Origin of the sequence: Catenulispora sp. EB89 (assembly GCF_041261445.1) — a bacterium.
GTDB lineage: Bacteria > Actinomycetota > Actinomycetes > Streptomycetales > Catenulisporaceae > Catenulispora.
In genome coordinates this window covers 1-57,671 of record NZ_JBGCCU010000026.1, presented here as the reverse complement: position 1 = coordinate 57,671, position 57,671 = coordinate 1, and the positions used below count along the sequence as shown (strand labels likewise).

General features: G+C 71.1%; 22 protein-coding genes (1 of these 22 running past the window's edge). 16 read left to right on the top strand and 6 right to left on the bottom strand.

Translation table 11 applies throughout. From position 1 onward, the window contains the following. Positions 1–1,456 carry the 3' portion of a glycoside hydrolase family 76 protein gene (locus tag ABH920_RS39140; protein WP_370354358.1) on the top strand. The gene continues 560 nt to the left of window position 1, outside the view, so only the last 1,456 of its 2,016 coding nucleotides appear in the window; its start codon lies beyond the left edge, outside the window; its stop codon occupies positions 1,454–1,456. Between the two features lie 203 nt (positions 1,457–1,659). Further along, on the top strand, positions 1,660–1,920 hold the full coding sequence (locus ABH920_RS39135; RefSeq protein WP_370354357.1) for a DUF6289 family protein: 261 nt from the start codon (positions 1,660–1,662) through the stop codon (positions 1,918–1,920). A gap of 92 nt (positions 1,921–2,012) precedes the next feature. Here ABH920_RS39135 and ABH920_RS39130 read toward each other — a convergent pair whose 3' ends face one another. From ABH920_RS39130 to ABH920_RS39120, 3 genes are all read right to left on the bottom strand, one after another. Further along, positions 2,013–2,231, bottom strand: a complete 219-nt coding sequence (locus ABH920_RS39130) for a hypothetical protein (protein WP_370354356.1) — start codon at positions 2,229–2,231, stop codon at positions 2,013–2,015. Positions 2,232–2,470: 239 nt separating this feature from the next. Then, the gene (locus ABH920_RS39125) at positions 2,471–3,490 is read right to left on the bottom strand and encodes an AraC family transcriptional regulator ligand-binding domain-containing protein (RefSeq protein ID WP_370354355.1); all 1,020 of its coding nucleotides are present in this window, start codon (positions 3,488–3,490) and stop codon (positions 2,471–2,473) included. Positions 3,491–3,620: 130 nt separating this feature from the next. Further along, entirely contained in the window at positions 3,621–3,986 is a 366-nt protein-coding gene (locus ABH920_RS39120) for a hypothetical protein (RefSeq protein WP_370354354.1), read from the bottom strand. A 175-nt stretch (positions 3,987–4,161) separates the two neighbouring features. Between ABH920_RS39120 and ABH920_RS39115 the strand changes: the two genes are divergently transcribed. Beyond that, positions 4,162–4,536 (top strand): DUF2690 domain-containing protein, encoded by a 375-nt coding sequence (locus tag ABH920_RS39115; RefSeq protein WP_370354442.1) that lies wholly within the window; start codon positions 4,162–4,164, stop codon positions 4,534–4,536. Positions 4,537–4,565: 29 nt separating this feature from the next. Here the strand turns inward: ABH920_RS39115 and ABH920_RS39110 are convergent, their stop codons facing one another. Then, entirely contained in the window at positions 4,566–5,858 is a 1,293-nt protein-coding gene (locus ABH920_RS39110; protein ID WP_370354353.1) for a cation:proton antiporter, read from the bottom strand. 407 nt (positions 5,859–6,265) lie between these two features. On the opposite strand from ABH920_RS39110, the gene ABH920_RS39105 reads away from it, so the two are divergent. The 3 genes from ABH920_RS39105 (at position 6,266) to ABH920_RS39095 (ending at position 10,133) form a co-directional block, all read left to right on the top strand. Next, entirely contained in the window at positions 6,266–6,928 is a 663-nt protein-coding gene (locus ABH920_RS39105; RefSeq protein ID WP_370354352.1) for a response regulator transcription factor, read from the top strand. Next, positions 6,925–8,226 (top strand): sensor histidine kinase, encoded by a 1,302-nt coding sequence (locus ABH920_RS39100; RefSeq protein ID WP_370354351.1) that lies wholly within the window; start codon positions 6,925–6,927, stop codon positions 8,224–8,226. The genes ABH920_RS39105 and ABH920_RS39100 overlap by 4 nt, the downstream gene beginning before the upstream one ends. Positions 8,227–8,633: 407 nt before the next feature. Beyond that, entirely contained in the window at positions 8,634–10,133 is a 1,500-nt protein-coding gene (locus tag ABH920_RS39095) for a tryptophan 7-halogenase (RefSeq protein WP_370354350.1), read from the top strand. A gap of 146 nt (positions 10,134–10,279) precedes the next feature. On the opposite strand, the gene ABH920_RS39090 is transcribed toward ABH920_RS39095, so the two are convergent. Beyond that, positions 10,280–11,332 (bottom strand): VOC family protein, encoded by a 1,053-nt coding sequence (locus ABH920_RS39090; RefSeq protein ID WP_370354349.1) that lies wholly within the window; start codon positions 11,330–11,332, stop codon positions 10,280–10,282. Positions 11,333–11,836: 504 nt separating this feature from the next. Between ABH920_RS39090 and ABH920_RS39085 the strand changes: the two genes are divergently transcribed. The 3 genes from ABH920_RS39085 to ABH920_RS39075 are packed head-to-tail and all read left to right on the top strand — an operon-like array spanning position 11,837 to position 48,718. Next, positions 11,837–23,134 carry an amino acid adenylation domain-containing protein gene (locus ABH920_RS39085; protein ID WP_370354348.1) on the top strand — a complete coding sequence of 3,766 codons (11,298 nt, stop codon included), beginning with the start codon at positions 11,837–11,839 and terminating at the stop codon, positions 23,132–23,134. After that, on the top strand, positions 23,119–37,614 hold the full coding sequence (locus ABH920_RS39080) for an amino acid adenylation domain-containing protein (RefSeq protein ID WP_370354347.1): 14,496 nt from the start codon (positions 23,119–23,121) through the stop codon (positions 37,612–37,614). The genes ABH920_RS39085 and ABH920_RS39080 overlap by 16 nt, the downstream gene beginning before the upstream one ends. 4 nt (positions 37,615–37,618) lie before the next feature. Next, positions 37,619–48,718: an amino acid adenylation domain-containing protein gene (locus tag ABH920_RS39075; RefSeq protein WP_370354346.1), complete on the top strand. Its 11,100-nt coding sequence runs from the start codon at positions 37,619–37,621 to the stop codon at positions 48,716–48,718. A gap of 290 nt (positions 48,719–49,008) precedes the next feature. Here ABH920_RS39075 and ABH920_RS39070 read toward each other — a convergent pair whose 3' ends face one another. Next, entirely contained in the window at positions 49,009–49,728 is a 720-nt protein-coding gene (locus tag ABH920_RS39070) for a hypothetical protein (RefSeq protein ID WP_370354345.1), read from the bottom strand. Positions 49,729–50,156: 428 nt separating this feature from the next. Between ABH920_RS39070 and ABH920_RS39065 the strand changes: the two genes are divergently transcribed. The 7 genes from ABH920_RS39065 to ABH920_RS39035 all read left to right on the top strand — a co-directional run. After that, a complete protein-coding gene (locus tag ABH920_RS39065) occupies positions 50,157–51,236 on the top strand; it encodes a beta-propeller fold lactonase family protein (protein WP_370354344.1) in 1,080 nt (359 codons plus the stop codon). Positions 51,237–51,471: 235 nt separating this feature from the next. Next, entirely contained in the window at positions 51,472–52,017 is a 546-nt protein-coding gene (locus tag ABH920_RS39060; protein WP_370354343.1) for an LmbU family transcriptional regulator, read from the top strand. Positions 52,018–52,052: 35 nt separating this feature from the next. Beyond that, on the top strand, positions 52,053–52,730 hold the full coding sequence (locus tag ABH920_RS39055; protein WP_370354342.1) for an LmbU family transcriptional regulator: 678 nt from the start codon (positions 52,053–52,055) through the stop codon (positions 52,728–52,730). 306 nt (positions 52,731–53,036) lie between these two features. Continuing rightward, entirely contained in the window at positions 53,037–54,422 is a 1,386-nt protein-coding gene (locus tag ABH920_RS39050; protein WP_370354341.1) for a PLP-dependent aminotransferase family protein, read from the top strand. Further along, complete coding sequence (locus ABH920_RS39045) at positions 54,419–54,631, top strand: MbtH family protein (protein WP_370354340.1); 213 nt, start codon at positions 54,419–54,421, stop codon at positions 54,629–54,631. Before ABH920_RS39050 ends, ABH920_RS39045 begins: the two co-directional genes overlap by 4 nt. A 324-nt stretch (positions 54,632–54,955) precedes the next feature. After that, a complete protein-coding gene (locus ABH920_RS39040; protein ID WP_370354339.1) occupies positions 54,956–56,035 on the top strand; it encodes a serine/threonine-protein kinase in 1,080 nt (359 codons plus the stop codon). A 779-nt stretch (positions 56,036–56,814) separates the two neighbouring features. Beyond that, the coding region (locus tag ABH920_RS39035; RefSeq protein WP_370354338.1) for a transposase domain-containing protein at positions 56,815–57,671 on the top strand (857 nt) is incomplete at its 3' end.

Below are 57,671 nucleotides of genomic sequence, written 5' to 3'. Positions count from 1 at the left end.
GGCGAACGCGGAGTGGAACTGGTTCAACGGCAGCGGCATGATCAACGGCTCGCATCTGATCAACGACGGGCTGAACGGCTCCTGCCAGAACAACGGGCAGACGGAGTGGACGTACAACCAGGGCGTGGTGCTGGCCGGGCTGTCCGAGCTCGCGCGGGCCACGGGGAACAACGGCCTGCTGGGCACCGCCGAGACCCTGGCGAACGCCTCCACGGCGTACTTCTCGCACAACGGGGTCGTCGTCGAGCCCTGCGAACCGAACTGCGGAGCCGACGGCCCCTCGTTCAAGGGCGTGTATGTCAGGGGTCTTCGTACGCTCGCGAGCGCGGCCGGGACCACCGCCTACGACGCCTTCCTGCAGGCACAGGCAAGCTCGATCGTCGCGCACGACACGAGCAGCGGTGGTCAGTTCGGCCTGAGCTGGGCCGGGCCGGTCCAGAGCGTGTCGACGGGGACGCAGTCCAGCGCCGAGGCGGCCTTGGTCGTGAACGTGCGTAACCGGTATGAGGTCGCTTTCAACGCCGGCGGCACCAACGAGCTCTACCTCTACGGCAACGGCCCCGGCGGCATCGATGGCGGCGTCGCCGGCGTGACCGTCGCGCCCGGGACCAGCCCCGCCATCGCTGAGCTGGCCGGCGGCGGTTATGAAGTCGCCATCAACGATGCCGACACGAATCAGCTCTACCTTTATGGCGTCGGCGCGGGAAGCGTGACCGGCGGCACGTCTCTCGGCGTTGCCGCAGGGACGAGCCCGGCCATCACCGCTCTGCCTGGTGGCGGCTTCCAGACGGTGTTCTCGGCTGCGGGTACCAATACCCTGTGGCGCTACGGGTCCGGGCCGGGGAGCTACACCGGGTCGACGCCTGTTGGTCTCGCTGCCGGCACCAATCCCGCGATCACGACGCTGACCAACGGCAGCATCCAGGTCGCCTTCAACGCCGGTGGCACCAACGAGCTCTACTTCTACGGCAACGGCCCTGGCATCACCGAGGGCGGCACGCTGGTCGGTCTCGCCGCGGGTACGAGCCCTGCAATCACGGCCTTGCCCGGTGGCGGCTTCCAGACGGTGTTCTCCGCTGCGGGGACCAATACCTTGTGGCGCTACGGGGTCGGCTCCGGAAGCTATACCGGATCCACGCCGGTCGGCCTGGCCGCCGGGACGAACCCCGCCGTCACGACCCTGACCAACGGCAGCATCCAGGTTGCCTTCAATGCCGGTGGCACCAACGAGCTCTACTTCTACGGCAACGGCCCCGGCATCATCGAGGGCGGCACGCCGGTCGGTCTCGCCGCGGGGACAAGCCCGGCCATCACCGCCCTGCCCGGCGGCGGCTTCCAAACCGTGTTCACCGCCTCCGGCAGCAACACCTTGTGGCGCTACGGCGTCGGCCCGGGGAGCTACACCGGATCGACTCCCGTCGGTCTCGCCGCCGGCACCAGCCCGGCTGCCGATTAGGCGGAACGGAACTGGTCTCGCCGGAACCGGTACGCGCCGGTTCCGGCGAGACCGTTGTGTGCGCAGGGAGTCCGGCGGTGTGATCTTGCCCGGGGCGTGCCTTCGGACGCGGCCGCGCGAGCATTGGCGAGTCATCGCTATCGCAGTACTCTGACAATCGCCCTCGCCCGCACGTTCCGTCGCTCCGAGCTGGAGGCAAAACCTTGATCCGTCGTCTCGCCGTCGCCGCACTCCTGGGCAGCTCCGTCTTTGCGTTCTCGACGGCGCCGGCTCACGCCGTGCCAATCTGCAAGGCCGACTACGCCTGCACCATGACGTTCTACTCGAACGGCAGCCATACCACCGTGATCGGCCAGATATACGTGGACTGCTATGGCCAGCGGTCGCAGTGGGGCTCCATAAGCGGGTACGAGGTGGTCACGCAGTCCGAGTGCAGCGAACCGCCGGCGTTCGCCACCCGGTAGCGGTTTGGGCCGCTGAAACGGACGTTCGCCGAGCTCCGCCTGGTGGTGGAGCTCGGCCTGCGGAGCTTGGCCCGTGGAGCTCGGCCCGCGCGTCAGCTGAACGAGTACCCGCTCCAGAAGTGGGTGGTCGGGCTGTAGATGCATTCCCAGTAGACGCCGCCCACCCGCTGCCCCGCCGCGTCGCAGAGCTGGTACGTCGGGTATCGCCCGAAGTACTTCGACGTGTAGGCCTGGGCTTCCTGAACGCTGCCGATCGAAACCGTCCCGACGATCAGAGCGGCGACACCCAAACGCTTGACCCGACCGTTCATGCTTCCACCGTTTCTCGCTGTGGCTGGTGGAAGAGAGTTAAGAGGCTTTACTCGTTTTCGTCAACGGTCAAGACCTGGGCATGGGGCGTGTGGTGACTCCACATAGGTACTCCTGGGAAGTTGTGGCGATGCGCTTCCCCGACGCTATGGCCGGGCTCCGCGCCCAACGAGGGGTGGGAGGCGCCAGGTTGGAGGCCGAACGCGCCACCGGAACCCGCAGTTGGATGCAAGGGTTTGTGTCAGGGTGCTTCGATGCTGCGCAGTGACGAAGGCAGGTCGCCGTGTCGGCGCTGGACCGCGCGGCGGTACGCGCGCAGGTCGCTGTAGCCGACTCGGGCGGCCACCGAGGCGATGGTCAGGTCGGAGTCTTGGAGCAGGTGCAGTTCTCGGCGTGCGCGGACCGCGTCGAGCTCTTCGCGCCACGTCGTCTGGTTCTCGGCCAGGCGGCGTTGCAGGGTGCGGGTGCTGAGGGCGAGGCGGGCCGCGACGTCGGCCAGCGTCACCGAGTCGCGCTCGGCGGCGCCGGCCAGCGCCACGCGGAAGGCGTCGATCCAGCACAGGACCGGCTTGGCGGCGGCCAGCGTGAGATCGGCGTGCTGCTCCAGGATCTGGCCCAGGCCGGGCAGAGTGGGCGGCAGGGGCGCGCGGACGTCGCGGTCGAGGAACGTGATGGCGGTGTGCTCGGCGCCGAAGTCGATGGCACGGGTGCCGAACGCGGTGTGCAGCACCTGCACGTCCTTCGGCGCCCGATGCCGGAACGCGACGCGTACCGGGTCGATCGGCCGACGGGCCGCCCCGCGCACCCGTCCGAGGTAGATCGCCAGGGCGAAGAACTCGATGGCGTCGACGACGTCGGGCATCTCCTGCCGGCTGGTGTGCTGCAGGGTGAAGTGCCCGCCGTCGTGGATGACGACGACGCGCTCGGCCCCGGGGTCGCCGGCCAGGGGGAGGTAGGCGAGCGCGCGCGGAAGGGACTCGATCAGGCTTTCGCCTGCGCCGAACAAGTGGTCCCACACCCCGAGGCCACCCATGGGGATGGAGATGCCCACGTTCGCGCCGATGCTCGTCCCACGCCCGTCCAGCGTCAGCTGCTCCCACAGCGCGAGCATCGTCGGCGTGGACACCCGGCACAGGTCGTTGCCCAGCGCCTCCGGCGCGAGATCCGGCAGGCACGCGAAGCGGCGCGAGTCCGCTTCCGCGGTGCCGAGCGCTGTCAGTACCGCGGCTGCGAGTCGGTTGGAAACCGTGCCTTCATGCACGGTTTGACAACATACCGGCTGTCGGGCGCCCCCGGACTCTCGATGCGGGGAGGTACGGGAGGTCCGGGGGCACCCTGCGCGGGTGGCGCGATGGCAGAGTCCTGCTAGCGAGTTCCTACCGGCAGGCCGCCTACAGGGTCTTGTTGTCGCGGCCGTCGCAGTAGACCCAGTCGCCGCTCTGGGACGCCGGGATGTAGCACCTGGCGGTCCGGACCGAGCCGTTGTCGTTGTCGTAGCCGGTGATGGTCACCCACCCCTTGTACCACCAGCCCTTGAGGCCGACGTAGCTGGAGCCGGGCACGCTGAACTTCGGAGTGCAGACGTTCGGCTTGTTGTTCTGGTTGGTCCCGCAGATCTTGACTTCGTCGGAGTACCACGTCGACACCGCCACCTGCTGCCCATTGGTCCCCGCCGACGCCGTGCCGGCCGCGACGACCGGCAGCGCGATGGTGGCGACGGCGGTGAGCGTGGCGGCGAGCTTCTTGCTTCTCTTCATGAATCCTCCTCAGCGTTGTGGCTTCGAACACCTCGAAGCTATCGACGGCCGAGGTGTGCACGAATCAGCCCGGGAGCTGAGCTTTTGCGAATCAGGACTCGTATGAAGGCGGTATTGGACAGGGCGCGGCTACTTCGTTGGTGCGACGCTGCTACTGCTGCGGTATTAGGGGGAAATCGGCGGTTGTCCTCCGGTTGGCCCGAAGACAGCCCTCGATCTCGCCGATGCCGGTGACCCCCACGCCCTGGGCTGTGACGGCTCCTTCGCGCGCTCCCTCGCCTCCCTCCCGGTCAGCGGCGGCTACGCAACCCTGAGCCTCCGCTACTCCGACTGGTGCCACGCCAACTGGGCGCTGGTGTCCACGCCCGGCGACAACTTCGGCGTGGACTTCTGGGTCGAGAACTCGTACGGCGACAACGAGTCGGCCGGCGCCGTCGCCGGTACCAGCGCCTGGACGGCGATGGTCAATGGGATCCCGAAGGCGAGGGCGTGCGCCGTCGACAACTTCAAGTACCCGCCTACGAAGCCTGGTTGTACCGGCTGGTACTAGGGTCCCGGCTGCGTTCTGGTTTGTGCCGGTCATCGGCCTCGTCCTGGTTGCAGGGCGGGGCCGCCGACGTCGGCGGCCACGGTGAAGTGGGGGAGGGGGTGCAGCCGATCCAGGAGCGGGCCGGTCATGATCGTCGTGAGGAGGGCCATCACCACCATCATCGAATACGTCCGGTGGTCCAGGATGCCCAGTTGGACGCCGGTGGTGAGCACGATCAGTTCGGTGAGGCCCCGGGTGTTCATCAGTGCTCCCAGCGCGGCGGACTGGCGGCCGCTGATGCCCAGGAGGCGTGCGGTGGCCAGGGTGCCCGCGAATTTGCCGCCGACGGCGACCGCCATGATCAGCAGGAGGGTCGCGACGCCGCTGATGCCCAGGTGTGACAGATCGACGGCCAGGCCGGCGATGATGAAGAAGGCCGGCATCAGCAGCATGGTGCTGATCTGCTCGATGGCCGCTCGGAGGGAGGCGCTCTGTTCTCGCGGCACGATCGTGCCGATCAGGAACGCGCCGAAGATGAAGTTGAGGCCCGTCCATTCCAGGAAGGCGGCTGAGCCGAGGACCGCCGCGATCACGAGGGCCGGGCTCGGCGTCGGCGTCGACGTCGACGGCGCGGGTTGCGGGGCGTCGGGTGTCCCGGCGGCGGTCGCCGTGGCGTCCGGTGTCGCCGGGGTGCGGGGCGCCCGGCGTCCCGCCAGGAACACGGCGGCGACGAACGGCGGCACCAGGGCGATCTTCCACGGTGCCGCGCCGTGCGGCGTGGAGATGGTGATGGACACCGCCAGCAGGGTCCAGGCCACGAGGTCGCAGATGGCCGCGCCGGCCAGGGCGACTCCGCCGAGGGCGGTGCGGAGGATGCCGCGGTCGGCGAGGATGCGGGCCAGGACCGGGAACGCCGTGATCGACATCGCGGTGGCCAGGAAGAGGACGAATCCGGCCCGGTGCCCCGGCGGCTGATCGTGGGACATCCACAGCGCGAGCGGTATGGCCAGGGCGAAGGGGACAATCATCGCCCCCGCCGCGATGCCCGCGGCGGTGGTGCGCATGCCGCGCAGGAGCGAGTGGTCCAGTTCGAGCCCGACGATGAACATGAACAGGGCGATGCCCAGGTCGGCCAGCGCGCTCAGAGGCGGCCGGATGCTGGTGGGGAACAGCCAGCGGTCCAGCGTGGAGCCGAACAGGGTCGGGCCGAGCAGGATGCCGACCAGGATCTCGCCGATGACCGCGGGCTGGCGGACGCGGCGGGCCGCGGCGCCGGCGGCTCGGGCCAGTACCAGGATGAGCGCCAGGTCGAGGAACAGGAGCGTGATATCGCGGCTGGTCATGATGAGGCTGTCCTTTCGGAGCATCGCCGGTCCGTGCGGAAGACAGGGAGCGGGAAGTGCCGTGCGCGTCAGGGGCGCGCCACCGAAGAAAGGCGGCTCATTGTCGCATCAGGGCTCTGTGAGGAGCGATAGCCGAGGCATTCGGCGAGGGGCCCGGTGGCGGGATTTCGATAAGAGATTCCGTCAGCCGGATGCGGGGTTCGGCGGAATGCGCACGTGGCGCGGATTGGCCGCGGAAAATGATCTGCTGACCGGGGTGGCGGAACTCCGACGCCGGTGCCTTTCGGATTCCCAGCGCTGTGCGCGCGGTGGTAAGACATTACACTGATAAAACCGGCGGGGTTTCCCAGCGGTCGGCCGAGTCTTGCGGGGAGCCGCCCGCCGACGCGGAAGGGGATCGCGGAGCCATGAGGATCCTGGTGGTCGACGATCACCGTGAGCTTGCCGAGACCGTGGCGGCCGGCCTGCGCCGGGAAGGGCTGGCCGTCGACGTGGCCCTGGACGGGCCCAGCGCCCTGGAGATCGCCGCGAGCGCCCGCTACGACGTGGTCGTGCTCGACCGCAACCTGCCGGGCCTGCACGGGGACGACGTGTGTCGGGCGCTGGTGGGGCAGGGCCATCCGGCCCGGGTGCTCATGCTGACCGCCGCCGGGACGGTCGAGGACCGGGTCGACGGCCTGTCCTGCGGCGCGGACGACTACCTGCCCAAGCCGTTCGCGTTCGCCGAGCTGGTGGCGCGTATCAGGGCACTGTTGCGGCGCAACCAGCCCGGGCTGCCGCCGATGCTGGCGCACGGGAACCTCACCTTCGACCCCGGGCGGCAGGTCGTGTTCCGGGCCGGACAGCGGCTGCCGCTCAGCCCCAAGGAGCTCGCGGTGCTCGAACTGCTGCTGACGGCGCGCGGCCGGGCCGTGTCCGGCGAGGAACTGCTGGAACGTGCCTGGGACGCCGCGGCCGACCCGTTCACGAACACGGTGAAGGTCACGATCAGCCGGCTGCGCCGCAAGCTCGGCGACCCGCCGCTCATCGAGACGGTTCCCCAGGCGGGCTATCGGCTGGTCGGCGAATGATCGGCTTCCGCCGCCGGCCGCGGTGGACGCTCCAACTGCGGCTGGCGCTGCTCTACGGCTCGCTGTTCGTGGTGAGCGGCACGCTGCTGCTCTTCATCCTCTACCTGGTGGCGCGGCCGTTGAACCTGCTCGCCGTCGCGCCGCCCGCGCCCGCGCCGTCCGCGGCGCGGCAGGGCCTGCCGACGGTGCCGGTCATGCCCACCGTGCCGATCATGCCGACCCTTCCGATCATGCCGTCGGGCGTTCTCGGGACGGTTCCGGTTCCGACGTCGGTGCCCACCGCGGTGCCCGCCCCGATCGGCGGGCCGCTCCAGCGGTCGGTGGACCTGCGGAAGCTGCTGGTGGCCTCCGGCGCGGCGCTGGCCGGCATGACGGTCATCTCCGTGGGCCTGGGCTGGCTGCTGGCTCGCCGCGCGCTGCGTCCGCTGCGGACGATGGCGCTGACCGCACGCGAGATCTCGGAACGCAGCCTGCACCGGCGGCTCGCCGTGCCGGGCCCGCAGGACGAGATCAAGGGCCTGGCCGACACCTTCGACGGCCTGCTCGAACGGCTGGAGGACGCGTTCCAGGCGCAGCGCCGGTTCGTCGCCAACGCCTCGCACGAGCTGCGCACCCCGCTCACCCTCAGCCGCAGCCTGCTGGAGATCGCGCTGGCCGACCCCGACGCGACCACCCCGGACCTGCGCCGCACCTGCCAGCGCGTGCTGGTGAGCAACCAGCACCTGGAAGGGCTCATCGAAGCGCTGCTGACCCTGGCCCGCAGCCAGCGCGGGCTTGACGTCCGGGTCGAGGTGGACCTCGCCGAGGCGGCCGCGGAGTGCGTCGAGGCGTTCGACGCCGAGGCCGCCGCCCGGGGCTGCCGGATCGAGGCCTCCTTCGGCGCGGCACGCACCGAGGGCGACGCCGGGCTGATCGAGCGGCTGATCGGCAACCTGGTCGACAACGCCGTCCGGTACAACGTGCCGGGCGGCCGGATCACGGTCTGGACCGGCCTGGAAGCCGGCCGGCCGGCGCTTCGGGTGGTGAACACCGGCCCGGAGATCGCACCCGGCCAGATCGACGCGCTCTTCGAGCCCTTCCACCGGCTCGACACCACCCGGGGACACTCCGAGCGGAGCGGCCTGGGAGTGGGCCTGTCGATCGTCGCCGCGATCGCGCTCGCGCACGGCGCCGAACTCCGCGCCGGCCCCGGCCCGGAGGGCGGACTCGACGTCCGGATCGGCTTCCGGCCCGTCCCGGCGCCGACCGCGGCGCGCGTCGGCTCGGAGCCTCCGCCGGTGATCGTGGCGGCCGAGTAGCCGAAGTGGCCGAGTAGTCGAAGTAGCCGAGTCGCCGAAGTAGCCGAAGTAGCCGGAGTAGTCGAGTAGCCGAGTGGCCGAGGCAGCCGATCAGCCGGCAGCGCACCACAGCACAGCACAGCACAGCAGAGCGCCGCGCCGACGGCCCGGGAACCGCACCCGGCCGAGTGAATCAGAACCCTGTCTCGCCGGCGGGACAGCGCCGCACAGCCTCCCGAAGCGGGTTCGCGCGCTGTGGGCTGCGCGAACGACGGAATTCACCCCGGAGAACACAGAGCGCGGACACCCGCGCCGACAGGCCCTTTCATGGCTTTTCGCCGCGGCCGCGAAGTATGGTGCGGCGACAAGTCGGCGGTAAAGATCCCAGCACTATGACTTCAATGGCTCAGGTCGCGAGAAGGTGATGTATGAGCACCGAGGAATTCGACGTGGTGGTCGTGGGTGGCGGACCGGGCGGTTCGACCCTGGCCGCGTTGGTGGCGATGCGGGGACACCGGGTTCTGATCCTGGAGAAAGAATCATTCCCGCGTTATCAGATCGGCGAATCGCTGTTGCCGTCGACGATTCACGGCGTGTGCCGGCTTATCGGCGCCAGCGATGAGCTTGCGAAAGCCGGATTCACCCTCAAGCGGGGCGGCACATTCCAGTGGGGCGCCAGTCCGGACCCCTGGACGTTCGCGTTCGCCGTCTCGCCGAAGATGGCGGGTCCGACGTCCTACGCGTACCAGGTCGAGCGGATGAAGTTCGACCAGATCCTGCTCGACAACGCCCGCCGGGCCGGCGCGGAGGTGCGCGAGCGGTGCCCGGTCTCGGCGGTGATCGAGGACGAGGAGGCCGTGCGCGGCGTCCGGTACACCGATGCCGACGGCGTCGAGCACGAGGTGGCCGCGAAGTACGTGGTGGACGCGTCGGGCAACACCAGCCGGATCTACCGCGCGGTCGGCGGCACCCGGAACTACTCGGAGTTCTTCCGCAACATCGCCCTGTTCGGGTACTTCGAGGGCGGCAAGCGGATGCCCGAGCCCAACGCGGGCAACATCCTGTGCGTCGCCTTCGACAGCGGCTGGTTCTGGTACATCCCGCTGAGCCCGACGCTCACCAGCGTCGGCGCCGTGGTCCGGCAGGAGCTGGCGGCCAAGGTCCAGGGCGACCCGGCCAGCACGCTGGCCGGCCTGATCGACGAGTGCCCGCTGATCAAGGAGCACCTGGCCGACGCCACGCAGGTCACCACCGGGGAGTACGGACGGACCCGGGTGCGCAAGGACTACTCGTACCACAACACGGTCTTCTGGCGTCCCGGCATGGTGCTCATCGGGGACGCGGCGTGCTTCGTCGACCCGGTCTTCTCCTCGGGCGTGCACCTGGCCACCTACAGCGGCCTGCTGGCGGCGCGCTCCATCAACAGCGTGCTGTCCGGGACGGTGAAGGAGGAGGCCGCCTTCACCGAGTTCGAGGCGCGGTACCGGCGCGAGTACGGGGTCTTCTACGAGTTCCTGACCTCGTTCTACGACATGCACGTGAGTGAGGACTCGTACTTCTGGCAGGCCCGCAAGATCACCAAGAAGAACCACTCCGAGCTGGAGGCCTTCGTCGAGCTGGTCGGCGGCGTCGCCTCCGGGGAGAGCGCGCTGACCGACGCGGAGGCGGTCGCCGAGCGGCTGCGGGCCCGGTCCGCGGAGTTCGCCGGCGCCGTCGAGGAGCTGGCCGGCGAGCGGGACGAGAGCATGATGCCGCTGTTCAAGTCCTCGGTGGTGCGGCAGGCGATGCAGGAGGGCACGCAGGTGCAGAACCAGGTGATCCTCGGCGAGCTGGGCGAGGACGTCCACGAGCTGGACACGCCGCTGTTCCCGGGCGGTCTCGTGCCGTCCGCGGACGGCATGTCCTGGGAGTTCCCCGAGCAGGTCTGACGAACGGCGACCGCGTCGCGCCCGGGCTCGGGCGCGACGCGGTCTGTCTGTGCGGGATCTGTCTGTGCGGGATCTGTCTGTGCGGGGTCTGTCTGAGCCGGTGTGTGTTCCGGTCATCTGTGCCGATCGCGTGGCCGGCCGGCCGGTCAGAGTCGGGGGATCTCCCCGTGCGACTGCTCCATCTCGACCGCCTCGTACAGCGCCTTGATGTTGGAACTGCCGAAGGTGCGCGCTCCCTGCCGCTCGATGATCTCGAAGAACAGGGTGCGCCGCGGGTGCCGCGACCGGGTGAAGACCTGGAACAGCTGGCCGTCGTGGTCCTGGTCGGCCAGCAGGTTGGTGGCCCGCAGGTCGGCCACGGTGTGGCCGGACACCTGCATCCGGTTGCCCAGCAGGTCGTAGTACGCGCCGGGCGAGGTGAGGAAGGTGACGCCGCGCGCGGTCAGGGCCTTGACGGCGCGGACCGCGTCGTCGGTGGAGAAGGCGAGGTGCTGGACCCCGGCGCCCTGGTGGCCCTTGAGGAAGTCGTCGATCTGCCCCGGGTGCGAGGTCCGTCCCGGCGCCAGGAGGGTCAGCGTCACCGCCCCGCTCCGGCTCTGCACCACCTTCGACTCCATCACCTGGGCGCCGATGGTGATGCGCTCCTCGAAGATCTCCTGGAAGCCCAGGGCCCGCTGGTAGTACTCGACCACGGGCTCCAGTTCGTCGGTGTTGAGGCAGACCGCGATGTGGTCGAGCTTCAGGAGCCCGATGTCGCCGGCGTCAGCGGTGTCGGATGCGTCCGTGTCGGTCTGCGGGGCAACGGGGACGAATCCGGGCGGCAGCCCGGCGGCCTCGTCGGGGTCGCGCTGGATCAGGGTGTGGACGACGTCGCCGAAGGCCGGGATGCTCGCGGCGCCGTCGGCGGCCGTCGGCATCTCCGGCAGGCCCAGGGCGATGTCCGCGATGCCGTCGCCGTGGACCAGGACGTAGGCCGACGCCGGGTGCTCCGGAGCCAGGCCCTCGGTCAGGACCAGCGTGATGGAGCCGTGCCGCAGGGCGGCGCTGCGGAAGCCGAGCTCCGCCGAGCCGTGCGTCCCCACGACGGAGAAGCCGTAGCCGGTCGTCCAGGACCGGACGGCGGCGTCCAGATTCTCGACGTAGATCTCGATGTACTCGATGGATTCCCGCGCTGCCCTCGATGTTTCTGGGGTATTCACAAAGAGCCCTCCCCGACTGATTGGAAATCGCTGTGATTTCGGGTCGCGAGTGCGAAAGTAAATGATCGGGGCAAGGCTACGGCGCGGGCGTCGATATTGTCACTTGTCGATGTCCGCGAAATCCTGTCTCAATATCTGGATATTCCGGCGCCCCGGGATGGGGCCGGAGGTGCCGGACGGCTGGAAAACGATCGGCACGCAGCGGTGGCGCACTGTCTCGCCGGCGGGACGAGCGCCGCGGCAGCCGGGTTGGCCGCGCCGGCGGATGGCCAGCGCATATGCGGTTTTCGGCGCTTCTCCGCAGTGCCGGAAAAAACCTGGGGCGGCCCGTGGGGCTCGATTTCTTGACGGTCCTCGGAATCGGAATCTACTTTGTGCTGGCACCGCTGTCTGATTTTTTGCGGCCTGCCGCCGGCTGGTGTGCCGGGGCCGGCCGATTCGCCACGACTGGCGGTGAGGACATGGTCCTGATCCGTGGTCCCCGGAATTCAGTGAGGCCTTCTGATGCTTGATCGCGAGAACCCTGACGCCTCGACTCGGGACCGGGAGACTCCGGTGCCCACGATCCTGCCGAAGGCCCGGCCCGAGGCCGTGCCGCTGTCGTTCGGCCAGCAGCGGATGTGGTTCGTGAACCGCCTGGAGCGCCACGACGAGGCCTACACCATGTCCTCGGCGGTGCGGTTGACAGGCGGCGAGCTGGATCTGGACGCCCTGCGCGCGGCCCTCGGCGACGTGGCGGCGCGGCATGAGGTGCTGCGCACCGTCGTGGTCGCCGAGGTCGGCGGGACCCCGCGCCAGCAGATCCTGGAGGTCGGCGCGCCGGGGGCCGTCCCGGAGCTGACGGTCCGCGCCGTGAGCGAGACGGAGCTGGGCGGCGCCCTGGCCGAGATCACAGGTCAGGCTTTTGATATCTCGTTGGTGGTTCCGTGGCGGGCCACTGTGTTGCGGTTGTCGCCGACGGAGCATGTGCTGGCGATCGTGGTGCACCACATCGCGGCCGACGGCTGGTCGATGGACGTGTTGGCGCGTGATGTGTCGGCGGCGTATGGGGCGCGGTGCGCAGGCGCTGGACCCGGTTGGGCGCCGCTGCCGGTGCAGTACGCGGATTTCGCGGTGTGGCAGCGGGAGGTGTTGGGAGACCGGGGCGACGCCGAGAGCGTGTGGGGCCGGCAGATGGGGTTCTGGTCCGAGACGCTGGCGGGCTTGCCGGAGCAGTTGGTGTTGCCGGCGGACCGGTCGCGTCCCGGCGTGGCCAGCCACCGCGCGGGTTCGGTCGGCGTGGCTGTCGACGCGGGTGTTCACGAAGGCCTGCTGCGGGTGGCGCGCAAGTGCCATGCGACCCTGTTCACGGTGTTGCAGGCCGGGCTGGCGCTGACGCTGTCCAGACTGGGAGCCGGCGAGGACGTCCCGGTCGGCTCGCGGGTCGCGGGCCGTCGGGACAAGGCCCTGGACGATCTGGTCGGCTACTTCGGCAACACCCTGGTGCTGCGCACCGATGTGAGCGGCGACCCGAGCTTCGCCGAGCTGGTGGAGCGGGTGCGGGACGCCGACGCCGCGGCCTTCGCGCACCAGGACCTGCCCTTCGAGCATCTGGTCGACGAGCTCCGTCCGGCCCGGACGCTGGCCTATCACCCGCTGTTCCAAGTCCTGTTGCTGATGACGGAGCCCACGGCGTCGGCGTGGGACCTGCCCGGGCTGCGCAACACGCCGGAACCGGTCACCGCCGAATCCGGGGCGGGCGACCACCTGTTCGGCCTCTTCGACCTCTACACCAAGCTCCAGGAACGGCTGACGGCCGACGGAGAAGCGGCGGGGATCGAGGGCGAGCTCCGGTACAGCCGCGACCTGTTCGACGAGGCGACGGTGCAGAGCCTGGTGTCGAGGTTCGTCAGGGTCCTGGAACAGGCGGTCGCCGACCCGTCGCTGCGGGTACGAGACCTCGACGTGCTGTTGCCCGGGGAGCGGAAGTGGTTGCTCGCCGAAGTCGGGACGGGAGCCGCGGCGGCTGAGCCGACGACGATCGCGGCGGCCTTCGAGGCGCAGGCGGCCCGGACGCCCGACGCCGTCGCGCTTCTGAGCGAGGGCATGGAGGTCGCCTATTCGGAGCTGGACGCGCGCGCGAACCGGCTGGCCCGGTTCCTGGCCGGGCAGGGTGTGCGCGTTGAGGACCGGGTCGGGGTGGCGTTGTCGCGCTCGCTCGATCTGGTGGTGGTGCTGCTGGCCGTCGCGAAGGCCGGCGCGGTGTACGTCCCGGTCGACACCGGCTATCCCGCCGAGCGGATCGCCTTCATCCTCGGCGACGCGGCGCCGACGCTGACCGTCACGACGTCCGACCTGGCGGAGAAGCTGCCGGTGGGGACCGAGGGGATCGTCGTGCTCGACGATCCAGCGACGGCCGCGCTGGTGGAGCAGGGCGCGTCGGACCCGGTCACCGACGGCGAGCGCGGCGGGCAGGTGCGGCCCGAATCCGGCGCGTACGTGATGTACACGTCGGGCTCCACCGGCAGGCCGAAGGGCGTCCTCGTATCGCAGAGTGCTGTGGCCGCGCTCGGCCTTGACGGGTGTTGGGGTGACATCGGCTCGGGTCGGGTGTTGTTCCACGCGCCGTTCGCCTTTGACGCCTCGTCGTTCGAGTTGTGGGTGCCGTTGTTGAACGGCGGCACGGTGGTCGTGGCGCCGGCCGGTGACGTGGACGCCGCGCGACTACGGACATTGATACCCGGGGCACGCCTGGACACGGTGCACGTGACCGCAGGCCTGTTGCGGGTGTTGGCGCAGGAGGATCCGGACAGCTTCTCCGGGCTGTCGCACGTGCTGACCGGCGGCGACGTGGTGTCCGCGGAAGCGGTGGCCCGCGTGCGGGCAGCCTGCCCGGAGGCTGAGGTCCGGCATCTGTACGGCCCGACCGAGGTGACGCTGTGCGCGACGACTCAGCTGCTGGAGCCGGGTTCGGAGACCCCGCAGGTGCTACCGCTGGGCGGACCACGCGACGGGGCGCGGGTGTTCGTGCTCGATGATGCTCTGCGTCCGGTGGCCCCCAACGTGCCGGGAGAGCTGTACACGGCCGGCGCCGGTCTGGCGCGCGGGTATGCGGACCGTCCGGGACTGACGGCGTCGCGGTTCGTGGCGTGTCCGTTCCTGCCCGGTGCGCGGATGTATCGGACCGGCGATGTCGTGCGGTGGGACTCAGAGGGCCGGTTGATGTTCGTCGGCCGGGTCGACGACCAGGTGAAGATCCGCGGCTTCCGCGTCGAACCCGGCGAGGTCGAGGCGGTCCTGGCGACCTGCCCCGGCGTCGGGCAGGCCGTCGTCGTCGCGCGCGCCGATGGCCAGAGCGACAAGCGTCTGATCGCCTATCTGGTCCCCGTCGAGGGCTTCGAAGGCCTCCGACTGGAGGGCGCGGCGGTGCTCGAGTTCGCGGCCGGCAAGCTGCCGGACTACATGGTGCCCGCAGCGGCCGTGGTCCTCGACGCCTTGCCATTGACGGCGAACGGGAAGGTGGACCGGGCTGCGCTGCCCGCCCCGGACTTCGCGGCGCTCGCCACCGACCGGGCTCCGCGCACCGCGCGGGAGGAGATCCTGTGCGGCCTGTTCGCTGACCTGCTCGGCCTGGAACGGGTCGGCATCGATGACGGGTTCTTCACTCTCGGCGGGGACTCGCTGACCGCGACCCGCCTGGTCGCGCGGATCAGGGCCGTGTTGGGCGTGGAGACGCCGATCTGGGCGGTGTTCGAAGCCCCGACCGTCGCCGGTCTGGCCGAATGGCTCGATCAGTCCGGTGTGTCGCGCCCCGCCGTGACGGCGGGCCCGCGGCCCGACGTGCTGCCGTTGTCCTTCGGTCAGTGGCGGATGTGGTTCGGGAACCGCCTGGAGCGGCCCGAGGTGTCGCACAACATGTCCACGGTCGTGCGGCTGGAGGGGAACCTGAACCTCGTCGCCCTGGAGGCGGCGCTGGTCGACGTGTCCGGCCGGCACGAGGCGCTGCGGACGCTCATCGCGGACGACGCCGGGGTCGCCCGTCAGGTCGTACTCGCTCCGGAGGCTCCGGCCGCGCTCCCTGAGCTGGTCGTTCGTCCCGTGACCGAGGCGGACCTGGAGTCGGTCCTGACCGAGATCGTAGGTCAGGCTTTTGATATCACGTCCATGATTCCGTGGCGTGCGGCGGTGTTGCAGTTGTCGCCGAAGGACCACGTGCTGGCCATCGTGGTGCATCACATCGCGACCGACGGGTGGTCGATGGACGTCCTGGCGCGCGATGTGTCGTCGGCGTACGTGGCGCGGTGCGCGGGCACTGAACCCGGTTGGGCGCCGCTGCCGGTGCAGTATGCGGATTTCGCGGTGTGGCAGCGGGAAGTGCTGGGCGATCGTGCGGACCCCGAGAGCGTGTGGGGCCGGCAGCTGGCGTTCTGGTCCGAGGCGTTGGCGGGCCTGCCCGAGCAGTTGGTGTTGCCGGCGGACCGGTCGCGTCCCGGGGTGGCCAGCCGGCGCGTGGGCTCGGTCGGCGTGGGTGTGGACGCGGATGTGCATGAGGGCCTGTTGAAGGTGGCGCGCAAGTGTCATGCGACCTTGTTCATGGTGTTGCAGGCCGGGCTGGCGCTGATGCTGTCCAGGCTCGGCGCCGGCGAGGACATCCCCGTGGGCTCGCCGGTCGCCGGTCGCACCGACGCGGCGCTGGACGACCTGGTCGGGCACTTCCTGAACACCTTGGTGCTGCGCACCGACGTCAGCGGCAACCCGACGTTCGCCGAGTTGGTGCGGCGGGTGCGGGACACCGACCTGGCCGGCTTCGCGCACCAGGATCTGCCCTTCGAGCATCTGGTCGACGAGCTCAATCCGACCCGGACGCTGGCCTATCACCCGCTCTTCCAGGTCCTGCTCGTGAAGGAGAGCCTTGACGGCACGGTCTGGCGGCTGCCCGGGCTCGGCACGACGCCCGTCCACGTCGCGGCGAGCACCGCGCAGTTCGACTTGGTGTTCGACCTGTGGGAGAACCCGACCGCCCAGGACGCCGCGGGGCTGGCCGGATTCCTCATCTACAGCGAAGACCTCTTCGATCCGGAGACGGCGCAGGGCTTGGTGGCGCGTCTGGCGCGGGTCCTCGAACAGGTGGCGCTGGACGCGTCGGTGCGGGTGCGGGACGTCGACGTGTTGCTGCAGGGGGAGCGGGATTGGCTGCTGACCGGGGTCGGCGCCGGAGACGCGACGACCGGGACGGCCGAGCCGGCGACGATAGCGGCGGCGTTCGAGGCCCAGGTCGCGCGGACGCCGGAGGCCGTGGCCGTGGTGTCGCAGGGTCTTGAGGTGACCTTCGCGGAGTTGGACGCGCGGGCGAATCGGTTGGCGCGGTATCTGCTTGAGCGGGGTGTGCGGGTCGAGGACCGCGTGGGTGTGGCGTTGTCGCGGTCGCTCGATCTGGTGGTGGCCCTGTTGGCGGCGGCGAAGGCCGGTGCGGTGTTCGTGCCGGTGGACACCGGCTATCCGGCCGAGCGGATCGCCTTCATCCTCGCCGACGCGGCCCCAGTGTTGATGATGACGACGGCTGATCTCGTGGAGAGGCTCCCGGCGGGAACGGCGGGAACCGTCGTGCTCGATGATCCGGCAACGGCTGTCGTCATCGGGGAGCGCCCCGACCGTCGGATGTCCGACACCGAGCGGCACGGAGTTCTCGCGCCGGAATGCGGCGCGTACGTGATGTACACCTCTGGGTCCACCGGGACGCCGAAGGGCGTGCTGGCTTCGCAGGGTGCTGTCGTGGCTCTGGGCCTTGACGGGTGCTGGGGCGATATCGGCTCGGGTCGGGTGTTGTTCCACGCGCCGTTCGCCTTTGACGCCTCGTCGTTCGAGTTGTGGGTGCCGTTGTTGAACGGCGGCACGGTGGTCGTGGCGCCGGCCGGTGACGTGGACGCGGCGCGGCTGCGGCAGCTGGTTGCAGATACCGATCTCGACGCGGTGCATGTGACCGCAGGCCTGTTGCGGGTGTTGGCGCAGGAGGATCCGGACTGCTTCGCGGGGTTGTCACATGTGCTGACCGGCGGTGACGTGGTGTCGTCGGAGGCGGTGGCCCGGGTGCGTGCTGTCTGTCCGGGTGCTGAGGTCCGCCATTTGTACGGTCCGACCGAGGTGACGCTGTGCGCGACGACTCAGCTGCTGGAGCCGGAGTCGGAGACCCCGCAGGTGCTGCCGCTGGGCGGACCGCGCGACGGGGCGCGGGTGTTCGTGCTCGATGATGCTCTGCGGCCGGTGGCCCCGAACGTGCCGGGAGAGCTGTATGTGGCCGGCGGCGGTCTCGGGCGCGGCTATCTGGATCGCGCCGGTCTCACGTCGGAGCGGTTCGTGGCGTGTCCGTTCCTGCCGGGTGAGCGGATGTACCGGACCGGGGACGTCGTGCGGCGGGGCGCCGACGGCCGGTTGATATTCGTCGGCCGGGTCGACGACCAGGTCAAGATCCGTGGCTTCCGGGTCGAGCCGGGGGAGATCGAGGCGGTGCTGGCGGCGTGCCCCGGCGTCGCGCAGGCGGTGGTGGCCGCGCATCGGGACGAGGCGTCGGACAAGCGCCTGGTGGCTTATGTGGTTCCGGCGGCAGACGGGTCGGCCGATCCGGCGGCGGTGCGCGAGTTCGCGGCCGGCAGGCTCCCCGACTATCTGGTGCCCGCGGTCGTGCTGGTGCTCGACGCGTTGCCGTTGACGGTGAACGGGAAGGTGGATCGGGCCGCGCTGCCCGCCCCGGACTTCGCGAGCCTGGCTGGTGCGCGGGCCCCGCGTACCGCGCGGGAGGAGATCCTGTGCGGTCTGTTCGCCGACCTGCTCGGCCTGGAACGGGTCGGCATCGATGACGGGTTCTTCACCTTGGGCGGCGACTCGCTGTCGGCGACCCGCCTGGTCGCGCGGATTCGGGCCGTGTTGGGCGCGGAGGTCCCGATCTTCGCGGTGTTCGAGGCCCCGACCGTGGCAGGTCTGGCCGAATGGCTCGACGAGTCCGCGCAGACGCGTCCTCCGGTCGTGCCAGTCGTGCCAGTCGTGCCGGTCGTGCCGTCGGCGGTGGTGCCGTTGTCGTTCGGTCAGCAGCGGATGTGGTTCATGCACCGGCTGGAGGGTCCCAGCGCGGTCGACAACATTCCGTTGGTGGTGCGGTTGTCCGGCGGTTCGGTGGACGCCGCGGTGTTGCAGGCGGCGATGGCCGATGTCGCCGGTCGCCACGAAGCGCTGCGCACGATCATCGCGGACGACGCCGGGATCGCCGGTCAGGTGGTCCTGGACCTGGACGCGCCGGGGGCGGTCCCTCGCCTGGCGGTCCGTGCCGTGCGTGAGCCGGAGCTGCCGGAGGCTCTGCGAGAGGTGCTGTGTCAGGGCTTCGATCTGGCCGGCGAGGTGCCATGGCGCGCGGCGTTGCTGCGGCTGTCGCCGACGGAACACGTGCTGGCGATCGCCATGCACCACATCGCCACCGACGGATGGTCGGCCGACGTGCTGGCCCGCGACCTGTCGGTCGCCTACGCCGCACGACTTCGGGGGAGCGAGCCGGGCTGGTCGCCGCTGCCGGTGCGCTACACCGACTTCACGCTCTGGCAGCGGGAACTGTTGGCGGACCACGAGCAGGATCCGGAGAGCCTGGCCGGGCGTCAGCTGGCGTTCTGGAAGGACGCTCTGGCCGGGTTGCCGGAGCAGGTGCGGCTGCCGATGGACCGGCCGCGGCCCGCCGAGGTCACGCATCAGGGCTCGATGATGCGCTTCGAGGTCGACGCGCAGCTTCATCAGGGGCTGGCGAACGTCGCTCGGGCGTCCGGCGCGACGTTGTCCATGGTGGTGCAGGCCGCGTTGACGATCCTGTTGTCGGGGCTGGGCGCGGGGGACGACATCGCGCTGGGCACGCCGGTCGCCGGACGTACCGATCCGGCGCTGGACGACATGGTCGGCTACTTCCTCAACACCCTGGTACTGCGCACCGATCTGAGCGGCGACCCGACCTTCGCCCAACTCCTGCGGCGCGTGCGTACCGCCGACCTGGCCGCGTATGAGCACCAGGACATGCCCTTCGAACACCTCGTGGACGTCCTGCGACCGGCCCGATCGCTGTCCCACCACGCCTTGTTCCAGGTCGGTTTCGCAGTGCAGAACGCCGCCAAGGCCGGCATCGATCTGCCGGGTGTGCGCGCCGAACTGGAGCACTTCGACCTGGGGATCTCGAAACTCGACCTGTCGTTCTTCCTGTGGCAGCGCCCGGGTGCGGAGGGCGCCGCCGGACTCGACGGCTTCCTGGAGTACAGCCACGACCTGTTCGACGCCTCGACGGTGCGGGGCCTGACGGCGAGGTTCGTCAGGGTGCTGGAACAGGTCGTCGCCGATACATCGGTGCGGGTGCGGGACGTCGATGTGCTGTTGCCCGGAGAACGGGAGTGGCTGTTCGCCGAGGTCGGCGTGGGAGACGCGGCGGTTGAGGCGGCGACTGTCGCAGGAGCCTTCGAGGCGCAGGCGGCTAAGACACCCGACGCGGTGGCGGCGGTGTTCGAGGGCGTTGAGCTCTCCTATGCCGAGGTGGACGCCCGGGCGAATCGGCTGGGACGGCTTCTGATCGAGCGGGGTGTGCGGGTCGAGGACCGGGTGGTCGTCGCGCTGACGCGGTCGTTGGATCTGGTGGTGGCGCTGCTGGCGGTGGCGAAGGCCGGTGGGGTGTATGTGCCGGTGGATGCCGGCTATCCCGCTGAGCGGATCGCGTTCATGGTGCGTGACGCGGCCCCGGCGCTGACGGTCACGTCGTCCGATCTGGTGGAGAAGCTGCCTGTCGGAACTGCGGGGATCATCGTGCTCGACGATCCCGCGACGGCCGCGTCGGTCGGGCGGGGTGCGTCGGGTCCGATCGCGGACGGCGAGCGTGGCGGGCGTCTCGCACCCGAAGCGGGCGCGTACGTCATGTACACCTCCGGGTCCACAGGTACGCCGAAGGGCGTCGTGGTGTCGCAGGGTGCTGTGGCGGGCCTGGCGTTGGACGGGTGTTGGCACGGGATGGGATCGGGCCGGGTGTTGTTCCATACGCCGTTCGGGTTCGACCCGTCGACCTTTGAGCTGTGGGGCCCGCTGTTGAACGGCGGTGCGGTGGTGGTGGCGCCGGCGGGAGAGCTGGACGCGCCGCGGTTGCGGGAGCTGATCAGCGGGTCGGGGTTGACCGTGGTGAACGCGGCGGCCGGGCTGCTGCGGGTGTTGGTGGAAGCCGACGCCGCCTGCTTCTCGGGGTTGTCGCATGTGCTGACCGGCGGTGATGTGCTTCCAGGACAGACGGTCGCACGGTTGCTGGCGGCGTGTCCTGATGTCGCGCTGTGGAATCTTTACGGCCCGACTGAGGTGACGTTGTGTGCGACGACGTTCACGGCGGGCCCGGGGGTTTGGGGCGGTGCGGTCATGCCGATCGGCGCCCCGCGTGACGGCGTTCGGGTATTCGTGCTCGACGACACCTTGCGTCCGGTGGCGCCGAACGTGCCGGGGGAGTTGTATGTCGCCGGCACCGGTCTGGCTCGCGGCTATCTGGACCGTTCAGGGCTGACCGCCGAGCGGTTCGTGGCGTGTCCGTTCCTTGCCGGCGAGCGGATGTACCGGACCGGGGACCTGGTCCGCTGGGATGCGGACGGCCGATTGGTGTTCCTCGGCCGCAGCGACGACCAGGTCAAGATCCGTGGATTCCGCGTGGAGCCGGCCGAGGTCGAGGCCGCGCTGTCGAGCCATCCCGGCGTGGCGCAGGCCGTGGTCATGGCCCGCCACGATGGTGGCCTGGACAAGCGTCTGTTCGGCTACATCGTCGCGGATCAGGACACTGCGTTTGAGGGTGCGGCGGTGCGCGACTATCTGGCCGCAATACTGCCGGACTACTTGGTGCCGACCGCGGTGATCGTCCTGGACGCCTTGCCGGTGACGGCGAACGGCAAGGTGGATCGGGCCGCGCTGCCCGCGCCGGACTTCGCCGCGCTGGCCACCGACCGGGCGCCGCGCACCGCGCGCGAGGAGATCCTGTCCGGGCTGTTCGCCGAGGTGCTCGGCCTGGACCACGTCGGCATCGACGACGGGTTCTTCCACCTCGGCGGCGACAGCATCATGTCGCTGCAGCTGGTCGCCCGGGCGCACAGCGCTGGGATCGCGATCACCGCACGCGACGTGTTCGTCCACAAGACCGTCGCCGCCCTCGCCGCCCTTGCCGACGAAACAGCCGCACAACCCGCTCGCCGCCACGACCCCGACCACGGACCGCTCCCGCTCACTCCGATCATGCACGCGCTGCGGGAACGAGGCGGCCCGAGCGTCCTCGGCGCAGGCTTCTCCCAGTGGATGGTCGTGACCGCGCCGGCCGACCTGGACCTTGACCGGCTCGCCCGGGCCGTCCAAGCGCTGGTCGCCCACCACGGCGCACTGCGGATGCGCCTGGTGGGAGCAGAAGCGGACGGATTGCCGCGCCTCGATATCCCCACGCCTGAGCCTGCCTCGAAGGCTGTGGAGTCCTGGGTGCGCCGCGTCGACGCGCAGGAGCCGGCCGACGACGAGCTCGACGAGTTCATCGACGGTCACGCCCGGGCGGCGTCGGGCCGACTCGATCCGCGCGCGGGCGTCATGCTCCAGGCCCTGTGGTTCGACCGGGGAGCGGGCCGCCCCGGCCGACTGCTCTTGGTCGTTCACCACCTGGCGACCGACGGGGTCTCCTGGCGGATTCTGCTCGCGGATCTGGCGACGGTCTGGCAGGCGATCCAGTCTTTTGAGACGCCGGCTCTGGACCCGGTGCCGACGTCGTTCCGCCGGTACGCCCTGGCCTTGGCGGAGCAGCCTGACGAGCCGGCCCGGCTTACCGCGCTGGACGCCTGGAGCCGCGTGCTCCGTGCGGCCGCCGGCGAACCACCGGTCGGGCGGCGTCGCCTCGCCGACCGGGACACCCACGCCGGTCTGTGCCGGCTCAGCGTCACGGTGGATCCGGACGTGACGTCCGCCGTGCTGACCACGGTGCCCGCGACGTTCCACGTCGGCGTGGACGACGTGCTGCTCGCCGGGCTCACGGCGGCCCTGGCGCGGCGGCGGATCCGGCGCGGCGAGCGGCCCGGCTCTGTCCTGGTGGACGTGGAGGGCCACGGCCGGCAGGAGTTCTCAGACGGGATGGACCTGTCGCGGACCGTGGGCTGGTTCACCAGCATGCACCCGGTGCTCCTCGATCCGGGGCCCGCCGATCCGGCGCGAGTACTCGCCGGCGAGCAGGAGGCCGGAGATCTGGTCATGCGGGTCAAGGAACAGCTGCGTGCGGTACCGGGAGACGAGCTGAGCTACGGCCGGCTGCGCTACCTCGACGAAGGGGCCGCCGCCGTCCTTGCGGAGCTGCCTACGGCGCAGATCGGCTTCAACTACCTGGGCCGCTTCGCCGGCGCGTCGGGTGACGAAACGGCGGGCGGCGGATCCCCGGGCGACGGCTCCCCGCCGGACTGGCGGCTCGCCGGGCCGCGGGCGATGGGCGGGGACGCGCCCCCTGAGATGCGGGCCGTGCACGCGCTGGAGACCGGCGGGGTGGTCCGGGACGCCGACCACGGCCGGCCGGAGCTGGTCCTCCAGCTGGCCTGGGTGTCAGAGCTCTTCGACGAGGCGGACGTCAGGGAACTGCTCCAGGAATGGGCGGCGATGGTGCGGGGCCTGGCCGCGTGCGCGGCTCGGCCGGGGGCCGGCGGCCACACCCCGTCGGACCTGGCGCTGGTCCGGCTCGACCAGGCGCAGATCGACGAGATCGAGGACATGTTCGAGGACGTAGACCCCCAGGACGGAGCGGTCCAGTGGCTCAGCGAGTAGAGGACGTCTGGCCGCTGACCCCGTTGCAGCAGGGGTTGTGGTTCCACTCCCGGTTCGACGACCAGGCGTCGGACGTCTACGTGGTCCAGGTGCGTCTGACCATGCGGGGCCCGCTCGACGCGGCGGTGCTCAAAACGGCCTGGGAAACGGTGGTCGCCCGGCATTCGGCCCTGCGCGCGTGCTTCCGCCGGCCGGCCGGCCGGGACGAGCCGGTGCAGGTCATCGCCGGCCGGGTGGCACTGCCGTGGCGACAGGTCGACCTGTCGCAGCTTCCTGAGACGGAAGCGCTGGCGAAGGCGGAGCAGCTGGCGTCGGAGGAACGGGAACGCCGGTTCGACCTCGCGGTTCCTCCGCTGTTGCGCTTGCTGTTGCTGCGTTTCGGTCCGGACGATCACCGGCTGGTGGTGACCAACCACCACCTTCTGATGGACGGCTGGTCGCTGCCCTTGCTGCACAAGGAGGTCTCGGCGGTCTACGCGGCCGGCGGCGACGCCGCGGTGCTGCCGCCGGTGGTGCCGTACCGGGACTACGTGGCCTGGCTCGGTGAGCAGGACACCGAGGCGGCCCGCGCGGCGTGGCGGGCGGAACTGGCCGGTGCTGACGAGCCGAGCCTCTTCTCGCGCACGGCCACCGGGGTCGCGGAACCGTCCGGTGCCGGGCCGGGCGGCGAGCCGGGACCGTCGGCCGAACCGCGGGAACTCCGCGTCGCCGTGAGCCGCGAGCTCACCGCGGCGCTGACGGAGGCGGCGCGCGCCCGGGGCCTGACGGTGAACACGATGGTCCAGGGGGCCTGGGCGCTGCTCCTGGGCCGGCTCTCGGGCCGCGACGACGTGGTGTTCGGGGCGACGGCGGCGGGGCGTCCCGCCGAGCTGCCCGGCGTCGAGCGCATGGTCGGCCTGTTCATCGCCACGGTTCCGGTCCGGGTGCGCCTCTCGCCCGCGCGGCCGGTCGTCGACGTGCTCGCCGAGCTGCAGGACCGGCAGGCCGCGCTGATCCCCCATCAGTACGTGGGCCTGCCCGAGATCAGGCGGGCCGGCGGTCCGGGCGCCGAGTTCGACACGCTGCTGATCTTCGAGAACTACCCGGACGACCCGGACGGCTCCCGCCGGATGGGTGAGGTGACGGTGTCCATGCTCGGCGGGCACAACGTCAGCCACTACCCGCTGAGCCTGGCCGTCGTCCCCGGGGCCGAACTGCTGTTGGTCCTGACGTATCGGCCCGACGCGTTCGCCCCCGCGACGGCGCAGGGCTTGGTGGCGCGTCTGGTGCGGGTCTTCGCGCAGATCGCCGACGACGCGTCGGTGCCGGTGCGGGACGTCGACGTGCTCCTGCCGGGGGAGCGGGAGTGGCTGCTCGGCGAAGTCGGCGTGGGAGGTGCGGCCGCTGCGCCGGCCACGATCGCCGGCGCCTTCCAGGCCCAGGTCGCGCGGACGCCGGAGGCCGTCGCGGCAGTGTATGAGGGTACTGAGATCACTTTCGCGGAGTTGGACGCGCGCGCGAATCGGCTGGCGCGGCATCTGCTTGAGCGGGGCGTGCGGGTTGAGGACCGGGTCGGGGTGGCGCTGACGCGGTCGCTCGATCTGGTGGTCGCTCTGCTGGCGGCGGCGAAGGCCGGCGCGGTGTTCGTGCCGGTGGACACCGGCTATCCCGCTGAGCGGATCGCCTTCATCCTCGATGACGCGGCCCCGGCGTTGGTGGTGACGTCGGCTGACCTCGCGGAGAAGGTGCCGGTGGGAGCCACGGGGATCATCGTGCTCGACGATCCCGCGACGGCCGCCCTGATCGGCCGAGGGGGATCGGGTCCGGTCACCGACGGCGAACGCCGTGGGCGTCTCGCGCCGGAATGCGGCGCGTACGTGATGTACACCTCCGGGTCCACCGGAACGCCGAAGGGCGTGCTGGCTTCGCAGGGTGCTGTGGCCGCGCTGGGCCTTGACGGGTGTTGGGGCGAGATCGGCTCGGGCCGGGTGTTGTTCCACGCCCCGTTCGGGTTCGACGCCTCGTCGTTCGAGCTGTGGGTGCCGTTGTTGAACGGCGGCACGGTGGTGGTCGCGCCTGCGGGCGACGTGGACGCGGCGCGGCTGCGGACGTTGGTCGCTGAGACGGACCTGGACGCGGTGCACGTCACCGCAGGCCTGTTGCGGGTGTTGGCGGAGGAGGACCCCGGCTGCTTCTCGGGGTTGTCGCATGTGCTGACCGGCGGCGACGTGGTGTCGTCGGACGCGGTGGCCCGGGTGCGGACGGCGTGTCCTGCGATAGAGGTGCGGCATCTCTACGGCCCGACCGAGGTGACGCTCTGCGCGACGGCCCTTGTGGTCGAGCCGGGTTCGGAGATACCGCAGGTGCTGCCGTTGGGCGGGCCGCGTGACGGGACCCGGGTGTTCGTGCTCGACGAAACATTGCGTCCGGTGGCGCCGAACGTGCCGGGGGAGTTGTACGTCGCCGGGTCCGGCCTGGCCCGCGGCTACCTGGATCGTGCCGGTCTCACCTCCGAGCGGTTCGTGGCGTGTCCGTTCCTGCCGGGTGTGCGGATGTACCGGACCGGCGATGTCGTGCGCTGGGACGCGGACGGCTGCTTGGTGTTCGTCGGTCGTGCTGACGACCAGGTCAAGATCCGCGGCTTCCGGGTCGAGCCGGGCGAGATCGAGGCCGTCTTGGCCGCGCAGTCCGGAGTGGCCCAAGCCGTGGTGGTTGCTCGGCGCGATGAGGGATCGGACAAGCGCCTGGTCGCCTACCTGGTCCCCGCCGACGACTCCGCGCTGGATGGCGCGGCGGTGCTGAAATCCGTGGCCGACAAGCTGCCGGACTATATGGTGCCGGCCGCGGCCGTGGTTCTCGACGCGCTGCCGCTGACGGCGAACGGGAAGGTCGATCGGGCCGCGCTGCCCGCCCCGGACTTCGCGGCGCTCGCCACCGGCCGCGCCCCGCGTACCGCGCGGGAGGAGATTCTGTGCGGTCTGTTCGCTGATCTGCTCGGTGTGGAGCGGGTCGGGATCGACGACGGGTTCTTCACCCTCGGCGGGGACTCGCTGACCGCGACCCGCCTGGTCGCGCGCATCAGATCGGCGCTGGGGACGGAGCTGCCGATCCGCGCGGTGTTCCAGTTCCCGACGGTCGCTGGCCTGGCCGGACGGCTGGACGAGTCGGCGCTTACGCGTGCCTCGGTGGTTCCGGCTGTCCGGCCGGAGGCGGTGCCGCTGTCGTTCGGTCAGCAGCGGATGTGGTTCATGCACCGGCTGGAGGGTCCCAGCGCGGTCGACAACATTCCGTTGGTGCTGCGGCTGACCGGTGGTCCGGTGGATGCTGCGGTGTTGCAGGCGGCAATGGCCGATGTCGCCGGTCGGCACGAAGCGCTGCGCACGGTCATCGCGGACAGCGCGCAGACCGTCGCTGCCGACGGCGTGTCCCGCCAAGAGATCTGGGACGCCGGGAGTCCGGCCGCCGTCCCGCAGCTGGTGGTCCGCCAGGTGAGCGAGGCGAACGAGGCAGACAAGGCAGACGAAGCGGACTGGTCCACGGCGCTGACCGAGGTGACGGGTCAGGGTTTTGATCTGGCGCGCGAGGTGCCGTGGCGGGTCGCGTTGCTGAGCCTGTCGCCGGCAGAGCACGTGCTGGCGATCGTGGTGCACCACATCGCGGCCGACGGCTGGTCGATGAACGTCCTGGCCCGAGACCTCTCCACCGCGTACGCCGCCCGCCTGCGCGGGCAAGGCCCCGACTGGTCGCCGCTGCCGGTGCAGTACGCCGACTTCACGCTGTGGCAGCACGAGCTGTTGGCGGACCGCCGGCAGGACCCTGAGAGCTTGGCCGGCCGTCAGCTGGCGTTCTGGAAGGACGCGCTGGCCGGGTTGCCGGAGCAACTGGAGCTTCCGGTGGACCGGCCGCGGCCCGCGGAACTGACGCATCGGGGCTCGACGGTGCACTTCGAGATCGACGCGCGACTCCATCAGGAGCTGGTGAACGTCGCTCGGGGCTGTGGCGCGACGATGTTCATGGTGGTGCAGGCCGCTTTGGCGTTGTTGTTGTCGAGGTTGGGCGGTGGCGAGGACATCCCGCTGGGCACGCCGATCGCCGGGCGTACCGATGCCGCGCTGGACGATCTGGTCGGCTACTTCCTCAATACCCTGGTACTGCGCACCGACCTGAGCGGCGATCCCTCCTTCACCGAGCTCGTGGGTCGCGTGCGGGAGACGGACCTCGCCGCCTACGCCCACCAGGATCTGCCGTTCGAACACCTCGTGGACGTCCTGCAACCGGCCCGCTCGCTGTCCCGACACCCCCTGTTCCAAGTCGCGTTCGCCCTCCAGAACGCCGTCGAGTCGGGCTTCGAACTGCCGGGTGTGGACGCCGAGTTCGAGCACTTCGATCTGGGGATCTCCAAGTTCGACATGTCCGTCCTGTTGCAGGAGCGTCCCGACGACGGAGGCGGCGCGTCCGGCCTGGACGGCCTGGTGGCGTACAGCCTCGACCTGTTCGACCAGCACACGATCGAGGACCTGACAGCGCGGCTGACCGGAGTCCTGGCACAGATCGCCGCCGACGCCGCCGTGCGGATCGGTGACGTGGACGTGCTGCTGCCCGGAGAGCGGGAGCGGCTGATCGCGCAGACCGGTACGGGGAACGCGGCGGTCGTGCCGGTGACGATCGCGGAGGCGTTCGCGGCGCGCGCCGCCGAGCAGCCCGGCGCGCCGGCCATCGTTTCAGGACACGAAGACGGAACGCTGACCTACGCCGAGCTCGACGCGGCGGCGAACCGCTGGGCCCGCTACCTGATCGCGCGGGGCGTCCGGGTCGACGACCGGGTGGCGGTGGCGCTGACCCGGTCGGCCGACCTGGTGGTGGCGCTGCTCGCGGTGGTGAAGGCCGGCGGCGTGTACGTGCCGGTGGACGTCGCCTACCCTGCCGAGCGGATCGCCTACACCTTGGAGGACTCGGCACCCGTGGCTGTGCTCACGGCGAGCGCGCTCGTGGACCGGCTGCCGACCGGTCTCGACGGTCTCGTGCAGATGGACGATCCGGTCGTCCTCCGCGCGGTGGCAGACCTCGACGACAAGCCGATCGCCGACGCCGAGCGCGCCGGCTGTCTCGCCCCCGAGTCCGGCGCCTACGCGATGTACACGTCGGGCTCGACCGGTACGCCCAAGGGCGTGCTGGTGACGCAGGGCGCTGTGGCCGCCCTGGCGTTGGACTCCTGCTGGGGCGGCATCGGCTCGGGCCGGGTGCTGCTGCACACGGCGTTCGGATTCGATCCCTCGACGTTCGAGGTGTGGGGAACCCTGTTGGCCGGCGGGACCGTCGTCGTGGCGCCGCCCGACGAGCTGGACCCGGTACGGCTGCGGGAACTGGTCGCGCGCGCCGGGGTGACCGTCGTGCACATGACCACCGGCCTGCTGCGGGTGTGGGCGGAGGAGGATCCCGGCTGCTTCGCGGGGCTCTCCCACGTGCTGATGGGCGGGGAGGCGGCGCTGCCCGAGGCGGTGGCCCGGATTCAGCGGGCGTGCCCCGAGGTCGCCGTGTGGAACCTGTACGGTCCGACCGAGACGACGCTGTGCGCCACCACCTTCACCCTGCACGCCGGGAACCACCACCGGTTCTCGACCTCGGTGCCCATCGGCGCCCCGCGCGACGGGGTACGCGTGTTCGTGCTCGATGACGCGCTGCGTCCGGTCGCCCCGAACGTGCCCGGCGAGCTGTATGTGGCCGGTGCCGGTCTGGCCCGCGGCTATCTGAAGCGGTCGGGCCTCACCTCGGAGCGGTTCGTGGCGTGTCCGTTCATACCGGGCGCGCGGATGTATCGGACCGGCGATGTCGTGCGGTGGGACGCGGACGGCCGGTTGGTGTTCGTCGGCCGGGTCGACGACCAGGTGAAGATCCGCGGCTTCCGGGTCGAGCCCGGCGAGGTCGAGGCGGTGTTGGCGGCCTGCCCCGGCGTCGCGCAGGCCGTCGTCCTGGCGCGCGCCGACGAACCGGGCGGCGACAGCAAGCGCCTGGTCGGGTACCTCGTCCCGGCCGGGTCCGAGGCCGGCCCGGCGTTGGACCCGGCCGCGGTCCACGAGTTCGTCGCGGCCCGGCTGCCCGAGCACATGGTGCCGGCCGTGCTGCTGACGCTCGACGCCTTGCCGCTGACGGTGAACGGCAAGGTGGACCGCGCCGCGCTGCCCGCTCCGGAGTTCGCCGCGGGCCCGATCGTCCGTGCCCCGCGCACCGTGGCCGAGGAGATCCTGTGCGGCCTGTTCGCGGATCTGCTCGGCTTGGAGCGGGTCGGGATCGACGACGGCTTCTTCACCCTGGGCGGGGATTCCCTCAGGGCGATGCGCCTGGTCGCGCGGATCAGGTCGGTGTTGGGCGCGGAGCTGCCGATCCGGGCGGTGTTCCAGTTCCCGACGGTCGCGGGCCTGGCCGGGCGGCTGGACGAGGCGGCGGTGCCGCGCCCGCGGCTGTTGCCCGCGGTGCGGCCGGAGGCACTGCCGTTGTCGTTCGGGCAGCAGCGGATGTGGTTCGTGCGGCAGCTGATCGGATCGAGCGCGGTCGACAACCTCTCGTCGGTCCTGCGGTTGCGCGGTGCCCTGGACGTGGCCGCGTTGCAGGCGGCGGTGACGGATGTGGCCGGCCGCCACGAGCCGCTGCGCACGGTGTTCGTCGAGGTGGACGGCACGGGCCGGCAGGAGATCCTGGACGTCGGAGCGCCCGGCGCCGTCCCGCTCCTGACCGTGCGCGAGGTGACGGACGCCGAGCGGCCCGAGGCGCTGCGAGCCTTGGCGGGTCAGGGCTTTGATCTGGCTCGCGAGGTGCCGTGGCGTGTGGGGCTGTTGCGGTTGTCGCCGACGGAGCACGTGCTGGCGATCGTGATGCATCACATCGCCTCCGACGGCTGGTCGGTCGACGTGCTGACCCGGGACCTGTCCGCGGCCTACGCCGCGCGCCTGCACGGCCGGGCTCCGGACTGGTCGCCGCTGCCAGTGCAGTACGCGGACTTCACGCTCTGGCAGCGTGATCTGCTCGGCCGGCAGGACGACCCCGAGAGCCTGTTCGGTCGGCAGGCCGCCTACTGGAAGAAAGCTCTCGCCGGTGTGCCGGAAGAGCTCGCGCTGCCGACCGACCGGCCGCGCCCGGCGAAGCCGAGCCGTCAGGGTTCGTTGATCCCCTTCAAGATCGACCCGCTGGTGCACCGGAGATTGGCGGAGATCGCGCACGGGTGTGGCGCGACGCTGTTCATGGCGGTGCAGTCGGTGGTGGCGGTGTGGTTGTCGCGGTTGGGTGCGGGTGAGGACATCCCGTTGGGCTCGCCGATCGCGGGGCGTACCGATGCCGCCCTGGACGATCTGGTCGGTTACTTCCTCAATACCCTGGTATTGCGCACCGATCTCAGCGGTGATCCCACTTTCGCCGAGCTCATGGCCCGGGTGCGGGAGACCGACCTGGCCGCCTTCGCGCATCAGGATCTGCCGTTCGAACACCTCGTGGACGTCCTGCAACCGGCTCGCTCGCTCTCCCGGCACCCGCTGTTCCAGGTCGGGTTCTCGCTCCAGACGGCACCCGACTTCGCGGTCCGGTTCGCCGACCTCGACGTCCGGGTGGAGCTCGTCGAACTGGACGTCGCGAAGTTCGACCTGTCGGTCCTGCTCTGGGAGCACTCCGACGCGGAGGGCGCCGCCGGGCTCGACGGCTTCGTGGAGTTCAGCCACGACCTGTTCGACCGCGCGACGGCGCAGGGCTTGGCGACGCGTCTGGTCGGGGTCTTCGAGCAGGTCGCCGCTGACACATCGGTGCGGGTGCGGGACGTCGACGCGTTGTTGCCCGGGGAGCGGGAGTGGTTGCTCGCCGAGGTCGGTGCCGGAGGCGCGGCGGTTGAGGCGGCGACGATCGCGGGAGCCTTCGAGGCGCAGGTCGCCCGGACGCCGGATGCGGTCGCTGCGGTGTTCGAGGGCGCTGAGCTTTCCTACGCCGAGTTGGACGCCCGAGCGAATCGGCTGGCGCGGTACCTGATCGAGCGGGGTGTGCGGGTCGAGGACCGGGTCGTGGTGGCGTTGGCGCGGTCGCTGGATCTGGTGGTGGCGCTGCTGGCGGTGGCCAAGGCCGGCGGCGTCTACGTGCCCGTGGATACCGGCTATCCCGCCGAGCGCGTCGGGTTCATGATGCGGGACGCGGCCCCGGTGCTGACTGTCACGTCGTCTGATCTGGTGCGGAAGCTGCCTGCCGGAACCCTGTCGATCGTCGTGCTCGACGATCCCGCGACTGCCGCCGACATCGCGGAGCGCCCGCATCGGTCCGGGCTCCTCGCCTCCGATAGCGGCGCGTACGTGATGTACACCTCCGGCTCCACCGGGACGCCGAAGGGCGTGGTGGTGTCACAGGGTGCTGTGGTGCGGCTGGCGCTGGACGGCTGTTGGCGTGGGATGGGGTCCGGCCGGGTGTTGTTCCATACCCCGTTCGGGTTCGACCCTTCGACCTTTGAGTTGTGGGGTCCGCTGTTGAACGGCGGTGCGGTGGTGGTGGCCGGGCCGGGCGAACTGGACGCGGTGCGGCTGCGAGAGCTGGTGGCCGGGTCGGGTCTGGACACGGTGAACGCGGCGGCCGGGCTGCTGCGGGTGCTCGTGGAGGCCGACGCGGGGTGCTTCTCGGGGTTGTCGCATGTGCTGACCGGCGGCGATGTGTTGCCGGGTCAGACGGTGGCGCAGTTGCTGGCGGCGTGTCCCGATGTCGCGCTGTGGAATCTGTACGGCCCGACCGAGGTGACATTGTGCGCGACGACGTTCACGGCAGGTCCGGGGGCGTGGGACGGCGCGGTGATGCCGATCGGCGGGCCGCGTGACGGCGTACGCGTGTTCGTGCTCGATGACGCTCTGCGTCCGGTGCCTCCGAACGTGTCCGGCGCGCTTTATGTGGCCGGCACCGGCCTGGCCCGCGGTTACTTGGACCGTCCGGGACTGACGGCGGAACGGTTCGTGGCGTGTCCGTTCGAGCCCGGGACCCGCATGTACCGCACCGGCGACGTGGTGCGCTGGAGCGCGGACGGCCGGCTGGTGTTCCTCGGCCGCAGCGACGACCAGGTCAAGATCCGCGGGTTCCGCGTCGAGCCCGGCGAGGTCGAGGCCGCCTTGTCCAGCCACCCCGATGTGGCGCAGGCCGTGGTCACGGCGCGCCGCGACGGTGCGGCGGACCAGCACCTGATCGGCTACGTCGTACCGAGCCAGCACACCGTGCTCGACGGCGCGGCGGTCCGTACGCACCTGGCCGGGAGGCTGCCGGACTACCTGGTGCCGACCGCGGTGATCGTCTTGGACGCGTTGCCGGTGACGGCGAACGGGAAAGTGGATCGGTCCGCGCTCCCGGCCCCGGACTTCGCCGCGCTCACCACCGACCGAGCCCCGCGCACCGCGCGCGAGGAGATCCTGGCCGGGCTGTTCGCCGAGGTGCTCGGTCTGGAGCGGGTCGGCGTCGACGACGGCTTCTTCCGCCTGGGCGGCGACTCGCTGACCGCGATGCGGCTGGTGGCGCGGATCCGCACGGTGCTCGGTACGGAGGTGCCGATCTCGGCGGTGTTCGACACCCCGACTGTGGCCGGGCTCGCCGCGTGGTCGCAGGACTCTGTGACGCCGCGGACCCCCGTGGCCGCCGGGCCCCGGCCCGAGGCGCTGCCGCTGTCCTTCGGCCAGCAGCGGATGTGGTTCCTGCACCGGTTGGAGGGCTTGAGCCCGGTCAACAACATCCCCTTCATCGTCCGGCTCCGTGGCGCGTTGGACGTCGAGGCGTTCCGGGCCGCGGTGGCGGATGTGGCCGGCCGGCACGAGGCCCTGCGCACGGTGTTCGGCGAGGACGACGGCATCGCCCGCCAGATCGTCCTGGATTCCGAAGCGCCCGGGGCCGTGCCCGGGTTGACGCTGCGCGAGGTGACGGAAGCACAGTTGCCCGCGGCGCTGACCGAGGCCGCCGGCCGCGGATTCGATCTGGCACGCGAGGTGCCCTGGCGCGTGGGGCTGTTGCGGCTGTCGGCGACCGAACACGTGCTGGCGATCGTGATGCACCACATCGCCTCCGACGGCTGGTCGGCCGGCGTGCTGACCCGGGACCTGTCCGCCGCTTACACCGCACGCGGAGCCGGACAAGCTCCGGACTGGTCGCCGCTGCCGGTGCAGTACGCGGATTTCACGCTCTGGCAGCGTGGTCTGCTCGATCGCCGCGACGATCCCGAGAGCCTGTTCGGCCGTCAGCTGGCGTACTGGACCGAGGCGTTGGCGGGCCTGCCGGAGCAGTTGGCGTTGCCGGTCGATCGGCCGCGGCCCGCGGAGGAGTCGCATCAGGGCTCGTTGTTGCCGTTCCGGATCGACGAGCAGGTGCACCGCGGACTGGTCGAGGTGGCTCGTTCGTCCGGGGCGACGCTGTTCATGGTGGTCCAGGCCGGGTTGGCGGTGTGGTTGTCGCGGTTGGGTGCCGGCGAGGACATCCCGTTGGGCTCGCCGATCGCCGGCCGTACGGACGCCGCGCTTGACGATCTGGTCGGCTACTTCCTCAATACCCTGGTACTGCGCACCGATCTGAGCGGTGACCCCACCTTCGCCGAGCTCGTCGGCCGGGTCCGGGAGACCGACCTGGCCGCGTACGCCAACCAGGATCTGCCGTTCGAGTACCTGGTGGACGTCCTGCAGCCGGTCCGTTCGCTGTCTCACCATCCCCTGTTCCAGGTGTCGTTCGCGCTGCAGAACGCCCCCGACGCCGACCTCCGGCTGCCGGGCCTGGACGTCGGCATCGAACCGCTCGAACTGGACGTCGCGAAGTTCGACCTCTCCCTCCACCTGTGGGAGCGCTTCGACACCGAGGGCGCCGCCGCCGGGCTGGACGGCCTGCTCGTGTACAGCACCGACCTGTTCGACGCCTCGACGGTGCAGAGCCTGGTCCAGCGCTTCATCAGAGTTCTGGAACAGGTGGTCGCCGATGCTTCGGTGCGAGTGAGCGACGTCGACGTGCTGTCGCCGCAAGAGCGGGAGCGGCTGGTCTCCGAGATCGGTACCGGAGACGCGCCGCCCGAGCCGGCGACGATCGCCGCGGCCTTCGAAGCCCAGGCGGCCCGGACCCCGGACGCCGTCGCGCTCGTGTTCGAGGGCGTCGAGCTCTCCTACGCCGAGTTCGACGCACGGGCGAACCGGTTGGCGCGGCTGCTGATCGACCGGGGCGTGCGGGTCGAGGACCGCGTCGTGGTGGCCGCGGCCCGGTCGCTGGATCTGGTGGTGGCACTGCTGGCGGTGGCGAAGGCGGGCGGCGCGTACGTGCCCGTGGACACCACCTATCCCGCCGAGCGGGTCGAGTTCATGATGCGGGACGCGGCCCCGATGCTGACGATCACCGCGTCCGAGTCGGTGGAGAAGCTGCCGGCGGACACGTCGGGAGTCGTCGTGCTCGATGATCCGGCCACCGTCGCGCTTGTCGCGATGTACTCGGGCGACCCGCTGTCGGACGGCGAGCGGTCCGGACGGCTGCTGCCCGAATGCTCCGCGTACATGATGTACACCTCCGGGTCCACCGGCACGCCCAAGGGCGTGGTGATCACCCAGAGTTCGGTCGCCGGGGTCGGCCGGGACGCCTCCTGGGGCGAGGTCGGGTCCGGGCGGATGCTGTTCCAGACGCCGTTCGGGTTCGACGTCTCGACCTTCGAGCTGTGGGGCACGCTGCTGGTCGGCGGCACGCTGGTGATCGCGCCGCCCGGGGCGCCGGACGCGGCCCGGATGCGCGAGCTGATCGCCGGAGCCGGGCTGACCGCCGCGTTCGTCGCGGCCGGTCTGCTGCGGGTGCTGGCCGAGGAGGACCCGGGGTGTTTCAGCGGTCTGTCCCACGTGCTCAGCGGCGGGGACGTGGTGCCGGTCGAGGCGCTGGCACAGATTCGGGCGGCACAGATTCGGGAGGCGGGCCCGCAGGCCACGTTCTGGAACATCTACGGACCGACCGAGGTCACCGTGTGCCCCACCACGTTCACCGTGCAGCCGCACGAGCCGTTCGACACGGTCCTGCCGGTCGGCGGTCCACGCAACGGAGCCCGGCTGTTCGTGCTCGACGAGGCGCTGCGCCTGGTGGCGCCGAACGTGCCGGGGGAGTTGTACGTGGCCGGCACCGGCCTGGCCCGCGGCTATCTGGAGCGGGCCGGACTGACGGCGTCGCGCTTCGTGGCCTGTCCGTTCGAGCCGGGGGCGCGGATGTACCGGACCGGCGACGTGGTGCGCTGGGACGCGCGGGGCCGGCTGATGTTCGTCGGCCGGGTCGACGACCAGGTGAAGATCCGCGGCTTCCGGGTCGAGCCCGGCGAGGTCGAGGTCGTGGTGTCCGGCCATCCCGGGGTGGCACAGGCCGTGGTCGTGGCCCGGCAGGACGGCGCGACGGACAAGCGTCTGGTCGCCTACGTCGTGCCGAGCGAGGAGACCGTGCTGGACGGCGCGGCGCTGCGCGAGAATCTGGCCGGGAGGCTGCCGGACTACCTGGTGCCGGCCGCGGTCGTGGTCCTGGACGCGTTGCCGGTGACGGCGAACGGCAAGGTGGATCGGGCCGCGTTGCCCGTCCCGGACTTCGCGGCGCTCGCCACCGACCGGGCGCCGCGTACCGTGCGCGAGGAGATCCTTTCGGAGCTGTTCGCGGGTGTGCTCGGTCTGGAGCAGGTCGGCATCGACGACGGGTTCTTCCACCTCGGCGGCGACAGCATCATGTCGCTCCAACTGGTCGCGCGAGCACAGAGCGCCGGGATCGCGATCACCGCACGCGACGTGTTCGTCCACAAGACCGTCGCCGCCCTCGCGGCCCTGACTGACACGGATGCGACGACCGGCGGGGATCCGCAGACCGGTATGGATCAGGTATCCGCACTGTCCAACCGCTCCCACGACCCCGACCACGGCCCGCTCCCGCTCACCCCGATCATGCGGCTGTTCCAGCAGCGCGGGCTCCCGATCGAGCGGCTGCACCAGATGATGGTGCTGTGGACGCCCGCCGGGCTGACCGAGGATGTCCTGGTACTGATCCTCGACACCCTGCTGAACCAGCACGGCGCGTTGCGGATGGAGTCCGTCGACACCGGCGGAACGTCCTGGTCGCTGCACGTCCGGCCGCCCGGCGCGGTGTCCGCCGCGGACCTGCTGCGCCGGATCGACACCGCGGCGCTGGACGAGCGGTCCGTCAGCGCACTGCTCCGGGAGACGTCCGAGGCGGCCGCCGGCCGGCTGTCCCCCGAGGCGGGGATCATGTTCCAGGCGGTGTGGTTCGACGCCGGGCCGGACCGGCTGGGACGGCTGGTGATGGTCGGACACCACCTGGCGGTGGACGGGGTGTCCTGGCGGATCCTGGCCGGCGATCTGGCCTCGGCCTGGTCCGCGGCCGAAGCCGGGCGGCCGCCGGTCCTCGAACCGGTCGGCACGTCGTTCCGCGGGTGGTCGGTCGCGTTGTCCGAGGCCGCACACGATCCGGTCCGCGTCGCGCAGCTGCCGGCCTGGCTCGGCGTCCTGGCGCCGCCGAGCGTGTCCCTGCTGCACGGCGTCCCGGGTGCGGCGCCGAAGGGCCCCGCGGGCGGACTGCGGACCACCCTCGACAGCGAGGCCACCGCCGCGCTGCTGACCAGCGTGCCGGCCGTCTTCGGCGTCGACATGAACGACGCGCTGCTGACCACCCTGGTCCTGGCCGTCCTGGACGAACGCCGTCGCGGCCAGGCCGGAGCCCGGACCGCGGCACCCACAGGGGACGCGGTGCTCATCAACCTGGAGCGGCACGGCCGGGAGGCCGAAGCGCTGGCGGGCGTCGAGCTGTCCCGCACCGTCGGCTGGTTCACCAGCGTCCATCCGATCCGCCTCGATCCCGGCCGGCTCGACTGGACCGACATCTGGGCCGGCGGACCGGGCCTCGGCGCGGCGCTGAAACGGGTCCAGGCCCAGCTGGCGGCCGTGCCGGACCGGGGGATCGGCTACGGCATGCTGCGCCACCTCAACGAGGAGACCGGAGCAGTGTTGGCCGACCTCGCCGAACCGCCGATCGGCTTCAACTATCTGGGCCGGTTCGCCACGACGGCGGGCGGCGCGGCGGCTCGGGCCTGGACCGCGGTCGCACCGGACGGCCCCGACGACGCCGACGGCCCCGACGGCCCCGACGGCCCTGGCAATACCGGCAGCAGTGGCAGTGGCAGTGGCGGCGTCGACGACACCGACCTGGGCGGTGACGCGATGCTGATGCACCCCCTGCAGATCGACACCGTCGTGCACGACGCCCCGGACCGCGCCTGGATGGTTGCCTACTGGGCCTGGGACACCGCGCTGCTCCCCGAGCCCGCCGCCCGGCGGCTGGCCGACACCTGGTTCCGCCTCCTCGGGGTGCTCGCGAACAGTGCGCGGAAGGCCGGCGCGGCCGGCGCACCCGGCACACCGGGCACGGCAGTCCGCCTGTCGGCCGACCCGGACCTGGTCGCGCTGACCCAGGAGGACATCGACGACCTCGAGGACGAGTGGGGAGCGTAGGGCTGTGAACCGACCGGGACTGACCGATGTCTGGCCGCTGTCGCCCATGCAGCGCGGCATGTTGTTCCACGCCTTGTTCGACGACCGGTCGGCGACGATCGACGTCTACCGGGCCCAGCTGGTCTTCGAACTCGCCGGGGAGGTGGACCTCGCCGCGCTGCGCGCGACGGCCCGGACGCTGCTGCGCCGGCACCCGAACCTGCGTGCCGGCTTCCGGACGGTCAAGTCCGGCGAACCGGTGCAGGTGATCCCGCGCGAGGTCGAACTGCCGGTGCGCGAGGTCGACCTCGGCTCCGAACCCGAGGCGGAGCGGGACCGGCTGGCGTCCGAAGCGCAGCACGAGGAATGGTCGCGGCGCTTCGATCTGGCCGTCCCGCCGCTGCTGCGGCTGGCCGCGATCCGGCTCGGCGACGGCCGGGCCCGGGTGGTCCTCACCTTCCATCACATCCTGTCCGACGGCTGGTCCACCTCGATCCTGGCCAAGGAGCTGCTCGACCTCTACCGGCGCGGCGGCGACGACGCCGGCCTGCCGCCGCCCCCGCCCTACCGCGACTACCTGGCCTGGCTGGCCCGCCAGGACGGCGACGCCGCCAAGGCGGTGTGGCGGGAGCAGCTGCGGGGTGTGGAGCCGACGCTGGTCGCTCCGGCGGACGGCCACCGCGTCCCGGTCGACCCGGACGAGGTCCGGGTGGACCTGCCCGCCGAGCTCACCGCCGGACTCCAGGCCTTCGGCCGCGCGCACGGTCTGACCGCCGCCACCCTGCTCCGCGGCGCCTGGGCGATCCTGGTCGGCGCCCTGACCGGCCGCACCGATGTGGTGTTCGGCAGCACCACGGCCGGCCGCCCGCCGGAGATCCCGGGCATCGAGACCATGGTCGGCCTGTTCATAAACACCCTTCCGGTGCGGGCGCGGTGGAGCCCCGCCGAGCCGCTGTCGGACCTGCTCGTCCGCCTCCAGGACGAGCAGACGACGCTGCTGGACTACGAGTACCTGAGCCTGGCCGAGATCCAGCACGTCGCCGGCGCGCGCGACCTGTTCGACACGCTGATGGTCGTCGAGAACTACCCGGTCGACGCCTCCGGCTCCGCCGCGTCCTCCGGCCCCGAGCTGGGCGGCGGCCTGCGCCTGACCCGGACGGCCGGCCGCGACGCCACCCACTACCCGCTGGCGCTCCTCGCGACGCTGCGCGCGCTCCGGCTGACCTACCAGCCCGATCTGTTCGACCGCGCCACGGCAGAGGGCCTGACGGCGCGGTTGATCAGGGTGCTGGAGCAGATGGTGCGGGACGCCTCGATCCCGGTGGGCGACGTGGACGTGGTGCTGCCGGGGGAGCGGGACTGGCTGCTGGCCGAGGCCGGTGCCGGCGGCGCCGAGGCGGCGCAGGCCGGCTCGGCGACGGTGGTGGATCTGTTCGCGGCGCAGGTGGCGCGGACGCCGGACGCGGTCGCGTTGGTGTTCGAGGGTACGGAGATCACCTATGCGGAGCTGAGCGCGCGGGTGAACCGCCTGGCGGCCCTGTTGCGGACTCGTGGTGTGGGACTCGAATCGGTCGTCGCCGTGGTGATGGAACGCTCGGTGGATCTGGTGGTGGTGCTCCTGGCCGTGTTGCGGGCCGGTGGGGCGTATCTGCCGGTGGATCCGGAGTATCCGCCGACCCGGATCGAGTTCCTGGTCGCGGACGCGGCTCCGGCGTGTGTGGTGACGACGAGGGAGTTCGCGGGGTCGGTACCGGAGACGTCGGTGGAATGTGTGGTGATCGACGATCCGGCGGTGGTCGAGGAGCTGGCGGGCTTGGATGCCTCGTCGGGGCCGGATGCGACGTCGGATGGGTCGTCGGGTGCCTCGCCGGTGGCCGACGTGGGGTTGTCGCCGTCGCATCCGATGTACGTGATCTACACGTCTGGTTCGACCGGTGTGCCGAAGGGTGTGGTGGTGGCGCACGGCGGTGTGGTGAACCGGTTGGCGTGGATGCAGGGGCTGTATCGGTTGTCCGGCGCTGATCGGGTGGTGCAGAAGACGCCGTTCGGGTTCGACGTGTCGGTGTGGGAGTTCTTCTGGCCGTTGACGCGGGGTGCGGCGTTGGTGCTGGCGCGGCCCGGTGGACATCGTGACCCCGAGTATCTGGCGGGGTTGGTGGTCGACGCGGGTGTGACGGTGGTGCACTTCGTGCCCTCGATGCTGGAGGCGTTCGTGCCGTCGGCGGGAGTGTGTGGCGGCCTGCGGGTCGTGTTCACCAGCGGTGAGGCGCTGGGCGCCGGGGTGCGCGACAGGTTCCTCACTCAGCTTCCTGATACCCGGTTGTTCAACCTGTACGGACCGACCGAGGCGTCGGTGGACGTGACCGGGACGCGCTGCACCGTGCACGACGGTCCGGTGGTGTCGATCGGCGGTCCGCTGCCGGGGGTGCGGGTGTTCGTGCTCGATGACCGGCTGCGGCTGGTGCCACCCGGAATACCGGGCGAGCTGTACCTCGCCGGGGTGCAGTTGGCACGCGGGTACGCGGGACGTCCCGGGCTGACGGCGTCCCGTTTCGTGGCGTGCCCGTTCGAGCCGGGGACGCGCATGTACCGGACCGGGGACCTGGTGCGCTGGGGTTCCGACGGGCAGTTGGACTTCCTCGGCCGCAGCGATGACCAGGTCAAGATCCGCGGCTTCCGGGTGGAGCCCGGCGAAATCGAAGCGGTCCTGGCCGCGTACCCGGCCGTGGCGCAGGCCGTGGTGCTGGCTCGGCAGGACGAAGGACCGGACAAGCGTCTGGTCGCCTATCTGGTCTCTGATGACGACACGGTGATCGACGTCGACGCGGTGCGCGAGTTCGCGGTCGGCAGGTTGCCGGAGTACATGGTCCCGGCCGCGTTCGTCGTGCTGGACGCCTTGCCGGTGACGGTGAACGGCAAGCTGGATCGCGCCGCGCTGCCCGCCCCGGACTTCGCGGCGCTCGCCACCGACCGGGCTCCGCGTACCGCGCGGGAGGAGATCCTGTGCGGTCTGTTCGCGGACGTACTCGGCTTGGCGACGGTCGGCGTCGACGATGGGTTCTTCACTCTCGGCGGGGACTCGCTGACGGCGATGCGTCTGGTGGCGCGGGTCAGGTCGGTGCTCGGCACGGAGGTGCCGATCCGCACCGTGTTCCAGTCCCCGACGGTCGTCGCGCTGGCCGGACGCCTGGACGAGACCGGGATACCGCGCACCGCCGTGACGGCCGTCCGGCGACCGGAAGTGCTGCCGTTGTCCTTCGGTCAGCAGCGCATGTGGTTCCTGCACCGGTTGGAGGGGCCCAGCGCGGTCAACAACATCCCCTGGGCGGTGCGGCTGTCCGGGGAGTTGGATACCGCCGCTCTGCAAGCGGCCGTGACCGACGTCGCGGTCCGCCACGAGACGCTGCGCACGATCATCGCCGAGACCGACGGAGTCGCCGCGCAGCTGGTCCTCGATCCCGGCGCGCCGGGTGCCGTGCCGCAGCTGACGACGCACGAGGTGAGTGCGGCGGACCTGCCCGAGGCGTTGGCCGGACAGCTGGGTCTGCCGTTCGACCTGGCCCGCGAGGTGCCGTGGCGGGTGGGGTTGCTGCGGACGGCGCCGACGGAGCACGTGCTGGCGATCGTGGTGCACCACATCGCGTCGGACGGCTGGTCGATGAACATCCTGGCCCGCGACCTCTCCGCCGCCTACTCCGCACGCCTGGACGGCCGCGCCCCCGACTGGTCGCCGCTGCCGGTGCAGTACGCCGACTTCACCCAGTGGCAGCACGAGCTCCTGGCGGGCCGCCAGGATCCGGAGAGCATGCTCGGCCGCCAGCTGGCGCACTGGCAGCGCGCCTTGGCCGGCCTGCCGGAGCAGGTGGAGCTGCCCGCGGACCGCCCGCGGCCCGCGGAGGTCACACATCAGGGCTCGACGGTGCACTTCGAAGTCGACGGCTGGGTGCGCCAAGGCTTGGCGGGGATCGCCCGGTCGTCCGGGGCGACGTTGTTCATGGTGATCCAGGCCGGGTTGGCGGTGTGGTTGTCGCGGTTGGGTGCCGGTGAGGACATCCCGTTGGGCTCGCCGATCGCGGGGCGTACCGATGCCGCGCTGGACGATCTGGTCGGGTGCTTTCTCAATACCCTGGTGCTGCGCACCGACCTGAGCGGGAACCCGACGTTCACCGAGGTCGTGCGGCGAGTGCGGGAAGCCGACCTCGCCGCGTACGCCAACCAGGACCTGCCGTTCGAGTACCTGGTGGACGTCCTGCAGCCGGTGCGCTCGCTGTCCAGGCATCCGCTGTTCCAGGTGGGTTTCGTGCTCCAGAACGCGCCGAAGGAGGGCCTGAGCCTGCCGGGGCTGGAGCTGAGCGTGCAGCCGCTGGAGTCGGACGTCGCCAAGTTCGATCTGTTCGCGCACCTGTGGGAGCGGTCGGAGGAGAACGGCGGCGGTCTCAATGGTCTGCTGGAGTTCAGCAGCGACCTGTTCGACAGGTCCACCGCGCGGAGCCTGGCGGCGCGATTGATCAGGGTGCTGGAACAGGTGGCCGCCGATGCCTCCGTCCGCGTGGCGGATGTCGACGTGCAGTCGGCCGGGGAGCGGGAGTGGCTGCTGACCGATGCCGGTGTGGGTGGCGCCGAGGTTGCGGAGGCCGGCTTCGCAACCGTGGTGGATCTGTTCGCGGCGCAGGTGGCGCGGACGCCGGATGCGGTGGCGTTGGTGTATGAGGGTATTGAGATCTCTTACGCGGAGTTGGACGCGCGGGTGAACCGGCTGGCGGCTCTGTTGCGGAGTCGTGGTGTGGGGTTGGAGTCGGTCGTCGGTGTGGTGATGGAGCGTTCGCTGGATCTGGTGGTGGTGTTGCTGGCCGTGCTGAAGGCCGGTGGGGCGTATCTGCCGGTGGATCCGGAGTATCCGCCGACTCGGATCGGGTTCCTGCTGACGGATGCGGCCGCGGTGTGTGTGGTGACGACGAGCGCGTTCACGTCATTGCTGTCGGACACCCCGCTGGAGCCCGTGGTGGTCGATGACCCGGCGGTGATCGAGGAGTTGGCGAACGCCGTACCCCTGGCCGGCGAGCTGTCCGACCGCCTGCTGCCGTCGCATCCGATGTATGTGATCTACACGTCTGGTTCGACCGGAGTGCCGAAGGGCGTGGTCGTGGCGCACGGCGGTGTGGTGAACCGGTTGGCGTGGATGCAGGGCTTGTATCGGTTGTCCGACGCTGATCGGGTGGTGCAGAAGACGCCGTTCGGGTTCGACGTGTCGGTGTGGGAGTTCTTCTGGCCGTTGACGCGGGGTGCGGCGTTGATGCTGGCGCGGCCCGGTGGACATCGTGACCCCGAGTATCTGGCTGGGCTGGTGGTCGACGCGGGTGTGACGGTGGCGCACTTCGTGCCCTCGATGCTGGAAGCCTTCGTACCGTCGGCGGGCCGCTGTACGCAGCTGCGGGCGGTCTTCGCCAGTGGCGAGGCGCTGGGCGCTGGAGTGCGTGACAGATTCCTGACTCAGCTGCCGGAGACGGAACTGTTCAACCTGTATGGGCCGACTGAGGCGTCGGTGGACGTGACCGGCGTGCGCTGCACCGCGCAGGACGGTCCGGTGGTGTCGATCGGCGGTCCGCTGCCGGGGGTGCGGGTGTTCGTGCTCGATGACCGGTTGCGGTTGGTGCCGTCCGGGGTGCCGGGTGAGCTGTATCTAGCAGGAGTTCAGCTGGCGCGTGGATACGCGGGACGTCCCGGGCTGACGGCGTCGCGCTTCGTTGCGTGTCCGTTCGAACCGGAGACGCGCATGTACCGAACCGGGGACCTCGTGCGCTGGAGCGCCGACGGTCAGCTGGTGTTCCTCGGGCGTAGCGATGATCAGGTCAAGATCCGCGGCTTCCGGGTCGAGCCCGGCGAGATCGAGGCCGTGTTGGCCGCTCAGGCCGGTGTGGCTCAAGCTGTGGTGCTGGCTCGTCAGGACGAAGGATCGGACAAGCGCCTGGTTGCCTATCTGGTTCCTGGCGACACCTCCGTGATGGACGGTGCGGCCGTGCTGAAGTCCGCGGCTGAGAGACTGCCGGACTATATGGTGCCTGCCGCAGCGGTGGTCCTCGACGCTTTGCCGCTGACGGCGAACGGCAAGGTCGATCGGACCGCGCTGCCCGCCCCGGACTTCGCGGCGCTCGCCACCGGCCGGGCCCCGCGTACCGCGCGGGAGGAGATCCTGTGCGGTCTGTTCGCGGACGTACTCGGCTTGGAGAAGGTCGGCATCGACGACGGCTTCTTCACGCTCGGCGGGGACTCGCTGACGGCGATGCGTCTGGTGGCACGGATCAGGTCGGTGCTGGGGACGGAGGTACCGATCCGTAGTGTGTTCCAGTCCCCGACCGTCGCAGGCTTGGCCGCCCGGCTCGACGAGGACGCGGCCGGGGCCCCGCGTCCGCGGCTGCTGCCGGCCGCGCGACCCGAGACCGTGCCGTTGTCGTTCGGGCAGCAGCGCATGTGGTTCCTGCACCGGCTGGAGGGCCCGAGCGGGGCCTACAACATCTCCAGCGTCCTGCGGCTGCACGGCGCGGTGAGCGCGGCCGCGCTGGACGCGGCGCTCGGGGACGTGGCCGCGCGGCACGAAGCGCTGCGGACGGTCTTCGCGGACCTGGACGGGATCGGATGTCAGACGGTCCTGGACCTCGACACGCCGGGCGCCGTACCGCGGCTGGCGGCCCGGGAGGTGAGCCGGGCGCAGCTGTCCGGGGATCTGTCGAGGATCACTGATCAGGGCTTTGATCTGGCGCGCGAGGTGCCGTGGCGTGTGGCGTTGCTGAGCTTGTCGCCGGCGGAGCACGTGCTGGCGGTCGTGGTGCACCACATCGCGGCCGACGGCTGGTCGGTCGGCGTGCTGGCCCGTGACCTGTCCACGGCCTACGCCGCGCGGCTGGACGGCCGGGCGCCGGAGTGGCCGCCGTTGCCGGTGCAGTACGCGGACTTCACGCTGTGGCAGCGCGGTCTTCTCGACCGTCGAGGGGACCGGGAGAGCCTGTTCGAGCGTCAGCTCGCCTACTGGAAGGAGGCGTTGGCGGACCTGCCGGACCAGTTGGCGCTTCCGGTGGACCGTCCGCGACCTGTGGAGGTCACGCATCAGGGCTCGATGGTGCACTTCGAGGTCGACGCGCGGCTGCATCAGGACCTGGTGCAGGTGGCGCGGGGGTGTGGCGCGACGTTGTTCATGGTGGTGCAGGCCGCTTTGGCGTTGTTGTTGTCGAGGCTGGGTGGTGGCGAGGACATCCCGTTGGGCTCGCCGATCGCCGGGCGTACCGATGCCGCGCTGGACGATCTGGTCGGCTACTTCCTCAATACCCTGGTACTGCGCACCGACCTGAGCGGTGACCCCACGTTCGCCGAGCTCGTCGCGCGGGTGCGGGAGACCGATCTGGCCGCGTACGCCAACCAGGATCTGCCGTTCGAACACCTCGTGGACGTCCTGCAACCGGCCCGCTCGCTGTCTCGACACCCCCTGTTCCAGGCGGGTCTCGTGCTGCAGAACGCGCCGAAGGCGGGTCTGAGCCTGCCCGGGGTGGACCTGAGCGTCGAGCCGCTGGCGCTGAAGATCGCCAAGTTCGATCTGTTCGTCCACCTGTGGGAACGCTCGGACGGTGAGGACGGAGAGGACGGAGAGGACAGGGCGCACGGCGAGGACCGCGGTCTCAATGGTCTGCTGGAATTCAGCACCGACCTGTTCGACCCGTCGACCGCACAGCATCTGGTGGCGCGGTTGATCAGGGTCCTGGAACAGGTGGCTGCGGACGCCTCCGTCCGTGTCGCGGACGTCGACCTGCTGCTGCCGGGCGAGCGGGACTGGCTGCTGACCGAGGTCGGCCGGGGAGCGGCGGACCTCGGCGCGTCGACGGTGGTCGGGTTGTTCGAGGCCCAGGTCGCCCGGACGCCGCAAGCTGTGGCGGTGGTGTGTGAGGGCGTTGAGTTCACCTACGCGGAGCTGAGCGCCCGGGTGAATCAGCTGGCGGGCTTCCTGCGCGGACACGGGGTCGGCGCGGAAGCGGTGGTCGGGGTGGTGATGGAGCGTTCCGCCACGCTGATCGTGACCTTGCTGGGGGTGTTGAAGTCAGGCGGGGCCTATCTGCCCGTGAACCCGGAGTATCCGATGGAGCGGATCGGGTTCATGCTCGACGACGCCGAGGCCTCACTGGTCCTCACGGACGCGGCGGGAGCCGCTCGGGTACCCGCCGGCGGCGCGCGGGCGATGAGTCTGGACGACGCGGCGGTGGCCGAGGCCTTGGCCGCGCAGCCGACCGGGGATCCCCGGGAGCCGGCGGGCGCGGGGGACCTGGCGTATCTGATCTACACCTCGGGCTCGACCGGCGTCCCCAAGGCCGTCATGGTCGAACACCGTGCTTTGGCCGAGTATCTGCGGTGGGCGGGTGTGCTCTACGGCCTGGGAGCCGAGCGTGGTTCGTTGCTGTACTCCTCACCGGCGTTCGATCTGACGATCACCGCGTTGTTCGTCCCGCTGGTACGCGGCGGATGCGTGACGGTGGTCGCGGAGTCGGGGGCCGAGGCCGTGTCCGCGTGCGCCGACCGGTTGTCCGCGTCCCGGGTCGGGCTCTTGAAGACCACCCCGGCGGCGCTCGAGGCCATGCTCGACGGCCTGGCCGAAGCCGAAGCCGAAGCCGAAGCCGAAGCCGGGGCCGGGGCCGACGGCGGCCGGGCGGCGGCGGGAGCCGAGGTCGTGGTGGTCGGCGGCGAGGCGCTGCCGACGGACCTGGCCCGCCGTGCGCACGAGCGCTGGGCCGCCGCGGTGGTCAACGAGTACGGTCCCACGGAGGCGACAGTCGGGTGCGTGGTGTACCGGCTCGACGAGCGCCCGGTGCGCGGCCTCGGGATGCCGATCGGGCAGCCGAGCGCGAACATGGGGGTGTTCGTGCTCGATGACCGGTTGCGGTCGGTGCCGGCCGGAGTGCCGGGCGAGTTGTATCTGGCCGGAGTGCAGTTGGCGCGCGGCTACGGGCATCGGCCCGGGCTGACGGCGTCGCGCTTCGTGGCGTGTCCGTTCGAGCCCGGGGCCCGGATGTACCGGACCGGGGACCTGGTGCGCTGGGACGCCGACGGACAACTGGTGTTCCTCGGCCGCAGTGACGATCAGGTCAAGATCCGCGGCTTCCGGGTCGAGCCCGGCGAGATCGAAGCGGCGCTGGCCGCTCATCCCGATGTGGCTCAGGCCTTCGTCCTGGCGCGTCGGGACGGTGCGTCGGACAATCGTCTCGTCGCCTACCTGGTCCCCGCCGGCGATACGGAGCTCGATCTCGCCGCGGTGCGCGAGTTCGTCGCGGCCAAGGTGCCCGACCATCTGGTCCCGGCCGCGTTCGTCCCGGTCGCCGCTTTGCCGTTGACGGTGAACGGGAAGGTGGACCGGGCCGCGTTGCCGGCCCCGGACTTCGCCGCGCTCGCCGTCAGCCGGGCCCCGCGCACCGCGCGCGAGGAGGTCCTGTGCGGCCTGTTCGCGGACGTGCTCGGCCTGGACCGGGTCGGGATCGACGACGGGTTCTTCGACCTCGGCGGCGAGTCGCTGCTGGCGATGCGGCTGGTCGCGCGGATCCGTGCCGCGCTCGGCGTGGAGGTGGCCGTCCGGGACGTGTTCCTGTCCCCGACGGTGGCGGGCCTGGCCGGACACCTGGACGGCTTCGGCGCGGCGCGTCCGCCGCTGCTGCCGCTGGACCGTCCGGACCGGATCGCGCTGACACCTGATCAACAGCGTCTGTGGACGGTGAATCAGCAGCCTGGCTCGCGGGCCGCCGACAGCGTGCCGGTGACGGTGCGCCTGACCGGCGAGCTGGATCTGACGGCCCTGCGGTCCGCCGTGGCCGACGTGGCGGGGCGGCACGAGTCCCTGCGCACCGTTTTCGCCGGTGTCGGGACGAGCGCACACCAGGTGGTGCTGGATGCTGCGGCGCCGGGGGCGGTCCCTGCCCTGACGGTGCGCGCGGCGACCGAGTCGGAGGTGGCCGAAGCCCTGGCCGACGAGCTCGACCGGGGCTTCGATCTGTCCGCCGAGGTGCCCTGGCGGGTCGCGGTGCTCCGACTGGCGCCGGCCGACCAGGTACTGGCGATCACGGTGCACCACATCGTCTCGGACGGCTGGTCGGTCGGCTTGCTCAGCCGCGACCTGTCCACCGCCTATTCCGCACGCCTGCGAGGCCGCGCCCCCGACTGGTCCCCGCTGCCGGTGCACCACGCCGATTTCGTGCTCTGGCAACGCGATCTGCTCGGCCGCCGGGACGAGCCCGGCACACTGTTCCATCAGCAATGGGCCTACTGGAGCCAAGCGCTGGCCGACCTTCCCGAGCCGTTGGCCCTCGTCGGCGCCGAAGCGGAGCCCGACCCCGACCCCGACCCCGACCGCGACCGGCCGGATTCGGTGCACGCCTTCGCCGTGGACCCGCAGGTCCACCAGGGCGTACTTGACCTGGCCCGAACCGAGCACTGCACGGTGTTCGTGGTCCTCCAGACGGCTTTGGTGGCCGCCTTGGCACTGACCGGAGCCGGGGAGGACATCCCCATCGGCTCGGCGTCGGCGGGCCGGGCCGACGCGTCGGTGCACGACGTCATCGGACTGTTCGCGAACATGTTGGTACTGCGCACCAAAGCGGATGGCGACCCGACCTTCGCGGAACTGATGCGCCGAGTGCGCGACACGAACCTGGCCGCGAACCTCAACCAGGATCTGCCGTTCCACCTTCTGGTGGACGAGCTCACCCCGACCCGCAATCCGCCGTTCCAGGTGATGCTGAGCCTTGAGGGCTTCCTGGACCTGCCCTGGGCGCTGCCCGGTCTCCAAGCCGTCCGCGCGCCGCGGATCGGCCGGGCCGCGGCCGGCGGCCGGACTCCCGGCCTGTCACTGGTCCTGCACGAAAAGCAGACCCCTGATGGCGCTCCCGGCGGAATCGAAGCCCTGGCCCAGTTCGCACCCGGGGTCTTCGACCGGCCGTCGGTGCGGCGGCTCGCGTCCACGCTGCTGGAGCTGCTCCGCAGGGCCACGACCGAACCGGCGGTGCGGGTCGGCGATGTCCCTGGGGCACAGGACATCGACGCGTCCGCACCGCCGGCCGGCGCTCTCCAGGTCGATCCGACGCTGGAATCAGGGCGTTGAGCAGGACGCCGTCGGCCTGCCCGGCCCGGTGAGATCACTCGTCGTCGAGGGCGATGAGCACACTGACGACGGTGATGGCGTGTCCGCAGTTCGGGCAGCAATGGGCCGTACCGAGCTCCAGAGCGGTGTCGGGCGGAGGGCTGTCGGGGGTTGTGCCGCCGGGACCGTCGGGGGGTGTCGGGTCCGGGGCCGCGGCCCTTCCGCTTCTCGCGTGGAGCTTGTTCGCGATGGTGATGGGGACTCCAGGGGGGTGGGTCGGGGAGGGGGCAGGTGCCGCCTGCTCGGCGCGCCTAGACCGGTGCCGACGGCGCGGGGGGCGTCGGCGGCGCGGGTTTCGGCGGGGCCGGCCGAGAGGTGGGGACGCTCGGCGGTGGCGGCGACGACCACGGGGGTGGCAGGGGCGGCCTGGTCGAGGGCGTCGGTGGACTCGGCGGTGTCGGGGTCGGTGACAGGCTGGCGGGCGGGGACGGCACCGGACGCGGCGGCGGGTCCGGCGTGGGCGGCGGGTTGGTGTCCTTCGGCAGCAGGTGCCGGCAGGCGTCGAGCGCCGCCCGGTACGCCGCCGAGCGCAGGTCCACGGCGCCGACGCCGGAAACGAGCTGGACCGAGCCGTTCGCCGTGATGGTGATGCCGGGGAAGTGCGGCTGCCCGTGCGTGCGCATGCACGCGGTGAAGGCGTCGGCGGCCTGGGACGACGTACTGCCGGAGCCGGTGCTCGCAGCGGCGTTCGCACCCGCGGCCGCGTCCTGGTTCACGGGCTTGGCCTGGTTCGCAGGGCCGGCGGCCGCCGCCTCGAGGGCGGCGCCGCTGGTCGCGGTCCCGGCCCCGGCGCCGGGTCGGGCAGCGCCGGCGCCGTCGGCGCTCGGGCCGGCCTGGCAGGCCGTGGTCACGGCCACCGCGAGTCCGGCCAGGCCCACGCCCCATCCGGCCCGGAGCAGCCGGCTCCCGACGGGCCGGCGGGGTGGCGGGGGTGGCGTCGGTGGCCTCGGTGGCGTCGGCGGTTTGGGCATGGTGCTCCTTCGCTGTTCCGCGGTCTTCGGGTTCCGGCTCCGACTCAACCAGGTCGGCGGTTACCGCACGGGAACACCGGTTGTTATCTCGCTGTAACCGCCTGCCGGACGGGGAGTGACGTGTTCGGGGGGTCCGTCCTTGGTGGGCGACCGGGGCGATGCCATAGTTGGTTCCGGACGTCGCAGGGTTCGTATAAACCCCGGAGAGTGCATCAGTGCTCTGCGGGGCGGTCGTTCGCCGGCGGGTCGCCCGGTCCTGGACAGCCCCACTGGCCCTGACCATCCGATTCGCCACGACCCGACGGTCGGCGCCCCACCCCGAGTCGCCGACGGGCCCGTGCACGTCCGACACAGCGCGCGCCGACGTGTAGGAGCGGGCCCGGTGGGCCCGCCGCGTCGGGCGCGGCGATGGAGAGGAATCCGATCGCATGCCGTCGACCCGCCCCACATCCACTGCGCGCGGCGCAGTCTTCCGCCGCCCTCCCGCCCTGGCCAAGGGCGCGGCCGTGGCCCTGGTCGCGGCCGGGACCCTGGCCGCCGCCGGTCCCGCCGCACTGGCCGGGACCACTCCGACCGCCGCTTCGACCAGTGGTCAACCGGTCTACGTCAGCAACATCAACGCCGGTACCGTCTCGGTCCTGAGGTCCGGCGCCGTCGTGGCCACCATCCCGGTCGGCTCCGGTCCCGGTGCGGTGGCGGTCTCGCCCGACGGGTCCGCCGCCTACGTGGCCGACTTCGGCGGCGCCTCCGTCTCGGTCATCGACACCGGCAGCGCCACGGTCCGGGCCACCGTGCCGGTCGGCACGGACCCCGCCGCCGTGGCCGTCTCGCCGGACGGCAGCACCGTGTACGTCGCCAACGGCATCGACGGCACCGTCTCGGTGATCGCGGCCGCCACCGACTCGGTCGTGGCCACCGTGCCCGTGGGCGGTCACCCCGCCGGTGTGGCCGTCTCGCCGGACGGCGGCAGCGTCTACGTCAGCGGGACCGCGGCCGCCGGCGGCGCCGGGGCCGGCTCCGGCCTCGCGGCGGCCGCCGGCGCGGTCTCGGTCATCAGTACGGACACTGACACGGTCACCGCGACCATCGCCGTCGGCGGCAGCCCCACCGGCGTCGCGGTCTCGCCGGACGGCGGCACCGTCTACGCCACCGGCTTCGCCTCCAACTCGGTCGCGGTGATCGACACCGGGAGCGAGACGGTCGTCGGCACCGTCGCCGTCGGCTCGCACCCCGGCGCCGTGGCCGTGAGCCCGGACGGTTCGGCGGCCTACGTCTCGAACTTCGGCAGCGGCAGCGTGTCGGTGATCGACACCGGCAGCGACGCGGTCACCGCGACCGTGCGGGTCGGCTCCGGTCCCGAGGGCGTCGCCGTGAGCGCGGACGGCTCGGCGGCGTACGTCGCGGGCAGCCACGGCAACACCGTCTCGGTGATCGCCACCGCGACCGACACCGTCACCGCCACGGTCCACGGGTTCGCCGGCCCCACCGGCGTCGCGGCGGCGCCGTAGCGCGGGTCCGGTCGGCGTGTCGGTCCGGTCCGATCCGATCGGTCCGGTCCGGTCCGATCCGGGTCGATCCGGACCGCCGGCCGGCCGCCGGGCATGCTCCGCCGCGGGCCGGGTGCTCGGTGCGGAGCGTGCCCGGTCGACGGGCTCATACATACTGCGTAAACACGAACCTCTGCCACGGGCCGGGGGTTCGCTTAGGGGTGGGAGACGTTCAGTGGCTTCCCAGGGTGTGGCGATGACTCGGCGCACGAGTCTGCATCTGCCTCCGGGGCTGGCGTGGTCCGAGTGGCGGCGGCTGGGCCGTCAGATCTTCGTCATCGCGGATTCATCGGCCTGGTGGCTGGGCGACTGGCTGATATACGGGCAGAACTGCTATCCGAACCGGTACAAGCGCGCGGTCGCTGAGACGTCGCTGGACTACCAGACGCTGCGCAACTACGCCTGGGTGGCCCGCAAGGTCCCGGTGGAGCGGCGCCGGGAGGGGCTCGGCTTCCAGCACCACGCGGAGGTGGCCGGGCTGTCGGCGGGGGAGCAGGACGAGTGGCTCTCGCGCGCCGAGGAACAGAGTTGGACACGCAACGAGTTGCGGCGGCGGATCCGGGCCGCGCAGCGCAAGGACGCGTACGCGCAGGAGAGCGCCGTCGTGCAGATGTACGTCGCCGCCGAGCGCCAGGGCCGATGGCAGGCGGCGGCCGACTCCGCGCAGATGGACCTGCTGGAGTGGATCGTCCGGACGCTGGACGGGATCGCCGAGGCGAACCCCGGGTCCGAGGCGCGCTGAGTTCGCTTCATGTCACAAGGGGAGGGTTCTGTTCGATGATGGACAACGCCGTCAGGGGCGTGGCAGCGGGGGCACGTACGGCGAATCCCGAACGGCTTTCGCTGGACCCGTCCACGGTGACCAGACGCACCTCGCTGACCCTGCGGGCCGGACTGACAGTGGACGAATGGCTCCGGGTGGGGCTGCAGATCAGCCGGGTCTCCGAGTCCTCGACATGGTGGCTGGGGGACTGGCTCGTCTACGGCCGCCAGCGCTACCCCGACCGCTACCGGCAGGCTGTCGAGAGCACCAGCCTCGACTACCAGACCCTGCGCAACTACGCCTGGGTGGCGGGCAAGATCGGCGTGGAGCGCCGGCGCAGCGCGCTGAGCTTCCAACACCACGCACAGGTCGCGCCGCTGCCGGAGCCGGCCCAGGACGCCTGGCTGGAGAAGGCCGAGCGGCACGGCTGGTCGCGCAACCGGTTGCGTGCGGAGCTCAAGGCCGCGGCCGCCGATCCGGGCTCCGAGGCCAGGATGGTGCAGTTGCGGCTGGAGGGCGAGCAGCTGAGCCGGTGGCGGCAGGCGGCCGAACGGGAGGGCCGGGACCTGCTCAGCTGGATGACGCAGGGGCTGGACGAGGCGGCCGGACTGGCCGAGCCGGACCCGGTTCCCGCGCTGCCGCCGGCTCCGGCCCCGCAGGGGGTGGCGATCGGGTCGGGGGCGGCGTTGTGACCGAGCCGTTCCACAGGCGTTCCCGGGCCGGGCCGGTTGCCGCGATTTTATCGCAGAATCCTGATAAGCCCAGGTCCGGGGGCGGCCGTCTGCCCGGGTTCGGTACGTGTCGGCCCGACTGTGGGGGATGGTGCCTTCGCATTGGTTTGTCCCGCCGGCGAGACAGGCGGGCGCACGCTGCTCCGGGTGCTCGTTGACTGCTTCGGAAGGCGGCACCTACGGTGACTCCCGGTCGGGCGTGGCCGGTGTATCCGCTTTCGTCCCGGGACCTGTTTGCCGGACGCGAGGAATCCGTGAGGCGATCTGATGCATGACCTTGCGACGAACGGCTCGGCCGAGATCGGCACCCGTACCCGTGCCAAGACCCGCACCATCGCCGTGGACGACCTGCACGGCTCCGTCGCCGATCCGGTGCTGGAGTCGATGACCTTCCTGAACGAGGTCACCACCCGGTATCCGGAGGCGGTCTCGTTCGCGCCCGGCCGGCCGTACGAGGGCATGTTCGACGTCGCGAGCGTCACCGAGTACTTCGAGGCGTATCTGGCGCACCTGCGCGCGGCCGGCCGCACCGAGGACGAGATAAGGACCCTGATATTCCAGTACGGCCGGACCAAGGGCCAGATCCACGGCCTGATCGCCGAGGCGCTGGCGCACGACGAGGGGATCCGGGTCGACCCGGAGTCCGTGGTGGTCACGGTCGGCGCGCAGGAGGGCATGGTCCTGGCGCTGCGGGCCCTGTTCGCGGGGCCGGACGACGTCCTGCTGGCGAGCTCGCCGTGTTACGTCGGCCTGTCCGGCGCCGCCCGGCTGCTCGACGTCCCGGTGGTCCCGGTGCCCGAGGGCGGCCAGGGCCTCGACCCGGAGGCGGTGCGCGCCGCCGCCCGCCGCGTGGCGGCCTCCGGGCGGCGGGTGCGCGCCTGCTACGTGGTGCCCGACTTCGCCAACCCGTCGGGCGCGAGCATGCCGACCGCCGCCCGCCGCAGGCTGCTTGACGTGGCGGCGGCCGAGGATTTCCTGATCCTGGAGGACAACCCCTACGGGTTCTTCGGCGGTGAGCAGGAGCCGCGCCCGACACTCAAGGCCCTGGACCCGGACGGCTCGGTCGTCTACCTCGGCTCGTGCTGCAAGACCTGCTTCCCCGGAGCGCGCCTCGGCTACGTCGTCGCCGACCAGCGGGTCCGGCGGCGCGACGGCTCGCACGGGCTCCTCGCCGACGAACTGGCGAAGATCAAGAGCATGATCACGGTCAACACCCCGTCGCTGAGCCAGGCGGTGATCGGCGGTGCGCTGCTGCGCTGCGACTGTCGTCTGCGCGCCGCCAACACCGCGACGGCGGCCTTCTACCGGGCCAACCTGGCAGCCGTCCAAAGCGAGCTCGCACGGCACTTCCCGCCCGCGGCCCGCGCCGAACTCGGCCTGAGCTGGAACCGGCCGGACGGCGGCTTCTTCACCGTCCTCACGGTACCGTTCACCGCCGACGAAGCGGCGCTGGAGCGCTCGGCGCGGGAGTTCGGCGTGCTCTGGACGCCCATGGCGGCCTTCTTCCCACCAGGCGCCGGCCACGACCGCCTCCGCCTGTCCTCCAGCTACCTGACCCCGGACCAGCTCCGGGAAGGCATCACCCGCCTCGCCGCGTTCCTGCGGGCCGAGGCGGCCCACCACCCGTCACCACCGAAGGGAAGAACGACATGAGCGGCAACCCGTTCGACGACGCAGAGGCCTCATTCCTCGTCCTGACCAACGCCGAGGGCCAGTACTCCCTGTGGCCGCAGCCCATAGCCGTCCCCGAAGGCTGGGCGGTCGTCTTCGGCGCGGCCGGCCGCCAGGACTGCCTCGACCACGTCGAGGCGAACTGGACGGACATGCGGCCGCTGAGCCTGGTCGAGGCCATGGGGTCGTGACAGGCGTCTGACATCCCGCAGCCGCCGGCGGGGATCCGCGGGCGGCTACGGGGTCCAGGCCGAAGGCGCCACCTGGGCGCCAGAACCCTTCCTGCACGCCAGACCGCCCAAGGGCCCCCGAGTCATGGTCCTGATTTCGGGACCACTGCTTTCGGGTCCGCATGCGTGTCAGCGGACGAATCCACCGCGTGAACAGGCATAATCCCTGCATCACAAGTAAGTCAAAACTCTGGTTTACTCCGCAGTAGATACTCCCCCGATCCTAGGCTCCCCGCTGTGCGTCGCCGGGACTCCGGCGCCGGAGCCGACAAGGGGAGAGCCTCCGTGGGGGATGAGCCGAGTGCGTCCATAGCGGGATACCGCGACCTGGTCGTGATCGGGCGCGGCGGGTCGAGCGTCGTGTACCGGGCCTGGCAGGCGAGGTTCGAGCGCTATGTCGCGGTCAAGGTGCTGTCCGGGGAGTTCGACGAGACCGCCTCGCGGCGCTTCGTGCGGGAGATGCGGCTGACCGGCCGGCTGACCGGGCATCCGCACGTCGTGACCGCGCTGGACGCCGGTACCACGAGCGCCGGGCAGCCGTTCATGGCCACCGACCTGTACGAGCAGGGCTCGCTGCAGGACCGCCTGGACGCCTCCGGCCCGCTGCCGGCCGTCGAGGTCGCCGCGATCGGCGCGAAGATCGCCGGGGCGCTGGCCGACGCGCACACCCTGGGTATCGTGCACCGCGACGTGAAGCCGAGCAACATCCTGATATCGCGCTTCGGCGAGCCGGCGCTGGCCGACTTCGGCGTGGCCGTGGCTCCCGGATCACCGTCCGGGATGACCAGCGGGAACGCCTTCACCCCGGTCCACGCGGCGCCGGAGACGGTGGCCGGGGCCAGGCCGTCGGCGGCCGGCGACGTCTATTCCCTCGGTTCGACGTTGCACCACCTGCTGACCGGCGAGCCGCCGTTCTTCCGGGCGGACAGCCCGGAGATCATCGCCCTGTTGTTCCGCATCGTGAACGAGCCGCCCCCGGAGCTGCACTGTCCGGAGCTGCCCGCGCTCGTCACGGTTATCCGGACCGCCATGGCCAAGCATCCGGCGGCCCGGCCCGCCGGCGCCGCACAACTGGCCTGGAGACTCAGGGAGCTGATCCTGCCCGACGGCTGGGCACACGCCGACCCGGTCGCGGCGCCGCCGCCGGACGTCGACCTCCCGCCGTGGCTGGTCTCCGAGCCCCTGGCCCTTCCCCCGGCGGCGAACGTCACGCTGGCCATCACCGCCGGAGAAGCGCGTCCGCCGACCCGGAAGTCGGCCGGCCGGCGTGCGAACGCCAAGCGCCGCCGAACAGCGGCCCTTGTCAGTGCCGGCATCGGGATCGCGGGGCTGGCCCTGGCGCTCACCTCGTTTCTTCGGCGCTAGTGCTTGGTGTGTGGGTGGCTGGGGTGTGGTGGGTGCGACGGGTGCGGTTTGGCGGTGGTTTTAAGGGCTTTTACGGCTTCGCAGGGTTTTAAGAAGGATCCGTTGGGTGGCGCAGTTCGGTGGTGCCCCGTTGGTTGCGTTGGCGGCTGGCGGTTGTCCGTGTCCACGACCGCGCACCGGTCCGAGTCACTGCGCACGCGTTGCGTAGGCGGCAATCGTCGAGCGTGGTGGGCGCCGAAGGTCGAAGGCAGGGCCTCCGGCGGCGCCTGCGCGGCGAGCGGCCTCGCTCCGGGGAGGGGGGTCGCGCTGTCTGCTGCCGGACACTGCTTGTGGTCGCCTTTGTTCCGGGTTCCCCGTCGCGTCGTCGCCTGATGGAAGCAGACCGGTCCGGTGGTGTCCAGCCGCATCACACGCTGCTGTGGTGCAGCCTCGTCCGGCTGGGACACCACCGGCCCGGTCAGCTTGGCTGCGCCCGCCGACGCGACGGGGAACCCGGGACAACCCCGGCCTGTGGTGTGGACACGGTCCACTCGGGTGCGTACACCTGCGGGTGGTGACGTGGCGCGCCCGAGATGTGGGAATCCTTCCCACAGTGGGGGTTGTCCCGGATCCCTCGTCGCTGTCGGCGGTGCTTGCACAACCAGCCCGGACTGCAATGCCGCGTAGTTAAGGTTTTGGTGGTGGCGTCAAGTGGGGCTGTGAGCTGTGGCTTTATAGAGTGAACGAGACCTCTGATATGCCGGTTCTTGTCTAGGGAACCCGGGATCGGAGGTCTCGTCGTGTCTGAGTCTGCCATGGTGCGTGTCGATCGGTCGATCGAGGTGGCGGCGGGGGTGTTCGCTCCGGGGCATTTGGGGGAGCTGACGCAGTTCCTGCCGTTGGAGTTGGTGGATGCGGTGTTGGCCGATACCGGGTGTGTGCAGCAGCGGGTGCGGGTCCTGCCGTCGCGGGTGGGGGTGTATTTCGTGCTGGCGCTGTGTCTGTTTCGGCCGGTGGGTGCTGTGAAGGTGTTCGGCAAGTTGTGTGCGGGCCTGCCGGCCCGGTTGCGGGTGAGCCCGTCGGAGAAGGGGTTGCGGGATCTGCGGCGGCGGTTGGGGGCGGCGCCGTTCAAGGCGCTGTTCGAGGCCGTGGCCGGGCCGTTGGCGACCCCGAGCACGCCGGGGGTGTCCTACCGGCGCTGGCGCACGGTGGCCTTCGACGGTTGTTTGTCGCTGCAGACCCCGGATTCGGTGCGCAACCGCGGCTGGCTGGGGAAGATCAGGTATTGGCAGGGCTGGTCCGGATACCCGCACCTGGTGCTGATGGTGTTGTGCGAGACTGGGACCCGGGGGCTGTTGGGTGCGGTGTTCGGGCCGGTCGGCACTGATGAACGCGGCTGGGCGGTGCGGCTGCTGCCGCTGCTGAACGACAAGATGCTGGTGTTGTGCGATCGCGGGTTCGACTCCGATGACTTCGCAGCCGAGCTGGCCGGCACCGGTGCACAGTTCCTCATCCGGGCCACCGCTGCCCGCAACCCGCCGGTGCTGGCCCGGTTGTCCGACGGCTCGTTTCTGTCCCGGCTGGGTGCCCTGCCAGTGCGGATCATCGACGTCGATGTGGTCGTGACCTTGGCCGACGGCACCCGTAACGCCGACCG

Coding starts and splice junctions, on each gene's coding strand:
- ABH920_RS39055 (WP_370354342.1), top strand. CDS start 52,053: ATGATGGACAACGCCGTCAGGGGCGTGGCAGCGGGGGCACGTACGGCG.
- ABH920_RS39045 (WP_370354340.1), top strand. CDS start 54,419: ATGAGCGGCAACCCGTTCGACGACGCAGAGGCCTCATTCCTCGTCCTG.
- ABH920_RS39105 (WP_370354352.1), top strand. CDS start 6,266: ATGAGGATCCTGGTGGTCGACGATCACCGTGAGCTTGCCGAGACCGTG.
- ABH920_RS39060 (WP_370354343.1), top strand. CDS start 51,472: ATGACTCGGCGCACGAGTCTGCATCTGCCTCCGGGGCTGGCGTGGTCC.
- ABH920_RS39110 (WP_370354353.1), bottom strand. CDS start 5,858: ATGACCAGCCGCGATATCACGCTCCTGTTCCTCGACCTGGCGCTCATC.
- ABH920_RS39085 (WP_370354348.1), top strand. CDS start 11,837: ATGCTTGATCGCGAGAACCCTGACGCCTCGACTCGGGACCGGGAGACT.
- ABH920_RS39050 (WP_370354341.1), top strand. CDS start 53,037: ATGCATGACCTTGCGACGAACGGCTCGGCCGAGATCGGCACCCGTACC.
- ABH920_RS39070 (WP_370354345.1), bottom strand. CDS start 49,728: ATGCCCAAACCGCCGACGCCACCGAGGCCACCGACGCCACCCCCGCCA.
- ABH920_RS39095 (WP_370354350.1), top strand. CDS start 8,634: ATGAGCACCGAGGAATTCGACGTGGTGGTCGTGGGTGGCGGACCGGGC.
- ABH920_RS39130 (WP_370354356.1), bottom strand. CDS start 2,231: ATGAACGGTCGGGTCAAGCGTTTGGGTGTCGCCGCTCTGATCGTCGGG.
- ABH920_RS39120 (WP_370354354.1), bottom strand. CDS start 3,986: ATGAAGAGAAGCAAGAAGCTCGCCGCCACGCTCACCGCCGTCGCCACC.
- ABH920_RS39065 (WP_370354344.1), top strand. CDS start 50,157: ATGCCGTCGACCCGCCCCACATCCACTGCGCGCGGCGCAGTCTTCCGC.
- ABH920_RS39100 (WP_370354351.1), top strand. CDS start 6,925: ATGATCGGCTTCCGCCGCCGGCCGCGGTGGACGCTCCAACTGCGGCTG.